Genomic DNA, 53,890 nt, shown 5'->3' on the forward strand with positions numbered 1-53,890 from the left:
CCGCTTGAGCCGGAGCGCCTGGCCGGCGCGGAAGGTCGGCAGCCGGAGCGCCGCCGCGAGCCGGGCGTCCATGTCGGAGAGCAGCGGGAACGGGATGTCCTCGGCGGCGGCGAAGGCCCGCTGTTCGTCGGGGCGCTGGGTCGAGACGCCGTGGACGGCGATCCCGGCGGCCGTGAAGTCCTCGTACGCGTCCCTGAACAGCCGGTTCTCCAGCGTGCAGCCGACCGTGCCGGGGATGTCGTTCCAGCCGTCGGGCAGCGGGCTCGGCCGCCCGGTCGCGGGGTAGCAGAAGAGCACGGTGGCGGCGGCGTCCGGGTCCACCGGGTCGCGCTCGGCGCCGGTGTGCGCGGGCAGGGTGAGCCGCGGCAGCCGGGTGCCGGGCAGCTCGTGGACGCGGAGGGCCTCGGCGCTGCGCTCGTCGGCGGAGGCGGTGAGGCTCCCGTCGCCGAGCAGCCAGCGGTCGGACCAGTCCTGCATGGCGACCAGGACGGGGAGCAGGGCGCGCCCGGCGGGGCTGAGCCGGTACTCGTACCGCACGGGCCCCTCCTGGTACGGCACGCGGTCGAGCACGCCGCTGTCGACGAGGTGGCCGAGGCGCTCGGTGAGGACCTTGCGGGAGATGCCCAGCTCGGCCTGGAGCTCGTCGAAGCGGTGCCGGCCGCGCGCGGTCTCCCGGACGAGCAGCAGGCTCCACCAGTCGCCGACGACGGCGGCGGCCTGGGCGATCGCGCAGGCGGCGTCGCGCTCGGGCACGGCTCGGACCATGCGCGCTCCTCCTTCGGCCTAGTACCCGGTTTCCCGGTTTTCTTCCGGTCCATCTTGCGGCACGGAGTGAGTTCCCGATAGAAACTCATTGTAAGTTCCGAAAAGAGACTCACGCGTCGGTGCGGGTCTCGGGGGAGGGGAATCCCGCATGTCCACAGCCTGGGCGACCGCATGGCGCACCTGGCAGACGACCCGTCGCGCCTATCCATGGACGTACGCCGTCGGTACGGTCCTGCCGGCCGCGCTCGCCATCGGGCTCGCGTACCTCGGCTACCACGCCATCGGCGGCGGAGCCGTCGCCGAGGACTTCACCGAGGGCAGCGGCACCACCGCCTACCTCGCCTACATCGTCGTCGGCGCGACCGCCTTCCAGTTCACGGTCCGGCTCATCCTCTGGTCCGCGAAGGCGCTGATCACCGAGCAGCGGCAGGGCACCCTCGCCGCCCTCCTCATCGCGCCCGCGCGCCGCTTCCCGTACCTCGCGGGCTTCACGGCCTTCGCGGTCCTCAGCAGCCTGGTCGAGTTCCTCGCCCTCGGCGTCGTCGTCGCCCTGCTGGGCATCGCCGTCCCGGTCGCCTCCGCGCCCGGCCTGCTCCTCGGCGCCCTCGCCCTGGTCGGCGCGGTCTTCGCCCTCTCGGTGGGGCTGGGCGGGCTGATGATCGCCGCCGGTGAGGCGCACATCTCGCAGAACACCGTCTTCATCGTCCTCGGCCTGGTCGGCGGCTTCACCTTCCCGCGCGCCTATCTGCCGGAGCCGGTCCAGTGGTTCGCCGAACTGCTGCCGACGACCTCGGCGACGGACGTCCTGCACGCCGCGACCACCGGGGCCGGCTCGCTGCCCGAACTGCTGCCGCGGCTGGCGGTATGCGCGCTGCTGAGCGGCGCGTACCTGCTCCTCGGCCTGAAGTACCTGCCGCGGGCCGAGGCCCGCGCGATCGAGAGGAACTACTGAGATGACGGGTATTCAAGTCCGTTCTCTGCACAAGGACTTCCCCGTACGCGCCAAGGGGATCTTCGGCGCCAAGGACGTCAAGCGGGCAGTCGCGGGACTCGACCTCGACATCCCGCCCGGCCGGATCACCGGCCTCCTCGGCCTCAACGGCGCGGGCAAGACCACGACCATCAAGATCCTGGCCACGCTGCTCCGCCCGACGTCCGGCTCGGTCACCGTCGACGGCCTCGACACGGTCGCCGACGCCCGCGCCGTACGCCGCCGGATCAACCTCATCGCGGGCGGCGAGCGCATGGTCTACACCCGGATGACCGGCCGGGAGAACCTCTGGTACTTCGGCCAGTTGTACGACGTCCCGAAGCGCGAACTGCCCGCTCGTATCGACGAGTTGCTGAGCCTGGTGGGCCTGACGGACGCGGCGGACACGCTCGTCGAGCGGTACTCGCGCGGCATGACCCAGCGCCTGGCCATCGCCCGGGGCCTGATCAACCGGCCCGCGTACCTCCTCCTCGACGAGCCCACCCTCGGCCTGGACGCCCCGATCGCCCGCGACCTGCGCCGCGTCGTGGCGCGGCTCGCGGAGGAGGGTACGGGGGTGCTCCTCACCTCGCACTACCTGGCCGAGGTGGAGGAGCTGTGCGGCCACGTGTACGTGATCTCCGCCGGCCGCCACCTCGCGGAGGGCAGCCCGGCGGAACTGAAGGCGGCGACCGGCAGCCACCGCACGATCCGCCTGACGGTGACGAACCCGGGCGAGGCGACGGCGGCGGTGGCGACGAGCTTCGGCGCGACGAGGGAGCCGCAACCGGGGGGCGGGGAGCTGCTGACGCTCCGCCACCCGGACGACATGGCGGGCCCGTTGGCGGCGGCGATCGTCGGGGCGGGCGGTTCGATCGGCGGCCTGGAGATCGCGGAGGCGAGCCTGGAGGACGCGATTTTGGCGCTGGCGGAGAAGGAGGAGGGGGCACTCGTATGAACCAGGCGCTGACCCAGTCCTTCAGACACGCGGTCCGGATCTTCGCGGCGGAGTCCCTGAAGCAGCACCGCCGCCTCTTCGGCCAACCGCTCGTCGTCTTCTCGATGCTGGTCTGGCCGCTGCTCCAACTGGCCACGACCTACTACACGTTGCGCCCGGTGGCCACCGCGTCCCCGGCCGCCGCGAACTGGCCGACGGCCGCCGACCCGGAACGCCTCCTGGCGTTCCTGGCCACCGGGACGCTCGCGTACGCCTTCTTCTTCTCGCTCGTCCAGAGCGCCTGGCACTTCTCCTTCGAGCGCTCCACCGGCACCCTGGAGCTCCTCTTCCTCTCCCCGGCGGGCCGCCTCACCCTCATGGTCGCGAACGGCGCGGGGGCCCTGCTCCAGAACGCCTGGCTGCTCACCTGCTTCGCCGTCGCCGCGCTCACCGGCTTCGGGGCGCTGTCGGTGTCGGCCTGGTGGATGTACGGGATCGTCGTCCTGGCGCTGCTGATCCCGGCGGTCGCGTGGGGCACGTTCCTCAACAGCGTGCTGGTCTTCTCGCGTGACTCGGCGTTCCTGTACACGATCCTGGACGAGCCGCTCTGGTTCGTCTCGGGAGTCCGCCTCCCGAACTTCGCCCTGCCGGCGGCGATCCAGCTGGTGGGAGCGGTCTTCCCGCTCACAGGCAGCCTGATCGCGGTCCGAGGCGCCCTCCTGGAACACCGCACCCTGACCGACCTCGCCCCGACCCTCCTCGGCCTGACCGCCCTGAGCGCCGTACTCCTCGGGGCGTCGGCGGTGATCCTCCGCGTGGGCGAGGCCCGCGCCCAGCGCACGGGCAGGCTCTCCCTGGCCTAGCGAACTCTCCCTGGCCTAAGGGCTTTCGTACGTCACGAGTTCCGCGAGCCGCGCCATGGCCGTCTCCAGTTCCCGGCGCGCCCCGAACGGCACGAGGCGGGGGCGGCCGGGCACGCGTACGCCGCCGGTGAGCGCGACCCTCGTCCGGCCGTCGTCCGCCGCCTCCGCGGCCATCCCGACGACGAGGAACCGGCTCTGCAGCCAGCACCAGCCGGGCCGCAGGACCCCGTGGAACCGGGCGCGGAAGCCGTACCGGCTGCGGGCCAGCGCCTCGACGCGGTCGCCGTCGACCCGGAGGACGCGTACGGACCGCATGTCGGGCTGGAACTCCCCGAAGCCCCCTTCGAGATCGCGCATCACGGCCCACACCTCGTCGAACGGGGCGGGCAGCACCCGCTCGACGACGTACGCCCCCCGGACCCCGGCGGCCATGACGCGCAGCCGTCCCACGTTGCTCTGGGTCATCCGTTCCACGCCCTTCGGAAACTCTGCCGGGCCCGGTGCAGCCGGGACTTCGCGGTGCCGGCCGGAACGCCGAGCACGGCCGCCGCGGACTCCTCGTCGAGCCCTTCGACGTCGCGCAGCACCAGGACGGCCCGGTGTTTCGGGGAGAGCCGGGACAGTACGTCGCCGACATCGGCGGCCAGTTGGGGATCGCCCCGCTCGGGTACGTCGGCCAGCTCGGCCGGCCGGTCACGGGCCGCCCGCCCGGCCACCCGTACCGCCTCGCGTACGGCGATGGTCCGCACCCATCCGTAGACCGCCTCGGGCTCGCGCAGGGACCTGAGCCGGGTGAACACGGCGATCAGGGCCTCCTGCGTGGCGTCCGGGCCGTCGTCGAGCGCGATCGGCCGGCAGATGCGGGCGATGTACGGGGTGAGGTGGTCGAGGAGGTCGTGCAGGGCGAGCGTGTCGCCGCGCCGGGCGGCCCGCACGAGCGCGACGGCGCGCTCCCGGTCTCGCACCCGTTCCCGGTCTCGCTCCCGTTCCTGCTCTCGCTCCCGTTCAGCGCCGGAGATCACGGAGCACCGCCAGGCCGAGCCCCAGGCACAGGGGCGTGTAGACGAGCGCGTTCAGCCAGGGGAACACGGCCCCGGACCCGTCCTTGCCGAAGACCGCCCACACCACCCCGACGGCCCCGCGCAGCAGCAGCCCGGCGGCGAAGGCGCCGGTGACGAGCCGCGCGAGCCTCCTGCGCGGGTCGCGGACGTACGCGTACACCCCGGCGCTCGCGACCCCCTCTAGGACGGCGAGCGGCAGGGTGACGACCGGCCCGAAGGACACGACGCTCCCGAGCACGGCGAGCGAGAGCCCCCGCTCGTCGGCGGCGGGCCAGGTCGCGCCACAGGCCCAGTAGACGTGCACCGCCGCGAGCACGGCGAGCACCGCGGCACCCACCCGGGCTCCACCGACAACCATGACTGTCCCCCTCCGTCACGACATCCGACACCCACAGGAGGCGGAGAGAAGGGCAGACGTTCCCTGTGACCCCCGTCACGCCGGGGGCGGGCCGGGATCGGGCCGGGATGGCCCGGACACGCAGACGACCCGTGGGCCTTGGTCCCGTCCGCTCGAGTTCGGACGGGAGCCGGCCGGACTCACCGGCGGCCCACGGGTCGGGTGACTGCGTGGTTTTCGGCAGGTGACCTGCCGAGGTGCACAGAGTGCGACGGCAGGCCGTTAGCCCGCAGTCACCTCACGAATCCGAAAAGAAACCATGTTCTCGGATCACCTCCTTTCAGCGTGTGCTCCACAGCCTAGGAACCCTCCCGCGAAGCCTCAAGCGATTTATTCGCCGCGACCCGACGGCGGCATCCCGCCCGTTCGTTTCCGGGGCGCAACGTTTTCGTGGAACGGGGTGTGTTCTGCGTCACGTTCGAGTTGAATGATCGGAGGCGTGCAGATGCACGTGCGTACACCGTCCTGCAGGGGGTTGCCGGGATGAGTGCTGCCAGGGGTGGGACCACGTCTGTGCCGGGGGAAGATCTGCTCGCCGCGCTCCTCGACGGGATGGACGCGGCGCTCTGTGCCTTCGATGCCGACGGGACCGTCACGCACTGGAACAAGGAGGCCGAGCGGATCCTCGGCTGGTCGGCCGGGGAGGCCGTCGGGCGGCGGGGGTTCGAGGGGTGGGCGGCGCGGCCCGCCGACGCGGCCGAGGCGCTCGCGCGGCTGATGTCCGCGATGGACGCGCCGGGCCGGCTCGTGCACGAGTTCGCGCTGGTGCGGAAGGACGGCGGCCGCGTACTCGTACGGACGCAGTCGGCCGGGGTGCGCGGCGCGGACGGCAAGCCCGCCGGGGTGTACTGCGCGTTCAGCGAGGTGCACGCCCAGATCGATCTGGAGCGCTCGATCGCGCTGAGCGAGGCGCTCTTCGAGGAGGCGTCCTGGGGCGTCGTCCTCGTCGACGTGGACCTGCGCCCGGCCGTCGTCAACGGGTACGCGGCACGGGCGATGCGCGCCGGGCGGACGACCATGCTGGGCCGGCCGCTCGGGGAGGTCGTCGCGCAGGGCCTGGAAGAGCTGGAGTCCGCCCTGGAGCACGTCCTCGCGGAGGGCGCGCCGAAGGCGCCCGCCGAGGTGTGGGTGACGTTGCGGACGGCGGACGGCGAGCAACGCCGGTGCTGGCGCAGCGGTTTCGTGCGCCTCGCGTCGCCGCTCGCGGAGGAGCCGGTGCCGCTGGGCGTGGGCTGGCTGTTCCAGGACGTCACCGAGGAGCGCCTCGCAGAGCAGGAGGCGGACCGGCTGCGGTTCCGGTACAGCCAGCTGCACCGGGCCGGCGCCGTCGCCGCCGAGTGCGAGGACCCGAGGGAGGCGGCGACGGTCCTCCTCGACTTCGCCCTCGCGGGCTTCGCCGATCACGCCCTGGTCGACATCGCGGCGGGCGAGCGGCGCCTCGTGCGGGTGGCCACGACACCGGCGGGTGAGCCGGGGCCCGTCGTGCCGGTCGCGGGCGGGGGCATCCCGCTGCGCTATCCCTCGGGGCACCCCGTCCACCAGGCCCTCTCCCGTACGGGACCGGTGCGGGCGTCCGCGACCGCCGCCGCCGGTTCGCAGGCGGCCGAGGACTGGGCGACCGAGCGCCTCTGGCCGCGCGACGCCCTCCACGCCCTCTGCCTGCCCCTGCGCAGCCGCGGCCGCACGGTCGGCGCCGTGACCTTCCTCCGCTCCGCGTCCCGTACACCCTTCGAGCGCCCGGACGCGGTGTTCGCGGAGGCCGTGGCGGGACGGGTCGCGGCCTCGCTCGATCTCGCGGCGGCGCTGGCGGCGGGTACGGGGACGGGTTCGGGCGGCACGGGTACGGGCAGCGGTACGGGGACGGGTACGGGGGGCGGTTCGGCCTCGCGTTGAGGCGCCGCCCCCCCTCCAGCCCCCTACGCCGCGTGCAGCGCCAGCGTCGGGGACAGCCTCGACGCCCGTACCGCCGGGTAGAGGCCCGCCACCGTCCCGATCACCAGCGTCGCGCCGAAGCCGCCGCCCACCGCCCACGGCGGCACCACCCACGGCAGGCCGCCCATGTACGCGTACACGCCCGTCGCAGCGCCGCCCAGGGCCACGCCCGCCAGGCCGCCGAGGCCCGACAGCATCAGGGACTCCGTGACGAACTGGATCCTGATCTGGCCCCTGGTCGCGCCCAGGGAGCGGCGCAGGCCGATCTCGTGGCGGCGTTCCAGGACCGAGATGATCATGGTGTTCGCCACGCCCACCCCGCCCACGAGCAGGGCGATCCCGCCGAGGCCGAGCAGCAGCGTGGAGAAGGCCCCCTCGGTCGCCGCCTTCGCCTGGAGCGCCGCCGACGGGTCGCCGACGGACACGTTCTGCGGGTTCTCCGGGTCGATCGTCGGGGCGAGCAGCCGCTGGACGTCCCGTACGGACGCGTCGGTGGACCGCTCGTACACCGCCGTCGGGTGCCCGTCGAAGCCGAGCAGCTTCTGCGCGCCCTCCCAGCCGACCAGCGCCGCGCGCTCGATCTCGGGCGCGAGCGGCAGCGGGTCGAGGATGCCGACGACCGTGAAGTACCGGTCGTCGATCCAGACCTGCCGGCCGGGCTCGGTGATGCCGAGTCGTTCGGCCGCGACATGGCCCAACACCACGGACGGGTAGCGGCCGTTGGCGGCGTTCAGCCAGGTGCCGGACGCCGTGCCGCCGCGCAGGGCGGCGAGCAGACGTTCCGTGGCGGCCTTGACGGCGATCCCGCCCGTCTCGCCCTCGGGGATCTTCTCGGAGCGCCGGACGGTGCGGTCGAGGTCGGCGGTCGCGCCGACCTCCTCGACGCCGTCGATCCGGCCGACCATGCCCACGGCGTCCTTGGGCAGTTTGACCTCCTGGCCGCTGAACATCCCCTCACCCGGCTTGGCCACCAGCATGTTCGTGCCGAGCGCGTCGAGCTGCCGCATCAACTGGGCCTGGCTGGACGCCGATATGCCCACGACCGCGATCATGGTGGCGATCCCGATGGCGATCCCGAGCGCCGAGAGCACCACCCGCACGGGCCGGCTGCGCAACCCGGCCGAACCGACGTGCAGCACATCCCGGGGCCCGAGCCGCGCGGCCTTCAGCGCCCGCCGCGCCCGGCGGGCACCGGGGGTTGGCTCCGTGCGGTCCCTGCGGTCGCCATCGCCATCGCCCTCGCCGGGCAGGCCCCGCGCGCTCACGCCGCGACCTTTCCGCGCGCCGTGTCCGCCACGACGCGCCCGTCGCGGATCCGGACCTGGCGGGGCAGTCGGCCGGCGATCTCCGCGTCGTGGGTGATGACCGCGATCGTCGCGCCGTGCCCGTTGAGGTCGTGCAGCAGGTCCATCACCGCCTCCCCGGACGCCGAGTCGAGCGCGCCCGTCGGCTCGTCGGCCAGGAGCAGGTCGGGTTCGCCCACCACCGCGCGGGCGATGGCGACGCGCTGCTTCTGGCCGCCCGACAGCTCGTGCGGGCGGTGCTTCATCCGGTCGGCGAGCCCGACGCGAGCGAGCGCCTCGGCGGCCAGCGCGCGCCGCCGCGCCCGGGGGAGCCCCGAGTACAGCAGCCCCTCGGCGACGTTCTCCAGGGCGCCGACCCCGGGCACCAGGTGGAAGGCCTGGAACACGAAGCCGATGTGGCGCGCCCGCAGGGCGGACAGCCGGCGGTCCGTCAGCGCGGCCACGTCGTGCCCGGCGATCTCCACGGTCCCGGCGCTGGGCCGGTCCAGGGTGCCGACGATGTGCAGCAGGGTGGACTTGCCGGACCCGGACGGGCCGACGATCCCGAGCAGTTCGCCCGTGCCGACGGTGAGGTCCACGCCGTCGAGGGCCCGGACGCCGCCCGCGTACTCCTTGGTGACGCCGGAGAGCCTGACGACAGCACCCGTACTGGTTCCGGTACTCGTACTACTCATACGGACGGCACCCCGACCTTCATGCCCTCGCGCAGCCCGTCCCCGCTGATCTCCACCTGGCCCTGGCCGAACATCCCGAGCTCGACCCGGACGTCCCGCGTCCGCCCGCCGCCGTCGACTACCTGGATGCCGAAGCCGCCGCCCGGCAGGGCGAGCAGCGCGTTGACGGGGACGGAGAGCACGTTCTTCCTGGTCTCCCCGGTGAGGTCGACGGTGACCGGGGACTGGTCCACGCCCGTGACCTTGCCCGGCGCGTCGAAGGAGACCGTGATGTCGATCTTCGGGGTGCGGTCCTGCGGGTCGTCGCCCGACGAGGCGGTCTTCCCCACGGACGACACCTTGCCGGGCGCCGTCGTCCCGTCCGGGAGCTGGACGGTGACCCGGGTCCCGGTCTTCGCCGAACCGGCGTCCGCGACCGGCATCTTGAACCGCACGACCCGCTCGGAGCCGGTCACGGTCAGCACCGGCCGGCCGGGCCCCACCTGGTCGCCGGTCGCGGCCCCCGCCTCCTTGACGCGCACCGCGCTCCCGGCGAACGCGATCGCGTCGGGGCCGACCGTCCCCGTCTGCTTCTGGTCGTGCGACTTCTGCCAGCGCTTGACGGCGGCGGCGGTCTTCGCCGTGTACTCCTCGTCGACGGTGAAGCCGACGTAGCCGAGGGCGGCCAGGTTCTCCTCCAGCTGCCGGACGTCGTTGCCATTGTCGCCGGTCTTCAGGGTCCGGTACATGGGTTCGGCGCCGTACATCAGGCGGACGGGCCTGCCGTCGACCTCGTACAGCCGCTCGTCGCGCGCGACGGTCGAGCCGGTCGGGGCGACCCGGGTGAGGATCCCGGAAGGCCCGCCGTTGATCTTCCGCTCGCCGAGGTAGCCGAGCGTGCCGTCCTGCTGGGAGCTGTCGCTCAGGTCGCCCCGGGTGATCGGGACCGTCGCGGGCGGCCGCTCCGAGTCCGCCGCGGCCTGGCGCTCCTCGGGGGCGGCGAGCGCGGTCACCGCGACCCCGCCGCCCGCGACGACGACGATGGTCGCCAGGGCGGCCACGAGCTTGCGTCGGCTCATCGCGACACGCTCTCGCACGCCTTGTTGGCCTTCTCGAACTTCTTGGCCTCCTCGCCCTGCGGTATCGGCCGCGCCGCCGTCATCCCGCCGCCGCCGAAGGTCGGATCGGGCATGTCGAAGCCGTTCTTCCGCATGCACTGGGCGTACTTGATCATCTTGTCCTTCTCGGCCTGGGTCGGCTCCTTGCCCATGCCGGCGCCGCCCTTGCCCTGACAGGCCTTGAACGCCTTCTCCATCTTCTCCTTCGACATGCCGTCGCCGCCGATGGTCAGCCCGACACCCTCCTCGCCCGGCTTGGGCTCGGGCACGTCGAGGCCCTGCTCGCGCAGGCACTTGCGGTGCTCCAGGGCCTGGTCGGCCTTCTTGCCCTCGTCGCTCACGCTCTCGCCGCCGGCCTTCTTCCCACCGCCGTCGGCGGTGCAGGCCGTGGTCAGCAGGGCGAGCGCGGCGATGGAGACGGCCGCGGCCAGCTGGAAGGTCTCTCGGGTACGTCGGGCAGGTCGGGTACGTCCGGTGATCGTCATGGGCGGCAGCGTGCGCGCCCGAGGGGTTTCGTTTCTCTACGCGGATCGGTTTACGGAGACGAAAGCCCGGGTCGGATAGACAGGGGCCATGCGTGTACTGGTGGTGGAGGACGAGGCGTTTCTCGCCGAGATGATCGCCGAGGGGCTGCGCCGCGACGCGCTCGCCGTGGACGTCGCGGCCGACGGCCTGGAGGCGCTGCGGAAGCTTCAGTTCGGCGAGTACGACGTCATGGTCCTCGACCGCGACCTGCCCGGGATCCACGGCGACGACGTCTGCCGCCGCGTGGTCGACCAGCGCCTGATGACCCGGGTCCTGATGCTGACGGCCGCCGGAACGGTACGGGACCGGGTCGAGGGGCTCGGCCTAGGCGCCGACGACTATCTGGCCAAGCCCTTCGCGTACGACGAGCTGCTCGCCCGCGTCCTCGCCCTGGGCCGGCGTGCCAGGCCCGCGCTGCCGCCGGTCCTGGAACGGGCCGGGATCGTCCTGGACACCGCCCGCCGCCAGGCCAGCCGCGACGGCCGGCACCTGCACCTGTCGCGGAAGGAGTTCGCGGTCCTGGAGGCGCTGCTGCGGGCCGAGGGGGCCGTGGTGAGCGGTGAGGACCTGATCGAGCAGGTGTGGGAGGAGCACACCAGCTACCGCACGAACGCGGTACGGGTGACCCTGAGCAAGCTCCGCGCGAAGCTCGGTGAGCCACCGGTGGTGGAGACGGTGCCGGGCGCCGGCTACCGGATCGTCGCGTCATGAGGGCGCGCGTGATGCTGTCGCTGCGGGCCGCCATGGCCGGCGAACGAGCCCGCCTCACGGCCCTCTACGGCGGGCTGCTCCTGCTGGCGGGCGCGCTGCTCACCGGGGTCGTGTACTTCCTGGTGAAGGAGGGCCTGTACTCGTCGATCAGCGTGGCCATGACGACCGCGGTGCCCGCGCAGCGCCTCCAGGACCTGCCGACCGTCGCGACCACGCACAGCCCGGCGTGGAAGGAGGCCATGCCCACGGTCCCGACCCAGGGCCTGGCGATCACCCGGACGCTGAGCGACGCGGCCGAGAGCGCCGCGCTCGAACGCCTCCTCACGGTCTCGCTGCTCGTCCTCGCCGCGTACGCCGTCCTCTCCGTCGCCCTCGCCTGGTGGATGGCGGGCCGGGTGCTGCGCCCGGTCGCGGTGATCACGGACACGGCCCGCCGCCTCTCCGGGGAGAACCTGCACGAGAGGATCGCCCTCGGCGGGCCGCCGGGGGAGCTGAAGCGCCTCGCGGACACCTTCGACGAGATGCTGGGGCGGATGGAGCGGCTGATGTCGGCCCAGCAGCGGTTCGCTGCGAACGCGGCGCACGAGCTGCGGACCCCGGTCGCCGTGCAGCGGGCGGCCGCCGAGATCGGCCTCGCGGGGGACCCGGGGCCGGAGCGGGTCGCCCGGATCCGGGAGAAGCTCATCGAGGTCGCCGACACCAGCGAACGGACCATCGAGGGCCTGCTGTTGCTCGCCTCCTGCGACCAGGGGCTGCGGGAGCGGCGCCCGGTCGCGCTGCACGAGGTCGCCGCGCGGGCGGCGGAGGCCCTCGCCGCCGAGGCGGCCGAGCGCGGGATCGACGTCGTGGTGGACGCCCGGCCCCTGCTGGTGAGCGGCGACGCGGTGCTCCTGGACCGGCTGGCGCACAACCTGGTGGCGAACGCGGTCCGGCACAACGTCCCGGGCGGCCGCGTCGAGGTCCGTACGGGACCCGAGGGCATCGAGGTCACGAACACCGGACCGGTCGTCCCGCCCGAGACCGTCCCCCTCCTCTTCGAACCCTTCCGCCGCCTCTCCGCCCGCACCCAGGCCCCCGGCGAGGGCGTGGGCCTCGGCCTCTCGATCGTCGACTCCATCGCCCGCGCCCACGGCGCGACCCCGACCGCGACCGCCAACCCGGAGGGCGGCGGGCTGACGGTCGGTGTGCGTTTCGGCCGGGTCACCGGCTGAGGGAGGGGCGCAGTGCGTGGGCTCGGTGGCTCAGTGCCGGAAGAAGATCCGGTCGCGGTACTCCGTCATCACGCGGCCGTTCCACTCGTGGCCGCCGTCGACGTTGCCCGAGCGGAGGAGGGGCGGCTCGATGCCCAGGCGGACCAGTTCCTCGGCCGCGGCGGCCATCGTGGCCTGCATCAGGGCGCTGGTGACGACCGTCGAGGCCGGGGCGAACGGGGCCTCGATGCCCTCATGGGTCAGTTCGGCGTCGCCGACCGCGATCCGCGAGTCGAGGACGATGTCGCAGTGGTCCTTCAGGTACGTCCCCGAGACGTGCCGGGACTTCGTCTCCGTCGCGTACGCCACCGAGGTGACGCCGATCACCGTCAGGCCCAGGGCGCGGGCGTTCATCGCCATCTCGACCGGCAGGGCGTTGCGGCCGGAGAGGGAGATGATGATCAGGACGTCGCCGGCCTTGGCGGGCGAGGAGTCGAGCACCGCGCCCGCGAGGCCGTCCACGCGCTCCAGGGCCGAGCCGAGCGTCGCCGGCATGACGTCGACGCCGACGACCCCGGGGACGGCCAGCAGGTTCATGAGGGCGAGGCCGCCCGCCCGGTAGACGACGTCCTGGGCGGCCAGCGAGGAGTGGCCGGCGCCGAAGGCGAAGAGCCGGCCGCCGGCGGCGACGGCCTCGGCGATCGCGGTCCCGGCGGCGGCGATCTCCTCCGAGTCCTGGTCGCGGACCTGCTGGAGCAGGCCGATCGCGGCATCGAAGAACTGCCCTGCCAGCTTGGACTCGCGCGCGCTGTCGCCCATTACCGAAGCTCCTTGTCGTCGTGTCGCGGATCACCGTGCGGTCTGGACCATTGCTCTGTCAATACCGTCTTTGCCCGGCGTTTCCCCCGCGCGGCACGGTTGTCGGTGGGATGAGTCAGAATTGGTGCAGGGCCAGCGCACGACTCATCGAGGGGCACGTATGTCCGGACTGATCGACACCACGGAGATGTATCTCCGCACCATCCTCGAGCTCGAAGAGGAAGGCGTGGTCCCCATGCGCGCTCGCATCGCCGAGCGGCTGGACCAGAGCGGCCCCACGGTGAGCCAGACCGTGGCCCGCATGGAGCGGGACGGTCTGGTCGCGGTCGCCAGCGACCGGCACCTGGAGCTGACCGACGAGGGCCGCCGCCTCGCGACGCGCGTGATGCGCAAGCACCGCCTGGCCGAGTGTCTCCTCGTCGACGTGATCGGCCTGGAGTGGGAGCAGGTCCACGCGGAGGCCTGTCGCTGGGAGCACGTGATGAGCGAGGCCGTGGAGCGGCGCGTTCTCGAGCTGCTCCGGCACCCGACGGAGTCGCCGTACGGCAACCCGATCCCGGGCCTGGAGGAGCTGGGCGAGAAGGCCGAGGCGGAGTCCTTCCTGGACGACTCCATGGTCTCGCTCGCCGACCTGGACGCGGGCGCGGACGGCAAGACGGTGATCGTCCGCCGGATCGGCGAGCCGATCCAGACGGACGCCCAGCTGATGTACACGCTGCGTCGGGCGGGCGTGCAGCCCGGTTCCGTGGTGAGCGTGACGGAGTCGGCGGGCGGCGTCCTGGTCGGCAGCAGCGGCGAGGCGGCCGAGCTGGACGCGGAGGTCGCGGCGCACGTCTTCGTGGCGAAGCGCTAGGACCTGGGGCGGCAGGGCCTCCCAAGGCCCGCCTCGCGAGGACCAAGCCCGCCTCGCGAGGACCAAGCCCGCCTCGCGAGGATCAGGCCCGCCCCCGCGAGGACCAAGGCCGCCTTGCGAGGGTCAAGCCCGCCTCGCGAGGCTCGGCGGCGCGGGTCCCGGCGGGGCGCGAGTTGCGGGGTCCCGTACGCCTCCGTCGCGCGCCCAGCTCCGGGTCCCGTACACCCCGTCGCGTGTGCCCGGCCCGTTTTACGGCGGAATCGCCACGCCCGCGCCCTCGGCGTGCCACGCTGGGGTCGGTTCGTAGGCCGGGTCGTAGGGCGGGGTCGTGGGCCGGGGAGGGGTGGGTGTGATGGAGTCGTCGGGGGCGGTGCGTCAGGAGACAAGGAGCCCCGGCGCCCATGGGCGCCGGGGCCTGTCCTCCCCTGTGCTGACCCGGAGCCCCGAGCTCCCAGGGTCATTCCCCTCGGACCGTTTTCCCCGAGCGGTCCGCCTCCCGCTGAAGATCTCCCCTCGGCGGCGCGCGTCAATCCTTGAGTGCGGTCACTCGAACGAGGGGTGTTACGTGGCAGAACCCCATTTTCGAATATGGGTTCGATAGTCTGGCGGGGCTCGACACGCTCGATGGGAAAGAGGGGGTGCCAGGGAACATGGTGCGACGTCTCGACGTCACCGGGGCCGACGGCGTACGCCTGGCTGCCTGGGAGTACACGGAAGAGCGGACAGCAATGGCCGGGGCCACCGGTTCCGGGGTGTTACTCCTCCACGGCCTGATGGGGAACGCCTCGCACTGGGCCCCCACGGCCGGCTGGCTGGCCGAGGGGCATCGGGTCGTCGCCCTCGACCAGCGAGGTCACGGCAGCAGCGACAAGCCCGCCGGGGGCCCCTTCACGCGCGAGGCGTACGTCGCGGACGCGGCGGCCGCCGTCGAGCAGCTGGGCCTCGGCCCCGTCACCCTCGTCGGGCACTCCATGGGCGCCCTCACCGCCTGGCAGCTCGCGGCCGAGCACCCCGACCTGGTCCGTGCCCTGGTCATCTGCGACATGCGGGCATCCGCCCTCGGGGCCGCCTCGCAGCGCGAGTGGACGGACTGGTTCCGCCGCTGGCCGGCGCCCTTCGCCTCGCTCGACGCGGTGCGGCAGTGGTTCGGCGTGGACGACCCCTGGGTCGAGCGGCCGAACCCGGCGCGCGGCGAGTTCTTCGCCGAGGTGATGACCGAGCGCCCCGACGGCTGGCACCCGGTCTTCGACCCGGCCCAGATGCTGACCTCCCGCGAGACCTGGGTCCACGACGCCCACTGGGACTCGCTCGCCCAGGTCCGCTGCCCCACGCTCGTGGTCCGCGGCCTGGACGGCGAGCTGGGCCGCGCCGAGGCCCAGGAGATGGTCCGCGTCCTCCCGCGCGGGGCGTACGCGGAGATCCCGGACGCCGGCCACCTCCTGCACTACGACCACCCCGACGCCTGGCGCACGGCGATCGAGCCGTTCCTGGAAGGCGTCCTCACCTCGTGATGTACGAGTACGGCCTCAGCTCGTAGGGAGCACGGCGGGTGCGGCCACGCGCGGGGGCACAGGCCGGTCATAGACGTTGTCCGGCGTCACGACCTGCGTGATCGCGCGGGCGACCAGCGAACTCGGCTCCTGGCCCTGGCTCGTGATGTCGGTGTTGAGCATCAGGACCAGGGTGGCCTTCTGCGAGGGCAGGTAGACGGTCACGGTCTCGTACCCCGGGATGGAGCCGTTGTGCCCGATCCAGCCGCCGCTGTTCATGATGCCGAGGCCGTAGCTGGTGCCAGGGACGCCGATCGGCAGGAACTTCAGCCGCTGCGCCTGGGTCTCCGGGCTGAGCAGCTCGCCGGTGGCGACGATCCTCGCCCAGCGGCGCAGGTCCTCCAGGTTCGAGATCATCGCCCCGGCCGCCCACGCCCAGCTGGGGTTCCAGTCGGTGGCGTCGGTGACCTGGCCGCTCAGCGTCTGGTTGGTGTAGCCGCGCGGGTGCGGCTCGGGGAACTCGGGCCCCTCCGGCAGCAGCGTGTGCCGCAGCTTGGCCGGGCGGAGCACCCGCTTCTCCAGGAAGTCGACGAGCCGGTGCCCGCTGACCTTCTCGACCACCAGGCCGAGCAGGATCAGATTGCTGTTGGAGTACTGGAAGACCTTCCCCGGTTCGGCGGGGTTCTTGTGCTTGTAGCCGTACGCGAGCACCTCGTGCGGGGAGAAGTACCGGCTCGGGTCGGACAGCAGGTCCTGCTGGAAGTCCGCGTCATCGGTGTACGGGAAGAGGCCGCTGCGCATCTCGGCGAGGTTGCGCAGGGTGATCTTCCAGCCGTTCGGGACGCCCGCGATGTACTTGGCGATCGGGTCGTCGAGCTTGATCCTGCCGTCGTCGACGAGCTTCATGAGTGCGGTGACCGTGAAGGTCTTGGTCTCGCTGCCGATCCGCAGGAAGACGTCGGTGGACATCGGTTCGCCGGTGACCTTGTCGGCGACGCCGGTCGCGCGGACGTAGCGCCCCTTGCCGGGCATCCAGAGCCCGGCGACGAGGCCGGGGATCCCGGCCTGCACACGGGCGTCCTCGATGACCTTGTCCAGCCGGGCGGTCAACTCGGGCGAGAAGCCGCCGGTGGGGCCGGGGCCGGACGCGGGCCCGGCGCTGGTGTCGCCGTGGTCGAAGGGGGCGGAAGCGGGGAGGGCGGCGCCGGTGGTACTGGTGGCGGCAGTCGCCGGAACGGCGGCCACCGGGGCCAGCGCGGAGGCGACGAGCACGGCTGTGGCGGCGAGCAGCCGGCGGGCGGGGGTACGGCGCATGGCGAGGCGTCTCTTCCAGTTCAGAGTGCGGAACTCACGGTCCGGACGGCCAACGTGACCCCCGCGCCCTCGCCCGTCCCCCTTCCTCCGCCCGCCGCCCCGGTGAGTCCACTCGCCCGGCGGAGTGGATTCCGTAGGGCCACCCGCCGTTGGTGTCGTGTTCCGACGCGGAACGGCCACCGAAAAGTATGATCAAGCGATGTCTGACACGACCGAATTCACGCCCGGATGGCTGACCACGGACGAGCTCGACAGTGCTCGCGCGCGGATGCCGATCCTGTACGTCGAGGCTGTCCCCGTTCGTGTGGACGACAGCGGCGAGGTGACCAGCATCGGACTGCTGCTGCGCATCGGGGCGGACGGAACGATCAGCCGCACCCTGGTGTCCGGCCGCGTGATGCACCACGAGCGGGTCCGTGACGCGCTGCTCCGGCACCTGGAGAAGGACCTCGGCCCGGTGGCCCTCCCTCGCGTCCCGTCCTCCCTCCAGCCCTTCACGATCGCCGAGTACTTCCCCACGGCGGGCGTCACCCCCTACCACGACCCGCGCCAGCACGCCGTGGCCCTCGCGTACGTCGTCCCGGTGTCGGGCGACTGCCGCCCCCGTCAGGACGCCCTGGACCTCGTCTGGTTCTCACCCCAGGAGGCCGCGTCCCCGGCCGTCCAGAACGAGATGCCGGGCGGCCGGGGCCTCCTGCTCAAGCAGGCCCTGGCGTACGTCGGCCACGCGTACTGAGGCTCCCGTGCCCGCGCCAACTCCCCTTTTCCTCACCGGCGTTCGCGCGATACGTTCACGGCACCCTCACACCGCACCGCCCACGGGAGGACCCCATGACGAAGAAGATCATCGCCGCGACCACCCTCGCCCTCGCCACCGTGGCCGCCGCCGCGGTCGTCGGCCTCGCGGCCCAGGACTCCGACGGCGCCGCGAGCGCGAGCAGCCGCGAGACGGGCACGGTCAAGCTCGTGAAGAGCGCCGGCGAGAAGAAGGTCGAGGTCATCAAGTAACGGACCACGCCGGCCCGGCCCGCCCTCCGGGAGGCCAGCGCCTCCCGGAGCTCTCTGTTCGCCGCACTGAGCGGGTCGGGTGTTCGCCGCACTGAGCGCGGGTCGGGCTACGGCCCCCGGGCCGCCAGGCCCTGCCGCAGGCCCGCTGCCAGGCACTCCGTCAGCCGGTCCGTGAGGGTGCCGGTCGGGTCGAGCCGAGGGTTGAAGATCGTCACGTCGAAGCCGACGGCGTGGTCGTCGGACAGCGCGGCGGTGAGTACGTCCTCCAGCTCGGCCCAGCTCAGCCCACCGGCCTGGCGGTAGTCCACGGCCGGCATGATCGCGTCGTCGAGGACGTCCACGTCGAGGTGCACCCAATACCCCTCCACCGCACCCCCGGTGAGCCGCTCGACCGCGCCCCGCGCGGCATCGGCGGCGCCGGCCGCTCGGACGTCGTCCAGGTCCAGGGCGTACAGCCCCGCCGGCAGCGGCTGCATCCCGTCGGCGGCGGACTCGTCGGCGTCGCGGAACCCGAAGGCGACGACGTCCTCGTCCCGGACGAGCGGCCCGCGCCCCTCAAGGTCGGCCAGCAGCTTGGGTCCGCGGCCGGTGGCGATGGCCAGCTCCATCGAGGCCACCTCGCCGCTCGGCTCGGCCTCCGGCTGGTAGAAGTCGGTGTGCCCGTCCAGGAAGAGCAGCCCGTACCGCCCCCGGCGGCGCAGGGCGAGCAGGTTCCCGAGCAGGATGCTGCAGTCCCCGCCGAGAACGAGCGGAAACCGCCCACGATCGAGGGCCGCGCCCACGGCGTCCGCGAGCAGCACCGAGTACCGGGCGATCCCGTCCGGGTTCAGAACCCCCGTCGCCGCGTCCCTCCGCGGGTCGTACAGGGGCGCCTCCACCCTCCCCGCCCGCACGACCCCGGCGAGACGGTGGCCAAGACCGGCGTCGAGCAGCGCCCGGGGCAGCTCCTGAACCCCGGACGGCCACAACCCGAGCACGGACGGCGCCTCTACGATCGCCACCTCGACGGCTGCCATACGTCCATGGTGGCGCAGACGGCCGACAGGCGCGGGAGGAGCAGTAGCCTCCCCGAATGCGAAGCATCGAGACGCTGATCCCGCAGGCCGGAAGGGCCGACACCGCGGGCCTCCTTGAGGTCGACGCCCCGACGCTGGCCCGGTACGTGGCCGACCACAGCCACCCGTGGTGGCGCCGGAGCCCCTGCGTGATCGCGCTGACCGGCCGGGTCCCGGAGCGGTACGTCCCCGAGCTGACCGCCCGCATCCGAGACGCGCACGACGCGGCCGAGGTGCGCCGGGACCTCCTCGACCTGCTCGCGGACCGGGAGGAGCTGCTGCCCTGGCTGCGCCACGACGACCGCGGGAGCGACACCTCGTACGGCATGCCCGAGGCGTTCCTCAAGGCGCGGGGCCTGCTCGGCGACCGCACGGCCGCGCACGACCTGGTGACCCTCGCCGCGTCGCCGTGGCAGTGCGACCGTGCCGTCGGCGAGGCCGGTCTGGATGGTCTGGTCGACCGGCACGGCGTGGACACGATCCTCGCCGCCGTGGGCACGGACCGACCCGAGGACCGCCTCTTCCGCCTCCGGATGCGCTACCGCGCCGACGAGGACGTGACCGACGCCCTCGCGGACCCGGACCGGCGGGTCGCACACCGCGCCCAGTGGTTCGCGGACGACGCGGACCGCCTGCGCGCCTACATCGGCGAGGCGCCGACGACCGAGGCGAAGCTGTGGGCGGCGTACGCACTCCACGGCGTCACCGAGGACGCGGCGGAGACCCGATCTCTGTACGACCGCCTGGGCCGCCCCCGCGTCGAGGTCGAGGGCCTGGACGAGGAACTCCGCGCCGCGATCGTCCACGAGTACGCCCCCGGCTGCGAGCCCACGAGCGACCCGCGGTGGCGGATCGAGGCCCTGTGCACCGACCCGCCCGCCCGCCCCGACGTCGACGACCAGCTCCGCCGCGCGACGGCCGCCCTCACGGAGGCGGGCCTCGCGCCGAAGCCCCCGGTCTCCTGCGGCGAGGACAACCAGCAGGGGGACGGGACGTACCACGTCATCGAGGCCGCCGGGCGCCGCGTCCTGATCAGCACCTTGGGCCCCTTCGCCACGGACGAGGAGGAGGGCTACGAGGAGGACTCCGACGACTACGCCGCCGCCCGCCAGGCACTCGAACGGGCGGGCTTCCGCTGGATCGACGTGGAGACCGGCACGATCCGCGTCACGGGCCTCTGCGTCTACTACTTCGGCGGCCGCGGGCCCCTCACGGTCGGGGCGCTGCTGTTCTACTGGCAGGACTAGGCTGTGTGTCGAAAGTGGATCTTGTGCTGTGGATGATCACGGTTCATGGGTCGGGGAGATCTCACGGACGAGCAGTGGGCGGTGCTGGAGCCGTTGTTGCCGAAGGGCACGAAGGCGGGTCGGCCACCTGTCTGGCCTCGGCGGCGGTTGATCGATGGCATACGGTTTCGGGTCCGTACAGGGGTTCCGTGGCGGGACATGCCCGTCGAGTACGGGCCTTGGGGCCGGGTCTACGACTTGTTCCGCCGGTGGCAGCGGAACGGCACCTGGCATCAGGTCTTCACCCGGCTGCAGTCCTTGGCCGACGCGAAGGGGAGGATCACGTGGGACCTGAGCCTCGATTCCACGGTCTGTCGTGCTCATCGGCATGCGGCTGGGGCCCGCAGGCAGGGTGACCTGCAGAGGGAACCGCCAGGCGGTGTGTTCACCGAACCCGAGGATCACGGACTGGGTCGCTCACGCGGCGGGTTCACCACCAAGTTGCACCTGGCCGTCGAGCAGGGTCAGAAACCCATGTCGATCGTGATCACGGCCGGGCAGCGCGGCGACTCGCCGCAGTTCGAACCCGTGTTGGACAAGATCCGCGTGCCCCGCATCGGTCCGGGACGGCCACGCGTCCGCCCCGACCGCGTGCGGGCCGACAAGGCGTACGCCTCCCGCAGGAACCGCGGCTACCTGCGCCGCCGCGGGATTCGCTGCACCATCCCGGACAAGGCCGACCAGGCCCGCAACCGCCGAAGGCTCGGTTCCCGCGGCGGCCGGCCGCCGCGCTTCGACCCGGCCGACTACCGTGAGCGCCACGCGGTCGAGTGTGGGATCAACCGCCTCAAGAGGTGTCGCCACGCGGTACGACAAGCTCGCTGTCCGCTACGAGGCGACAGTCCTGGTCGCGGCGATCAACGAGTGGCTGTAATCCTCCACTGAAAAGGCATCGGGGTCCACGGCAACGCCTCCCGCCATCTCAGACAGCAGGTCGTGCAGAACCTCCTCGGTCGGATCGTCCACGGTACGACCGCCCGCTTCAACTACACGCAGCAGTGGCTTCAGCATGCACGCGACTGCACCGACCGGTAGGACTCAACTGCCCAGCCGTCCACAACCTCCCGAGGCAGAACACCTAGGGCTCGGCGAGGCCCTGCGCCTCGCCCACCGGACGTTGGATGCCGCAGCGCTGCGGAAGCTCTCGCACGACCAGCATGTGGTGATCGGCCGCCTCGCCCGCACGGCCCGCGCCCTGGCCGCCGACCCCGGGCTTACCCAGCGCCAGGAGTCCGCGATCGGGCGCTGGGCTGCCAGCGTGGAGAACTCAACAGCCGTAGTCACCGCCACGAGTGAACGGACCCTAGCCCGATGACGAGGCCGACCGCGCCGCCCATCCTCCCAGGAGAGGAAGCTGCGATCTTTGCCCAGGCGGACGAGCTCAACGCCCACATAGCTCGGTTCCTCGAACACTACGGGTAGGCTCGTATGTATGGGAATTGACTGGGAGAACATACTCGGCGCAAGCGGTAACGGTCTCGACGATGCCTACGACAGCGCGGTCTCCGCGGCCATCTACAGCGATGACCCGGGGGAGGACCGTCGGCCACTCCCAATCGGCGAAGAGTACGACGACACAGACGGCTTGCGCTGAACTGAGCGCACGCACGAAACGCCCCGGCATGCCACGGCGTTTCGCCGTCTCAGAGGTCGTGTCAGGTCAGGGGTCAGCCAAGAGGCGGCCGAGCTCAACTCTGCGGCTCGTCGCCGCCTTCACCGAACTCGTCATCCCCGGCAACGGCACAGGTGAGGGCCAGCACTACGGCACGGGGGTGCTGCCCGAGCACCGAGGTCACGGCCTCGGCCGATGGATGAAGGCCGAGTCGATCCGACAGGCCCACAGGGACTATCCGGACCTCGGTGGCCTCCTGACCGACACCGCCGACAGCAACGCGCACATGCGACGGGTCAACGACGGTCTCGGCTACACGCCCACGCACACGACACACCAGTATCAGCTCGACCTTTAGCAGAGAGCGGACGGGCCGGACCGGGACATCACCCCGCCCGGCCTGTCCGTGCTTTCGATACACGCCCTAGGGCCTGGCCGGTGGATCTTGGCGGATCGACCGCCGGCGGGGCGCGTGCGGGCGGAGGCCGGCGGCGGGCCCGCACGCCCGGCCCGTCCCCGCTGTAGGCCGCCCGGCGGAACGCCGCCTGGTTCGGAATCGAACCACCGCTCGCGTGCCGCGATTTCGGCCGATTCCGGTGCGAGCTTCCAGCTGCCGCCGGTCGGGGCGGCGCTCTCGGCCACCACGCGGAGGAGCAGGCCATGACCCAGATCAGCGCGGCTGACGCGGAGCTCAAGAAGTCGTTGGCGAAGGAGGGCGACGCTGGGACGAGGATCTGGCGCGTCAGCGTCCAGCCGAACGCGGAGCTCGCAGCGCACTTCCTCAACATCAACCCGCCCCAGGGCCCGGGCGAGGCGAGCATCGCCCCCCGGCCCGAAGGAAGTTCGACGTCTTCTACCTGAGCTAGGCCCGAGCTCCCATCGTCGACCGGTGCCGCGGCGTGCCTTCGCGGCCGCCGCGGCACCGGCGTGCGAGACAGCCCGCTAGGCCTGCTGGCAGTACCAGGCGCCCGCGCCGTCCCACACCCAGTCGCAGCTGATGTCCGCGTGGCTGGTTCCGGCGAAGCCCAACGAGATCACCGCGGTCATGGCCAGAACGGCGAGCGACTTGCGGAATGCGGTCATGGTGCCCCCTCCTCGAATCGAAGTGTCGGCCCAAGATAGGTCCCAACTCACGTCGAGGGCAGACGAGTTACAGCCAGGCGCTGCCCGAAACGAAGCGGGTCCAGGCGGCGGGGGAGACGGTGAGGGAGGGGATGGCGGTGTCCTTGGAGTCCCGGACGTGGACGGTGTGGGGGCAGGTTGCGACCTCGACGCAGTCGCCGCCCTCGGGAAGGCTGTAGGAGGACTTCGCCCAGGCGACGGCAACCTCGACGCAGTCGCCGCCCTGGGGGCTGCTGTAGCTGCTCTTGAACCAGTTGAGTTCGTTGCTCATAGCTTCCGTGCCACCTGTTCGATGAAGTCTGCCGACTCTTCCGGGGTGAGTGCCTGGGCCCGCAAGGTGCCGAACCGAGCGAAGGCGTCACCCAACTCGGGCTGCTCAGTGAGAAAGTACCTCCCGCTCTGGCCCTCGACATAGACGAGTTGCTCCTTGCGGCCTTCCGTCTCCAGCAGCGTGAACGGGCCATCCAGCCCGGCGTGGGTTTCCCGGTCTTCCGGCATGACCTGGATCTCCACGTTGCGAAGACGGGCCATGTCGAGGATGTGGATTAGGTTGTCCTTGAGGATCTGCGGTCCGCCGATGGGGCGCGTGAGCGCGATCTTCTCCAGGACGAACCTGATCAGGGTGAACGGCCTGCGGCGGAAGACGGCGTGTCTCGCCATGCGCGTCTCGATCATGGTCTCTCGCTCGTCGTCCTCCCAGGGCGGGTTGGCGCAGTTGAAGACCGCTCGCGCGTAGTCCGGGGTCTGGAGCAGCCCGGGGATCAGCTGGTTCATATAAACGTGGATCCCGGCGGCCTTCGCCTCCTTCTCCAGGTAGTCCTCGAACCAGGCGGCCACCGCGCTGAGCGGAACCTCCTCGGCCAACTCCAGCAGTGCACCTTGTGCACCGAGCATCTCGTCGGCGATGGCGACGAAGTTCCCCTTCGCCCTGCGCTCGCCACGCTCGATCATGGCCACCTGGGACTTGGAATATCCGGTCGCCTTGCCCAGCGCCTCCTGCGAGACCTTCGCTCGCTCCCGGTAGAAGCGCAGCAGCCTTCCGAAGGCCTTCGCGGCCCCAGGGCTCCCCTTGTTTCCTTTGTTCACGTACGACCTCCCCGAACGCACAGCCCGGCACAAAGCGCCTGTGGCCCTGGTCACAGTAGAGCGACGCCGGAAAGCTGGTGTCATGAATTCGCGCAAGTCACTTGACAGGGTGCCCCCTTGGGTCCCCCCAACCGGTCACGCCCTCCGTCACGCGGGCGTGCACTTCGACGCCGTCCGTATCGGCGGGTTCCTCGGGGAGGACGTCGCGTACCGGCTCATGGAGTTCACCGATTTCCGTGCCGGGCCGATCGTGCGGGAGGCCACCGGTGAGCGGAACCTGTACTTTCTGCTGCCCCCGCAGACCGTCGCGGCCCACGCCTGGCCGGCACCGGCGCGGGCGCTGAGTCGGAGTGGGCGGAGTGAGGCGTTCGTCGGGGTTCCGGCGCTCGACGGGGTGACCTGGCCGCTGGACTGGCGGTCCCGGCCCACCGAGGAGGACCCGTTCGTGGAGCCGGGGCTTCTGCACCTCATGGTCACGCGGGCGGTGAAGTGACCGGGCGGGTCAATCGGCGGAAGCGCATGCCGTGGGCCGCGCAGCCGCCACAGCTCGACGCCCGCGACGGCGACCGCGATGCCGCCCCAGAACCTGACCTGCTGGAGGACCGCGATCGGGGTGTCCCGCAGGACGGCCTCCTCGTGCGGCTCCGTCCACTTCCGGACCAGGACCCGGTCCCTGTGCTCGGTCGCCTCGCGCACGTCCCCCGACATGCGGGGGATCGTGTCCGAGCGGGGCCGTGAACGACGCGGTTTCGGTCCACGGACGAGGACCGGTTCGTGAGGGTCACCCGCGCGGTGGAGTGACGGTGGTGCCCTGTACGGTCCCTGCCACGGCGTTCGAGTTGGGGGAGTCCTGAGGGCTCGGCTCCACGCCGTACTTCGGAGGGGTACTCGTACATGTTCTCGCTGTCCCGGCTGTCGGGGCTGTCCCGGCGGCGGCGCCCAGCCGCCAAGGTCACCCGACCCGCCGCGCTCGGCCTCGCCGCGCTCGCCGTTTTCACGACCCTCGGCCCAGCGGCCACGCCCGCCCAGGCCAAGCCCGAGGACTGCCCGAAGGGCTACCTCTGCGTCTGGAAGACCGATCACGCCACCGGCGAGATGCTCAAGCTGACGAAGAGCATGCCGACACTCGGGGCCTGGGACAACAAGGTCAGGGCGCAGTCCAACCGCACCAATCAGTACGTGTGCGAATACGACGAGGCCCACTACGGGACCTCGTACTGGAGCGTCGGTGTCACGGAGCCGGACCCGGGCGGCACCGAATGGGGCTACTCGGTGCCTTCGATGAGTTCGCTGAAGTTCGTTCCCACTTACCGGGAGTGCTCGGGACCCGCCTACCCCTCGTGGTCCACCTCCTTCGAGTCCCCGTCCCGCTCCTCCTTCGCCAACCTGGACGCCGATTACCGGGCCGACCTCCTGGTCCGTGACAAGGTCGGCCGCCTCTGGTTCCTCCCGGGTGACGGGACGGGGAAGCTGGTCGGTTCCGGCGGCTGGAACGCGATGAACGCGCTGAGCCGGCACGGCGACTTCTCGGGCGACGGCAAGGAGGACGTGATCGCCCGCGAGGCGGCGACGGGGAAGCTGTGGCTGTACCCCGGCACCGGCAAGGGCGCCCTCGGGAGCCGCAAGCTGATCGGCTCCGGTGGCTGGAACTCCATGTCCCAGATCACCGCCTTCGGGGACCTGTCCGGCGACGGCCGGTCGGACCTGCTCGCCGTCGAGAAGTCCACGGGGAAGCTGTGGCTCTACCCGGGCACCGCGTCCGGTGCCCTCGGCGCCCGCAAGCTCGTCGGTTCCGGCGGCTGGAACGGCATGAGCGCCCTCGTCGGCCCCGGTGACCTGGACGGCGACGGCAGGCCCGACCTGCTCGCCCGCGAGGCGTCCACCGGCAAGCTGTGGCGCTACCCGGGCAAGACCGGCGCCGTGGGCTCGCGCGTGCTCATCGGGGGCGGCTGGAACACCATGGCCACGCTCGTCGGCGTCGGGGACACCGCCCAGGGGGACGGTCGCAACGACCTGATCACCATCACCAACGGCACGGCCTCCACGTCCCTCACCGGCAACTCCTGCTCCGGAGCGGGCTGCATGATGGTGTACGCGGGCAAGGGCACAGGAGGCCTGGAGAAGGGCTACGGCGACGACTCCGACTACAACTGGAACGACATGAGCGCCGTCTTCTAGCCGCCGCGAAAAGCGGAGGTGCCGGTGAGGGGGCTGCCCCCTCACCGGCACCGATGACGCGCGCGTGACGCGCGCGACACGTGTGTCAGAACGCGAAGACCGAGTTCTTCCACATGCCCACGTTCATCTCGCACCGGTTGCCGTACGTCGCCGACCACGTCACGCGCTTGCCCTTCCAGATGCCCTCGCCGGTGACGGTGACCGGGTCCCAGATGCGGGTACAGGGGGCGGCGGCGTTCGCCCTGGTCAGCTGGCCGAAGTCCCCGTCCACGGCGTCCAGCTCCTCGCAGGCCTCCTTCGGCGCCGGGTGCGTGCCCGTGGCCGTGGGGGCGCAGCTCAGGGTCACCGCGCGCTCGACCGTCGCCGTCGTCATGTCCTCGCCCTTCGCCACGGAGAGCACGAGCGCCGACGGCGGGTACAGCCGCGTCGGCTCGGCCTGCGCGACGACCGGCGTCGCGGCGACGCCGATCAGCGCGAGGCCGGTGGCGAACGCGGTGGTGAGGGCGGTGTCACGGAGCAGGGGACGCATTGGGGTGTCCTTTCGGGGCGGGTGCTGCTTGATTGCGCCCCGGAGTCTTGCCGATGCGGAGGGTGATCGCACATCCTCCGCCGCTTTCCGGTCACGACCGAACGTTCGGCCTGTTGGGAAGGGGTGCGACCCTCGCTGAGAGCGCTCCGATCGCAGCTGGTCCAAGGTCGAACGACCAACTGGCCTGCGAAGATAAAGAATTGGTTCGAATCTGCACGGCATCCGGAGGCGGCGGTTCGTCCGGAAGCCCGTGCCCGTGCACCTGCACGGGCACCGGCACGGGCTTCCGGCACGAGCCAAGCGACTACCCTTTGCCGACCTACCCCTTACCGACCTAGCCCTTACTGACCGCCGCCAGAATCTCCGGCAGCCGTCGCGCCGCCCGCGGCGCCGCCAGCTTCAGGCCGCCCCACAGGAGCAGCGCGCCGTACAGCGTGCCGAGCGGCAGCAGGGTCCACAGCAGGGACGTCTCGTCCTCGACGTTGAGGTAGATCGCCGCCCCGATCACCGGCGCGCACAGCACCCCCGCCCCGAGCATGCCGCCGAAGATCGAGATCCACGCCAGGCCGCCCTGTCCCGGCGCCACGTTCTTGTACGGGCTGTCCTGTGGGATCGAGTACGGGAAGAGCGCCGAGGACACCGCCCCGACCCCCAGCATCGCGCCGAGCAGCGCGAACGCCACGCCCAGCGCGGGCGGCAGCGCCGACCAGGCGCCGGACACCATCGCCGTGCCCGCCGTCACCAGGACCGTGAACGGAAGGGTGATCACCAGCAGCGTCAGGGCACGCGCGCGTAGTTCGGCGTACGCGTCCGCCGGGGTGGAGATCGTCTGCGCGACCATCCAGAACGCCGAGGTGTCCTGCCCGAACTGGTTGTACATCAGCATGCCGAGCATCCCCGAGGCGAAGCAGGCCCAGTAGACCGAGCCCGCGCCCTGGAGGGCGTTGAACATCGGGACGATCGCGCCGAGCACGAGCGAGGTGGTCCACGCGGCCTTCGTCTTCGGGTCGCGCCAGATGTAGCGCAGGCTGCGCTCCATCACCGTTCCCGTACGCCCGCCCGGCAGCAGCCGCCCCAGCCGTCCCGTGGTCTCCCAGCCGCTGTCGGCCGAGTCCGGGGCCGCGCCGATCGTCGAGCCGTCCGGCTCCGTCATCAGCCGCACCAGGCTCCGCTGCCACCAGTACAGCAGCGCCCCCAGGGCGGCGACCGTCAGCAGCAACTGGGCGGCCGCGAGCGCGTAGTCGCCCTCGCTCGCCGAGTCGATCGCCGCGACCGCCGAGGCCGGCGGCAGCCAGCCCACGATGTTCCCCGCCGGTTCGAGCGCCTCCAGGCTCCCGGCGCGGCTCAGCCGCTGCGCGCCGAAGTTGACCACCTGGATCCCGACGGCGATCACCAGACCGCTCAGGACCGCCAGGTCACGCCCCTTGCGCGAGGACAGCAGCCGTACGTTGGCGGCGGCGACGGCCCGCGACAGCGCCACGCACACCAGGATCACCAGCGGCACGGCGAGGACCGACACCACGACACCCGCGGCGCCCCGCGCGACCGCGATGGCCGTGCCCACGGCGACGATCAGGGTGAACGTCGGGCCGCTGCCCACCAGCGAGGCCACGAGCAGCGCCCGCACCAGCGGACGGGGGCGCAGCGGCAGCATCACGAGCCGCGACGGGTCGAGCGTCTCGTCGCCGCCGGGTACGAACAGCGGCATGACGGCCCACGACAGGGCGAGGAACCCGGTCAGCAGGATGGCGACCGAGCCGGCGTCCGCGTTGCCCCGCAGCGTGACGAACCCGAGCATCATCAGCCCGCCGAAGAGCACGGAGATGACGATCGACGTCACGTAGACGGCGGTCCGAGTGCCCGACTGCCGCAGCCCGTTGCGCAGCAGCGACAGCTTGAGCCGTACGAAGACCGAGGTCAGCGACTCCGGCGTCGAGACAGGAGTGGTGGCCGTGGTCATCGGGCCGTACCCCCGCCGAGCCAGTCCAGGGAGTCCCCGGCCGCGTCCCGGCCGTTCGCGCCCACCAGCTCGAGGAACGCGGCCTGCAGCGACGGCGCGTCGCCCCGTACGTCCGCGAGCGGGCCCTGCGCGCGGATCTGGCCCGCGGCCATCACCGCGACCCAGTCGCACAGCGACTCCACCAGCTCCATGACGTGGCTGGAGAAGACGACCGTCGCGCCCGAGCCGGTGTACCGCTCGAGGACGCCCCGGATCGTCTGCGCGGACACCGGGTCGACGCCCTCGAACGGCTCGTCCAGGAAGAGGACTTCCGGGTTGTGCAGCAGCGCGGCGGCCAGGCCGATCTTCTTGCGCATACCGGTCGAGTAGTCCACGACCAGCTTGTTCTGCGAGCCCGCCAGGTCCAGTACGTCGAGCAGCTGCGCGGCCCGCTTGTCGACCTCGGCACCGGGCAGCCCCCGCAGCCGCCCGGTGTACGCGAGGAGTTCACGGCCCGAGAGCCGCTCGAAGAGCCGCAGCCCCTCGGGCAGGACCCCGATCCGGGCCTTGACCTCGGCGACCGAATCCGGGTCGCGCCACACGTCGTGCCCGGCGACGAGGACGCGCCCCGCGTCCGGCCGGAGCAGCCCGGTGATCATGGAGAGGGTGGTGGTCTTGCCGGCGCCGTTGGGCCCGACGAGCCCGATGAACCGGCCCGCGGGCAGCACGAGATCGATGCCGTTCACGGCGATCTGCTGCCCGAAGCGCTTCCACAGCCCCTCGACGCGAACGGCGGGCACCGCTCCCGGTCCCCCGGGGGCGGTGCCCCCCGCTTTTGAAAATACGGGAGATTCCAGGTGAGGGCGTGTCCATCAACCCATAGGGTGTACCCCAAAAAACCTAAAGGCACACCCTAAGGGCCGTATGTCAGGCGTGTCGGGCCCGTGCCGCCGCGGCTTCCCGTCCGCAGGCGTACGCGAGGGCGCTGATGAGCTCCTCGGCGTCCGGCAGCCAGCGGTTCGCCGCGGTGGGCCGCCGCGCCCACTGCACCGCGCCGTGCCCGCCGACCCGGGTGGGCGGCGCCGCCACGTAGAAGCCCTCGCCGCGCGTGGTCAGGTCGATCGAGGCCGGGGCCCAGCCCAGCTTCCGTACGAGATCGGGGACCTTGGTCGCGGCTCCCGGCAGGACGAAGAAGAACATCCGGCGGTCCGGCGTACAGGTCACCGGGCCGAGCGTGAGCTCCATGCGCTCCATCCGCGCGAGCGCCAGGAAGCCCGCCGACTCCGGCACCTCGATCGCGTCGAAGGTACGGCCGGTCGGCAGCAGGATCGACGACTTGGGCTGCTTCGACCACATGCGCCGCGCCCCGACCGCGCTGCCGGTCGCCTGGGTCGACCAGTCGGGCCTGGCCGCGTGCGCGCCGGGCGTGACGCACTCCTCCGCGCCGCAGGAGCACCGCTCCCGGCCCTCGACCGCCTCCAGCCAGGTCCCCGGGAACACGTCCCAGTGCCGCTCTTCCGCATACCGCACGGCGCTGTCCAGCAGCTGCTCGCCTCGCTGCTTGGGGATCTGTGCGGCTTCCGTGACTCCGATGGTCTCTTCCACGGTGAACTCAACTCCCGCCGTCACCTGGGGTTACGGGCGGTGTGCCGCGCGGTGTGGAGCATCGATCCTGCACGACGGGGCGCATAGGTGCACGGACGGGGGCGCGCGTGGGGCCGGGGAGCGGTGGTGGGGTAGCCAGAGGTGGGGGGTGTCGGCCGTGCCCCGTGCCCGGGTCCGTGGCCGATGCGTCCGGTTTCGCGTGTTCACATCGGCATTGACCGGATATCCGCCGGGCAGTGATCAGTTCTCTTCGATCACTCACGGCCTCAGGGGGTAGTCATGTCAGCCAGGCCACTTGTCGCCCGTCAGCCGAACGAACGGCTGCAGGCGCTCATTCAGGAGGCCGCGTGTTCCAACGCGGGCCTCGCCCGCAGGGTGAACATGGTCGGGTCCGAGCGCGGTCTCGATCTGCGGTACGACAAGACGTCGGTGGCGCGCTGGCTGCGCGGGCAGCAGCCGCGCGGGCGGGCACCGGGGATCATCGCGGAGGCGCTGGGCCGCAAGCTCGGCCGGACGGTCACGATCGACGAGATCGGGATGGCGAACGGCAAGAACCTGGCGGCCGGTGTGGGGCTGCAGTTCGCGCCGACGGTGCTCGGCGCGATCGAGCAGGTCTGCGAGTTGTGGCGGAGCGACGTGGGCCGCCGGGACTTCCTCTCCGGGTCCACGGTCGCGGCCTCCGCGCTCGTGGAGCCGAGCCGGGACTGGCTGATCACGGGCGCGGACGCGAACGTGGCGCGGTCGGCCGGGGCGCGGGTCGGGGTCTCGGACGTGGAGGCGGTCCGGGCGATGACGGCGGCCCTGGTCGACCTGGACCGGCGGTTCGGCAGCGGGCACGTGCGGCCGGTGGTCGTGCACTACCTGAACAGCGTGGTGGCGGGGCTGCTTTCGGGTTCGTACCGTGAGGTGGTCGGCCGGCAGCTGTTCGCGGCGGTCGCGCGGCTCACGGAGCTGGCCGGGTACATGGCGGTGGACACCGGGCAGCCGGGGCTCGCCCAGCGGTACTACATCCAGGCGCTGCGGCTCGCGCAGGCCGCGGGCGACCGGGCGTACGGCGGCTATGTGCTGGCCGCGTCGATGAGTCACCTGGCCGCCGAGCTCGGCAACCCGCGGGAGATCGCGCAGTTGGCGCGGGCGGCGCAGGAGGGCGCGCGGGGGCGGGTGACGCCGAGGGCGGAGGCGATGTTCTTCGCGGCGGAGGCCCGGGGGCACGCGCTCCTCGGGGACGCCCACTCCTTCGAGGTGGTCGCGGGCCGTGCCGTAGCGGCACTTGAGCGGGCGGATCCGGAGTCGGGCGACGACCCGTCGTGGATCGCGCACTTCGACCACGCGTACCTCGCCGACGAACTGGCCCACTGCCACCGGGACCTGGGGCAGGCGGAGGCGGCGGCGCGGGCGGCCGAGGAGTCCCTGGACGGCCACCCGAAGACGCGGGCCAGGCGGCGGGCGATCGGCCTGGTGCTGCTGGCCTCGGCGCAGGTGCAGCGGCGCGAGGTGGAGCAGGCCTGCCACACGGGCACGCGCGCCCTCGAACTCCTCGCGACGCTGCGGTCCTCGCGGGGGGCGGAGTATCTGGACGACCTGAAGGACCGTCTGGACCCGTTCGCGGGGGAGCCGGTGGTACGGGAGTTCGGGGCGCGGCTCGCGTTGCACGCGGCGTGACGGCAGGCGTGACGGCTCCCGCGACAGCCGCAGCGGGAGCCGGGCCGGTTACGGCGTCGGGTCGGCTGGGGGATCGGTCTTCGTGTGGAGGACGTCGCGGGCCTGTTCGGCGGCGCGGGTGATGCTCTCGGCGACGAAGTCGACGAAGCGGGCGATGTTCTCCAGGCGGGCGGCGGCCGGGGTGTCGGCGCCGAGGACGCGGACGCCCTCCCGCGCGGTCGCGGCGAACTCGATGTTGGCCCGGGCGGAGGCGACCATCGACTGGTACCAGACGTCGGAGTCGGCGATGTAGCGCTCGCGGCGGCGTTCGTCGCGCTCCCGGCGGACGAGGCCCTGGCCCTCCAGGAAGGTGACGGCCTTGGAGATGGACGCCGGGCTGACCTGGAGGCGCTGGACGAGTTCGGCCGCCGTGAGGCTGCCCGAGTCGGTGGTGAAGAGACAGGTCAGCACCGCGGACGTCATCTTGGGCAGGCCCTGCCGCATGAGGAGGGTGGTGAACTGCTCCTCGTACGCGCGCACCGCCTCGGCGTCGCGGCCGTAGGGCTGCGGGGGCGCCTCCGCGCCCTTGGGCGTGGCCGGCCTGCGCCGGTGGGCGCGGTGCTCGGTGGCGCGGTGGGCCAGGTCGGCGCGGTAGGCGGTGGGGCCGCCGTTGCGCATCACCTCGCGGGTGACCGTGGAGGTCGGACGGTCCAGGCGCCTGGCGATCTCCGCGTAGGCGAGGCCGTCGGCCAGGCCGAGCGCGATCTGCTGGCGTTCCTGCTGGGTGAGTCTGCCTCCCGGCACCGCGATCTCCCTTCGCTGCTTCCACTGCTGGCGTCAGCATAGCGTTCACCCCTCGCCCAATGCAACGCACAGTGGGGTGCGCGTTGCATTATTGCCTAGGTCGTTGCAATGAAATATAGGGCTCTACCTGCAATGATGCCCATTGGGTGCAACGAGCTTGTTGCGTGATCAGTGAACACAACGTAGCGTTTCTCTTGTCAGAAACACGGAGCGCAGAACGCAGGACCTAGGAGAGAACCATGCAGAAGTTCGCCACCACCGCCCCGATCGCCGCCGTTCTCGACATCGCCGCCGGTCGCGTCCAGGTCATCGCCGCCGACCGGGCCGACGCCACCGTCGAGGTCCGGCCCGCGAACGCCTCGAAGAGCCGCGACGTGAAGACGGCCGAGCAGACCACCGTCAGCTACGACGACGGCGTCCTGCGGATCACGACCCCGCCCGCGAAGAACGGGCTCCTCGGCAACGTCGGCTCCGTCGAGGTCACCCTCCAGGTGCCCGCCGGCTCCCACGTCGAGGGCAAGGCGGCCGCCGCCGAGCTCCGGGGCGTCGGGCGGCTCGGGGACGTCGCCTTCGACGGCGCGCACGGCGCGGTCAAGATCGACGAGGCCGCGAGCGTCCGCCTCACCGCGCTCGGCGGTGACGTCACCGTCGGCCGCCTGGGCGGCCCGGCCGACATCAGCACCCTGCAGGGTGACATCCGGATCGCCGAGGCCACGCGGGGCGCGGTCGTCCTGTCCACCCAGTCCGGCGACCTGTCGGTCGACGCGGCGCGCGGGGTCTCCGCGACCCTCGACGCCGGCACCACTCTGGGCCGCGTTCACAACTCCCTCACGAACTCCGCCGGTGCCGCCGCCGAGCTGAACATCAAGGCGACCACCATCCAGGGCGACATCACCGCCCGCAGCCTCTGAGCGCTACGAACGGGGGCGATCAGGGGCCTGAGGTACGGGAGTTGACGGTGAGACCGGTACGGGTCCGTTGTGGGTCTGTTACCGGTCTCACACGTGTGTGCGCCGCCCTGGACGCACCCGGTAGCGTGAGCCGACGATTCCGTAGGTCCATCAGTAGGAGTCCCGGTGACGCAGAGCGGACAGGGGCCGGAGCCGCAGTATCCGGCGGTACGGCCCACGCACGAAGGTGTCGTGCTGCCCGCGGAGGGCGGCGTGGAGACCGGCCAGGGCGTAGGCCCGGCCGGTGGCACGCCGTGGGGCGGCGCCTGGGGCCCCGGTGGGGCACCGCAGGGGCAGCAGCCCCCGCACCACCAGCAGTCCGCGCAGCCGCTGCCCCCGGCCATGCCGCTCCCGCCGGAGGCCGTGCCGGGCGGTGCCTCGGACATGCAGGCGACGCAGTACATCGCGCCGATCCCGCCGCAGGGCGCGGGCCCCGGCCAGATGCCCGGCGCGATGCCTGGTGCGACGGGTTCGATGCCGGGTGCGATGCCCGGGGCGCACGGGCGGATACCCGCCGACACCCCGTCGCCCGCCGGCTACGGCTACCCCGCTCCCACCGACACCCCGCCGCCCGGCGGCTACGGCTACGGCTACCCCGCGCCCGCCCAGCCGCCGGTCCAGCCCGGCTACGGCTACCCGCCGGCCGCCCCCGCGCCCTCCCTCGCCGACATGCAGGCGACCCAGCACATCCCGCCCGTCGCCGCGCAGGGCCCCGCCCAGGGCGCCGGCCAGGACACGCAGTTCCTCGGCACCGGCCCCCTCGGCCGGCCGCAGCAGCCCGCCGGGGCCTCGGACGCGACCCAGTACATCGCTCCCGTACCGGCGCAGGCGCCCGGCGAGCGGCAGCCGCCCGCCGAGTTCGACAACCTCTTCCGCAGCGACGCCACGCAGCACATGCCGCAGCCGCAGCAGCACCAGCCGCAGCATCAGGCGCCGCAGCGGCAGTTCCAGCAGGCGCCGTACAGCCCGCCCGCCCCGCAGCCCCCGCAGCAGCAGTTCCAGCAGCAGCCGCCCGTGCCGCCCGCCTTCCAGGGCGCGTACCAGGACGACTACGACGACGAGCCCGAGCCGCGCCGCAGGTCGCCCCTCGCGCTGATCGCCGCCGTCGTCGTCGGCTGCGCGGTCGTCGGCCTCGGCGCCGGCGCGCTGCTCAGCGGCGGGGACGAGGAGAAGGACAAGGGCCCCGGCCAGAACGTGGCCGCGAGCTCCGGCGCCCCGTCGACCGCGCCGAGCGGGCAGCCGGCCGACCCCGCCGAGCCGCAGGCGCAGGCCCTCGACAAGCTGCTCGCGGACAGCAACAACAGCCGTGACGCGGTGATCCGCTCGGTCGAGGCCATCAAGCAGTGCAAGAACCTCGACCAGGCCGCCATCGACCTGCGCGGCGCCGCCGGACAGCGGCGCGCCCTGGTGACCCGGCTGCAGGGCCTGACCGTCGACAAGCTCCCCAGCAACGCCGCCCTGAACAGCGCCCTCACCGACGCGTGGCAGGCGTCGGCGTCCGCCGACGACCACTACGCGGCCTGGGCGGACCAGGTCAAGGGCAACAAGAAGCTCTGCAAGGGCGGCAAGGCCAGGGGCACCTCGCACACCGTCGAGGCCGGCAAGAAGAGCTCCGACGCCACGATCGCCAAGCGCAAGGCGGCGTCGCTGTGGAACCCGACCGCCGAGAAGTACGGCCTGTCCAAGCGGACCCCCACCCAGCTGTAGGGCGGGGGCCGGGCTCGGCGCTCCGAACGGCTACGGAGCGCCGAGGACGGTGTCGCCGACGTCGACGAAGCCCGGCTTCTGCGCCACGAGCTGCCCCTTGCGGACCACCTGGAACGTCACCTCGTGGTTGACGATCCGGGGGAAGCGGGGGGCGCCGAGCATGTCCTCGTAGCGCCAGCGCAGCGTCGGGGTGAGGCCGCCGGTGTCGATCCGCACCCCGCGGTCAAGGGCGTGCGCGACGGCGCCCGCCGAGATCGAGTCGGTGTCGAGCGACTCGATCACCTTCTTCAGGACGGTGTACGCGATCCAGGTCGTCTGGACGCCCGCGTCGGTCGGGTCGACGCGGTTGTCGACGAACGCGTGCTCCTTGATGACCTTGCGCATCGGCGCCCAGCGCTCGTCGTTCGCCTCCGGGTACCAGCCGGTGACGTACGCGCCCTCGAAGGGGCTGTGCGCGCCGCCCGTGCGGTCGACGACGGGCTGGCTGACGCTGCCGAGCACGGAGGAGATCCGTACGCTTTCCGCGCCGTTGCCGTCCTCGCCGTCCTGACCGTCCTGGCCGTTCCGGCTGTCGTCCTCCTCCTGCGCGGGGAGGCGGCGGAAGGAGTCGAAGAAGGTCTGGGTGCGCTCGCCGAGGACGGCGGCGACGCAGCCGTCCTCGCTGCCGGCCTTCGAGCGGGCCCGCTTGGCCTGCGCGGTGTACTCGGCGGCGTCCTCGACGGCCGGGATGTCGGTGGCGCCGTCGTGGCTGCTCTTGCGCAGCCCGGAGTTGAGCAGATCGGGCAGCTTGTCGCCGGCGAGGGTGTCGGGCCTGACGAGGGAGACCTTGCGGCAGTCCTCGGCGAGCTGCATGCCGTGACCGGCCATGAGCGAGGCGAGGCCGCCGTTCACCGGGTAGGAGAGCGGGCTGGTGAACTCGTCCTCGGAGACGCCGTATCCGCCGATGTACGGGATCTCGGCCGCCTCCAGGGGCGCCATGAAGGCGCGGCCGTTCTGGCTGTACGAGCCGACGACGGCGACGACCTTCTCGCTGACGGCCCGACGGGCGCAGGCGGCGGCGCCGGCCGAGGTGTTCTGCTCGTTGCAGGTGAGGATCTTGAGCTCGTGGCCGTCGATCCCGCCGGAGGCGTTCACCCAGCGCGCGAAGGCCTGGGCCATCGCGGGCATGCCCGGCTGGTTGGTGGCGCGCGTGCCGTCCGGGGCCCACGTCATGACGGTGACGGGCTCCCTGGATCCCCCCGTGGTTCCAGGGATCACGCCACAGCCGGTGAGCAATGACGCACCGGCCGCTGTCGCCGTGACGTATGCGAGGAGTGAGGTCATTCGCCTACCGGTCATGGGCGCTCACAATTCCGCCTCACGGGTAACGCAGAAGTGTGCGTGGTTCAACGAGGGGTGACGTGAGGGTGAATTACCGGGGTTGACGCCCTGGTGGGGAGAGTGCGGGGAGGGGGCCGGAAGCGTCGCGGAAGGGTGCTGGTCGGGCGATCTTGATGGGGAACGTACGATCGAAAGGTGTCCAGTCCAGTCTCAGGTTCGGTGAACTCTTCCCGTCGCGGCCGTCGCTCCTCCACCATGGGCGGCATGCCGCTCAACGACTTGCCGTGGTGGCGCTGGCGCAGCAACGTGCGCTCCGCGCTGCACATGCTCTCCGACCCCACGTTCCACGAGACCACCTGGCTGACCGGCCAGGAGGGGTACGGCGACGTCACCGACGCCGTCTACCGCCTGGTCGAGGACACGTGGCTGGACAACTGGTCCGCCGAGAAGTACGTCGGAACGATCTTCCGCGACTCCGGCGAGGCAGCCCTGGTGGACGTGGCCGTGCTGCGGGTGCTGCGCATCATGCACCAGGTGGGCCCGGACGCGCCGTTCTCCGCGTACATGGAGCACCACGGCTGGCCGGAGGCCGTACGGGCCGCCCGCGAGGCACACATACGGATGGCGCAGGCGGACGAGGAGGACCCGGACACACCCCCGCGCTCCCTGGACGTGCTCCGCATCATGACCGGCTCCGTCGGGGCGTGACCGGGTCCGTCCCCGGGTCCGTTTGACGGACGTGGGCCGTGCCCGTCGCGCGCGGTGTGGCACCCTACGGGGATGACCGACCAGTACGTCCTCACGCTCTCCTGCCCCGACAAACAGGGCATCGTGCACGCCGTGTCGAGCTACCTGTTCATCACCGGCTGCAACATCGAGGACAGTCAGCAGTTCAAGGACCGGGACACCGGCCTCTTCTTCATGCGCGTCCACTTCTCGGCGGAGGAGCCGGTGACCGTGGAGAAGCTCCGGGCGAGCTTCACGGCGGTGGGCGACTCGTTCACGATGGACTGGCACATCAACCGGGCCGACGAGCGGATGCGCGTCGTGCTGATGGTGTCGAAGTTCGGCCACTGCCTGAACGACCTCCTCTTCCGCTCGCGGATCGGGGCGCTGCCGGTCGAGATCGTCGCGGTCGTCTCCAACCACACGGACTTCTCCGAGCTGGTCGGCTCGTACGGCATTCCGTTCCGGCATATTCCGGTCACGAAGGACAACAAGTCTGAGGCCGAGGCCGAACTGCTCGCGCTCGTCCGCGAGGAGAACGTCGAGCTGGTCGTGCTCGCCCGCTACATGCAGGTGCTCTCCGACGACCTGTGCAAGCAGCTGTCGGGCCGGATCATCAACATCCACCACTCCTTCCTGCCGAGCTTCAAGGGCGCCAAGCCCTACCACCAGGCGCACGCGCGCGGCGTGAAGCTGATCGGCGCGACGGCCCACTACGTGACGGCCGACCTCGACGAGGGCCCGATCATCGAGCAGGAGGTCGAGCGTGTCGGCCACGAGGTCACCCCGGACCAGCTGGTCGCCGTCGGCCGTGACGTCGAGTGCCAGGCGCTGGCCCGCGCGGTGAAGTGGCACGCGGAGCGCCGCATCCTGCTCAACGGCCGCCGCACGGTGGTCTTCGCGTAAGGCCCTTCGGAGCCAAGGCTCTTCAGAGCCAAGGCACTCCGGAGCCTTACAGCCGGCTCAGGCTCGCCGCCGCGAAGAGGACGTCGCGGATGGCCTCGCGGTCGCCGTCCTGTCCCGCTGCCGCCTCTTCCGGCGGGATGTGGCCCGCCACGAGCTGGCAGAACTCGACGCCGTCCATCGCCACCTGGGCCACCGCGTGGTCCGGGGAGCCGACGGCCGCCGGGGAGTCCAGGGCGATGTACCAGTGGCCGCCGCCCGAGCCCTCGACCTCCAGGTGGAGCGAGCGGCCGGGGGCGCCCGCCGCGACCAGGTGACGCGACGGGGACGCCAGGCCCGCGCGGCGCCGGTCGGCCAGGGCCGCCGGAAGCAGCCGGGCCGCCAGGTCGATCATGCCGTGCAGGTGCGTGCCGCTCGGCGGCTCGTACGGGTACGCCACCGCGTTCGCGATGTCGTCCGCGTGCACCCAGCACTCGAAGGCGCGCTCCAGGAGCGAGTCCCGCATGGGCAGCGCGAAGTCCCCGTACGTCACCGTCAGGTCGGCGACACCCCGCCCCGCGAACGAGACCGTGCGGATCAGGGTGTGGCTCTGCTCCCGCCACGGCTCGCGCACGTCGCGCGTCGGCGGGTGGTACGAGCCCCGCCAGTACTCGTCCGTACGTTCCGCAGGCGTGGCCGCCGTGGACTTCGGGCCCAGCGGGTCGTCCAGGCCGAGCGCCGTGGACACCAGCCCGTCCACCGTCAGCAGATGACCGATGACCCCGGCCACCGTCGTCTTGCGGGTGACCGGCCGCTCGCCCTCGAACCACTTCAGCCGGACCGGCGCGTGCCACTCCGACTCGCCGATGTCCCGCAGCAGCGCGTCGAGCCGGGCCGTCTCCGCGTCGTACGGGGTCGCCCAGGCCGGCACCGGGATACGGGCCGGGCGGCGGCCCAGGCAGTTCTCCAGGACCCGGGACCGCAGCAGCGGGTCGAGGTCCAGGTCGCGCTCGGAGTGCAGCAGCCCGACCGCGTCCCGCAGCCGCAGCGCCTCGTCCGCGCAGGGGGCGCACTCGGTCAGGTGGTCCTCGACGGCCTGGGTCTCCTCGGGCGAACAGGCCGAGAGCGCCCAGGCTCCGAGGAGCGATTTCAGGACACTGTGCGGAGGAGGCGGTGGCGGCGGGGGAGGGGCAGCGGCGAGGGCGGGCTCCGCCGGGCCGGCAGTCGGGCCGGCGGTCCGGCCGGCGGTCGGGTCGACGGTCCGGCCCACGGTCGGGTCGGTCGTCAGGTCGGCGTGGTCGTCCGCGGCCGCGCGCGGTCCCGGTATCCGGGGAGCGCGCGCCACCTCGTCGGGCGTGTCGTCGGGGCCGTTCACAGCGAGCGTCCGTACCCGGGAGGTGAGGAGCCTTCCAGCGGGCGGGTGTTCGCCGTCGAGAGCAGCTGCAGTCCGAGCCGCAGCCGGCGCCGCGCCTCGTCCTCCGTGACGCCGAGGTCGGCGGCGGTCTGGCGGTAGTCGCGGCGCTGGAAGTACGCCAGTTCGAGCGCGGCCCGCAGCGGCGCCGGCATCGAGGTCACGATGTAGTCGGCGCGGGCCGCGACCGAGGCCTGGCGCACCTTCTGCTCCAGCTCCTCCGCCGAACCCTCGCCGGTCTCCGCGTACGCCGTCGCCTCCGTCTGCCGCAGCCGGTACACGGCCTGACGCTGGGTCAGCTTGGCGACCCAGGAGCGCATGTTGCCCTGCTTGGGGTCGTAGGCGTCGGGGTTCTCCCAGATGTAGCCGAAGACCTCGCGGGTGACCTGGTCGGCCGCGCCGTCGTCGTCGAGGACCCGGTGGGCGAGGCTGTGCACCAGGGAGGCGAACCGGTCGTAGAGCTCGCCGAGCGCGGCGGCCTCACCGCGCGCCAGCCGCTGCTGCATCCTGCGGTCCCAGCGCGGTGGTGTGTCCTTCGCCATGCGTCGACCTCCCGACCGAGTTCACCCTCCAAAGTAATGGGCCGTCCGGCGGTGCACGCCCCTTTGTGACAAGTACGCCCCCAGGGTCGTACCGGATGGTAAGGAACGCGTCGTTCACGAGACGAGGGGTTTCGGGCCGCGATCCCGGGGCAGCGGGAGGGGACGGGAACGACCGACTCCGCTTGAATCCACCGCTTCCTCCCGAAGGGCGCGACGCGTGAACCTCCACGTCGACGTTGAAGAGCTGGGCCCCTGGACCGTGCTGCGGATCCACGGGGAGATGGATCTGCTGAGCTCGCCCCTGGTCAGGAGACGGGTCCACGACGCCGTCGCCGGCGGCCGGCACGATGTCGTGCTCGACCTCTCCGGGGTGCTGTTCTGCGACTCCAGCGGGGTCGGCGTGCTGATCGCCTCGCGCCGCCTGATGCGCTCCTGCCGCGGCCGCCTCCGGGTCGTCCTGCCCGCCCGTGGCTCGGAGGACGCCTCGCACGTCAACCGCGTCCTCGCCGCCCTCGGGGTCCGCCGACTCTTCGACGTCTACGGCGACGCGACGGCGGCCGTAGACGACGAGGCCCAACCGCTCTCGGCGTGACGCGGGGACCTGCGGCTCTCGGCACGGCGGCCCGGATCGTCGTACCCTCCCTTGGATGGAGCCCATGGAACCCGAGCAGGACCCCGGACAGCTCTTCGAGCACCGGATCGCCCGCCGATTCGCCGCCTTCGACCAGGACGGCGACGGGACGATCTCGCGCGAGGACTTCAGCACGGCGGCGAAGCGCCTCCTCACGGAGTTCGACGTCTCCTTCCGCTCCGACCGGGGCCAGGCGCTGTGCGACGGCGCCGAGGCGTTCTGGCAGGGCATGGCGGGTATCGCCGATGTCGACGGAGACCAGAAGGTCAGCCGCGAGGAGTTCCTCGGCGGCGCGGTGAAGCGGCTGCACGACCACCCCGAGCGGTTCGCCGAGATCGCCCGGCCGTTCCTGCACGCCGTCCTCGCCATCGCCACGACCCCCGCCGACGTGGAGCGGGCGCTGCTCGCGCTCGGCATCCCGCCGGTCCCGGCCGCGCTGAGCGCCCGTACGCTCCCGACCGTCGCCTCCGGGTCGGTCGACGAGCAGGCGGCGGTGGGCGCGTTCGCGCACTACTTCATGACGGAGTAGTCGTCCCGGAGCCGTACCGCTCGCGCAGTTTGTACTTCAGGACCTTCCGCAGTGTCTCGTTGCGGGGCAGGGCCTCCACGACCTCCAGCTGTTCCGGCAGCTTGTGGACCGAGAGGCCCTGCGCGCGCAGGAACTCCGTGACGGCCGCGAGGGTCAGCGGGGCCGCGGCCCCGCCCGGCGGCTGCTCGATCACCGCGCAGACGCGTTCGCCGCGGTCGGGGTCGGGGAGGCCGATGACGGCCGCGTCGCCGACGCCCGGGTACGTGTGCAGGAGGTCCTCGATCTCCTTGGCCGAGATGTTCTCGCCCTTGCGGATGATGATGTCCTTGATCCGCCCAGTCAGGACCAGGTGCCCGCTCGCGGTGACGTGGCCGACGTCGCCGGTGATGAGGAAGCCGTCCTCGTCGAAGGCGGCGGCGGTCTGCGCCGGGTCCAGATAGCCCTGGCATACGGCCTCGCCGCGCAGCCGGACCTCCCCGGAACCGATCCCGGAACCGTTCCCCGAGCCGTCGTCCGCGATCCGGATCTCCATCCCCTCCGGCGGCCGCCCCTCCGTGGTCGCCAGGTTCTCCACCGTGTCGTCCGGCGACCCCATCGTGATCATCGGGACCTCGGTCATGCCGTACCCGTGGGTGAGCTGGCAGCCCATCTCGCGGACGACCGCGTGGTAGACCTCCGGCGGCTTGGGCGCCCCGCCGCCCGCGAGCAGCCGCAGGCTCGGTATCAGCTTCTCGCCGGGCTGTTTGCGCTGCTCGGCGAGGAACATCGAGTAGAAGGCCGTCGACCCGCCGGCCACCGTCACCCCGTGCCTGCGGTACTCGGCGAGCGCGTCGGGCAGCGCGAACTGTTCGAACATCACGGCGGGGAATCCGTACAGCAGGAGCATCACCGTGTAGTCGGGCCCGGCGATGTGGGCGTACGGGAAGGCCATCGAGCCGATGTCGTCCTCGGTCAGGCGCAGCGCGTGCGCGAGGCACGAGCCGCCCGCGATGAGGGAACGGTCGGTGTGCAGGACGCCCTTGGGGTCGGAGGTCGTGCCGGAGGTCCAGTAGATCCACCGGACGTCCGTGCCGTTCGAGGGGGGTGGGGGAAGGACGGCGGGGTCGCCGTCGGGCAGTGACTCCGGGCCGTACGCCTCGAAGACCCCGCGCGCGCCCAGCCGGTGCGCCATCTCCGTGTGGTCGAAGCCGCGCCACACGCCCGGTACGGCGAAGAACTCGGCCTTCGACTCGCGCAGCGCGAAGCCCACCTCGCGGTCCCGGTAGAACGGGATGACCGGGGACTGCACCGCGCCCAGGCGGGCGAGCGCGAAGGAGAGGACGGCGGTCTCGATCCGGGTCGGCAGCTGCCAGGCCACGACGGTGCCGGCCCGCACCCCCATCCCGTACAGCCCGGCGGCGCACCGCTCGGCGCGCTCGCGGAGTTCGCCGAAGGTGAGGGTCCTGTCCCCCTGGAGCAGGACGGGCCGGCCGGGGGTGAGGGCGGCGCGGCGCTCGACCAGCTCCCAGAGGGTGCGGGAGGTGCCCAGGGTGTGTGCGGTGTCGGTCATGACGGTCCCCTCCGCGTCCATAGCTGACGACCAGTCAGATTGGTTGGAGAGCGTAGAGGTCCGCTCCTTGTCGGTCCAGGGGTGCGGGGCTAGCCTGAGACCGATCGGTATCTGACGGGTCATCAGAAATGGGAGAGGGTCTCATGGCGGAACTTCCACGGATCATCAGCGTCGACGACCACGTGATCGAACCGGCCCACCTCTTCAAGACCTGGCTGCCGGCCAAGTACCGCGACCGGGGACCCCAGCCGCTGACCGCCGGGATCGGCGAGCTGGCGTACGTCGGCGGGAAGTACCAGATCACGATGGACCCGGACGGCCCGCCGACCGACTGGTGGATCTACGAGGACCTCAAGTTCCCGTACAAGCGCAACATCGCCGCCGTCGGCTTCGACCGGGACGACATGACCCTGGAGGGCATCACCCGCGAGGAGATGCGGCGCGGCTGCTGGGACCCGGTCGCGCGGCTCAAGGACATGGACCTCAACCACGTCGAGGCCTCGCTCTGCTTCCCCACCTTCCCCCGCTTCTGCGGCCAGACCTTCGCCGAGGCCAAGGACAAGGAGGTCGCCCTCGCCTGCGTCCGCGCCTACAACGACTGGATGGTCGAGGAGTGGTGCGGCGACAGCGGCGGCCGGCTCATCCCGCTCTGCATCATCCCGCTCTGGGACATCGACCTGGCCGTCGACGAGATCCGGCGGAACGCGGCGCGGGGCGTCAAGGCCGTCACCTTCTCGGAGATCCCGACGTACCTCGGCCTCCCCTCCATCCACTCCGGCTACTGGGACCCCTTCTTCGCGGTCTGCCAGGAGACCGGCACGGTCGTCAACATGCACATCGGCTCCAGCAGCCAGATGCCCGCCGCGTCCCCCGACGCCCCGCCCGCCGTCCAGGCCTCGCTCAGCTTCAACAACGCGATGGCCTCGATGATGGACTTCCTGTTCAGCGGGGTGCTGGTGAAGTTCCCGAGGCTCAAGCTGGCTTACAGCGAGGGCCAGATGGGCTGGATCCCGTACGCCCTGGAGCGCGCCGACGACGTGTGGGAGGAGCACCGGGCCTGGGGCGGGGTGCGGGACCTGATCCCCGAGCCGCCGTCGACGTACTACTACCGGCAGATGTTCTGCTGCTTCTTCCGCGACAAGCACGGCATCGCCTCGCTGGACGTGGTGGGCAGGGACAACGCCACCTTCGAGACCGACTACCCGCACGTCGACTCCACCTTCCCGCACACCAAGGAGGTCGCCCTCGACCACGTCCAGGGCCTCGACGACGAGACGATCTACAAGCTGATGCGCGGCAACGCCATCCGCATGCTCGACCTCGACTTCGACCGGGGCCTCGTCTGATGGACCTCACGGACGGTCCGGGCGAGGAGGAGTTCCGGGCGCGGCTGCGGGAGTGGCTCGGAGGAGTCCTGCCGACGCTGCCGCCCAAGCCCGACCCGCTGGACTGGCCGGGCCGGCGGGCGTACGACTGCGGCTGGCAGCGCCGGCTGTACGACGCGGGGTACGCGGACGTGCACTGGGACGCCTCGCCGACCCAGCGGCTGATCTTCCTGGAGGAGACCGAGCGCGCGGGCGCCCCGTACGTGGGCGCGAACTTCGTCGGGCTGCTGCACGCCGGGCCGACGATCGCCGCCGAGGGGACGGCCGGGCAGCGGGAGCGCTGGCTGCCGCCGGTGCTGCGCGGCGACGAGGTGTGGTGCCAGGGCTTCAGCGAGCCGGACGCCGGTTCGGACCTGGCGGGGCTGCGGACGCGGGCGGTACGGGACGGGGACGCGTACGTCGTCTCCGGCTCGAAGATCTGGACCTCGCACGCGGAGGTCGCCGACTGGTGCGAGCTGCTCGTCCGCACGGACGCGTCGGGTCCGAAGCACCGGGGCATCACCTGGCTCGCGATGCCGATGGACGCGCCCGGGATCACGGTCCGTCCGCTGCGGACGCTCGCCGGTTCGACGGAGTTCGCGGAGATGTTCCTCGACGAGGTCCGGGTGCCGGTCGCCAACCGGGTCGGTGACGAGAACGACGGCTGGCGCGTCACGATGGTGACCCTGTCGTTCGAGCGCGGTACGGCGTTCGTCGGCGAGGTCGTCGCCTGCCGGCGCGTCCTGGCCGAACTCGCGGGCGCGGCGCGGAAGAACGGCACCTGGGACGACCCGGTGGTGCGGCGCCGCCTCGGGCGGCTGAGCGCCGAGTTCCGGGCGCTGTGGCGGCTGACCCAGTGGAACGTCAGCGAGGCGCAGGCGGTCGGGGGAGTGCCCGGCATCGGGGGCTCGGTCTTCAAGCTGCGGTACTCGCACGCCCGGCAGGAGCTGTACGACGCGGCGGCGGAGGTCCTTGGCCCGGACGCCCTTGACCTGGGGCGGGAGTGGAACCTCGACCGGCTGTCCTCGCTCTCGTACACGATCGCGGCCGGGACCAGTCAGATCCAGCGGAACATCGTCGCCGAGCGGATACTCGGCCTGCCGAAGGGGCGGTGAGTGCGGCCGTGGACTTTCGGCTGACGGACGACCAGCGGGCGCTGAGGGCGGGGGTACGGGAGCTGCTGGAGGGGCGCTTCGGGCGGGAGGCCTTGCGGGCCGCCGTCGATTCCCAGGCCCTTGACCGGGGGCTGTGGCGGGAGCTGGGCGCGGCCGGGTTCTTCGCGCTGAGGCTGCCGGAGGAGGAGGGCGGGGTGGGGCTCGGCCTTCCGGAAGCGGTGCTCGTCTTCGAGACGGCGGGGCGGGTTTTGCTGCCGGGGCCGTTGGTGGCGACGCACTTGGCTGCCGGGAGCGTGCCGGGGGCGGCGGACGGGGAGGTGGTGGTCGCCGCGGTCGACGGGGGGTTGGTGGAGTGGCTGGACGAGGCGGACGTGGTTGTGGGGGATGTCGAGGGCGCCGTGCCTGTGCGGTCGGTGGATCCGCTGACGCCGTTGCATCGGTTGCCTGGGGGCGGGGCGGCGGGACGGCTGTCCGCGACCGGAGTGCTGCTCACCGCCGCCGAGCAGCTCGGTAGTGCCGGGCGTACCACCGAGATGGCGGTCTCGTACGCCCGTACGCGGGAGCAGTTCGGGCGGGCCATCGGGTCGTTCCAGGCCGTGAAGCACCTCTGTGCGGAGATGCTCGTACGGACGGAGGTGGCCAGGGCGGCCGTGTACGGGGCCGCTGTGACGGGCGACCCCGTCGAGATCGCCGGGGCGAAGCTGCTCGCCGACGAGGCGGCGGTGGCGTGTGCGCGGGACTGCCTCCAGGTGCACGGCGGCATGGGGTTCACGTGGGAGGCGGACGTGCATCTGCACCTCAAGCGGGCCTGGGTGCGGGCCGAGCGGGGCCTTTCGAAGGCGGCGGCCGAGGAGGCGGAGGCGGCCGCGCTGTAGCCGCCCGGTGCGCGAGCGCTCACGCAGCGTCGATATCGGGTTGTGTCCTTCGGGCGGGCCGTCACGGCCCGGAGTCGGGGTCCCGCTCCGGTACCCTCCGTGGGATGCGAGTGGTTGTGAGCCCGGATCGTCCCGGTGTCGCCGAAGAGGTGACCCCGGATCGGGCGATGCCCACCGCTCGTACCCCGTGGAGGCGCTGGACGACCTCCTGTTCGACTCCCCGCAGCGTGCGTCGCACAGTATGGACCACGCGTACTCCTTCGCGCTGGAATATGCCCGAAGCGCTTGTTGCGGTGACTGTACGTCAACCATGCTGTCTCACAAGGGAATCACGTTCCGTGAGTACGTCACGGAGGCTGATGGCTGTGAGGCGCGAGGCGATGTGTCCGCCGGTTCGGATGGTGTGAGCGGTGCAGGTGCTTCAGGTTCAGTTGGAGGTCGGGCCGGACCCGGCGGAGGTGGGACGAGCCCGGCGATGGGCGCGTTCGAGGCTCGCCGGGTCGGGCATAGGGGATGACGAGCCGCTGGCCGAGACGCTGGTGCTGCTCATCTCCGAACTCGTGACCAACGCCGTGGTGCACACCGGCTGTCCGGCCGTGCTGCGGATGCTGTTCGGCGCGGGCTGCCCGGAGGCCGGTACGGTCCGGGTGGAGGTCGCCGACTCGAGCGACCGGCCGCCGCAGCCCCGGCACGCGCACGGCGAGGACACCAACGGGCGCGGCCTGGAGCTGGTGGACGGCCTGGCCGACCGGTGGGGATGGCAGCGCGAGGGCGCCGGCAAGAGCATCTGGTGCGAGGTGGACCGGGCGGCGCCGATGAAGCCTGCGGTGTCGGCAGTCGGCTCGGCGGCGGGGTCGGCGGTCGGCTCGGTGTCGGGTTCGGCATCCGCCTCGGTGCGCTGTTGACGGTTCGTGGCGGTTTGTTCACTCTGGGGTGAGCGATTCGTTGCGAGGGGACGACGAGGGCGGGCCGATGCGGCCCTCGGCGAGTGCGGGTCGTGTCCGGGTGGCGGCGGGTCGTGCCGTGCTCGGGGCGCGCGCGAGTGCGCCGCCACCCGTACGTAGGTAGTAGCCGGCCCGCGGCTCAGAGGATGGCGACCGGTGCGACCGGTGTGCCCGTACCGCCCACGAAGGGCTCGGGCATCGCGGACAGCAGGAACGCGTACTGCTCGCGCTGTGCACAGGCTGTGGACAGACTTTCCAGATTCCAGTTCTGCCCCTGGAGCATCCCCATCTCGACCAGGTCGAGGGCGTGCACGGGCAGCCACAGGTTCTCGATCTCGGGCGGGAAGATCTCGAAGGTCAGCGTGTCATTGGCGACGGCGGCGACGTCGCGGGCGTGGAACCACTCGGGCGTACGGACGGATAGCCCGGGGGACGGGAACGCGTAACCGTGCCTGTCCCCGGCGAGGTACTGCTGGATCTGCCCGGTCCGTACGAGGACGATGTCGCCGGCCCGGACGGTGACCCGGCCGAATTCGGCGGCCTCGTCGAGGTCTTCGGGGGTGACGGCGTGGTCGCCGGGCAGCCGGTCGAGGCCCTTGGCGGCGGCGACGTCGAGAAGGACGCCGCGGCTGACGATGTGGCGGGCGGTGTGGATGCCGCTGAACTCGGAGCGGCCGTGCGGGGTGATGGTGGCGGCGGGGCGGCCGTTGTAGATCTTGCCGGAGTGCGAGACGTGGGTGAGAGCGTCCCAGTGGGTGCCGGCCTGAAGGCCGAAGGTCACGGCGTCGTCGCTGGTGGCGACGGTGCCGGGGCCGAAGAGCTCCTGGTTGATCTGGACCATGACGTGGAGCGGGTTGACCCGGCCGGGGATCATGCCGGTCTGCACGCCGTCCTGCTTCAGGTCGAGGGCGAGGGGGACGCGGTGGCCGGAGCGGACGGTCGCGACGGCGTCCCGTACGACGTCGTCGGTGATGAGGTTGAGCGTCCCGATCTCGTCGTCCTGGCCCCAACGGCCCCAGTTGTTGACGCGCTTGGCGATGTCATGGAATTCCGGGGCGAGTTGGGAGGGGTGGGAGGGGTGATGGGGCGCGGGATCTGACATCGGGGCCTCCGCGGGTCTTGTTCTCCGGTATCTGACGGGTCGTAGAATCCAGCTGACGAACGAATCTAACGGACCGTCAGAAAGTGCGGGAAGGGGCCGGGCGTGGGGAACTTCTTGGCAGGCAAGGTCGTGGCGGTGACGGGCGCGGGGCGCGGGATCGGCCGCGCGGTGGCCCTGGCGTGCGCGGCGGAGGGGGCGAAGGTCGTCGTCAACGACTACGGGGTCTCCATCGAGGGCGGAGAGCCCACGTCGGAGGTCGCGCTGGGGGTGGTGAAGGAGATCGAGGCGGCGGGAGGTTCGGCGGTCGCGGTCGCCGACGACATCTCGACGATGGCGGGCGGACAGCGGATCGTGGACGTCGCGCTCGCGGAGTACGGGCGGATCGACGGGGTCGTGTGCGTAGCGGGGATCCTGCGCGAGCGGATGCTCTTCAACATGTCCGAGGAGGAGTGGGACCCGGTCGTCGCGACGCACCTGAAGGGGACGTTCACGGTCTTCCGGGCGGCGTCGGCGGTGATGCGCAAGCAGGGCGGCGGAACGCTGATCGGCTTCACGAGCGGCAACCACCAGGGGTCCGTGGCGCAGGCGAACTACTCGGCGGCGAAGGGCGGGATCATCTCGCTCGTGCGCTCGGCCGCGCTGGGCCTGCACAAGTACGGGGTCACGGCGAACGCGGTGGCGCCGGTGGCGCGGACGCGGATGTCGGCGAACGTCCCGATGGAGCTGAAGGAGATCGGCGAGCCGGAGGACGTGGCGGCGCTGGTCGTCTACCTGCTCTCGGAGCGGGCCCGCGAGGAACGGATCACGGGCCAGGTCTACACGATCGCGGGCCCGAAGATCGCGGTCTGGGCCCAGCCGAGGGAACTGCGCGCCGGCTACGCGGAGTCCGGCGCCTGGACCCCGGAACGCATCGCGGACTTCCTGCCGGGGACGGTGGGGGTGGACCCGATGCCGATGCTGGCGCGACTGGAGGAGATGGCGAGGGCGGCGGCGGAGGGCGCCAGGCCGAACGGGTAGCGGTCACCCCGCCCCCCGTTCCGCCCCGGCGGAACGACTGCCCACAACTCGCGCGACACATAAGGAGCACGGACATGAGAGGTGTCGTCTACGACGGCAAGCAGGTTCAGGTCGTGCACGATCTGGAGGTTCGGGAGCCCGGTCCGGGCGAGGTGCTCGTGCGGGTCGTCGCCGCCGGCCTCTGCCACAGCGATCTCGCCGTCATCGACGGCACGATCCCCTTCCCCGCCCCCGTCGTCCTCGGACACGAAGGCGCCGGAGTCGTCGAGGCCGTCGGCCCCGGCGTCACCCATGTCGCCGAAGGCGACCACGTCGCGCTCTCCACGCTCGCCAACTGCGGCGCCTGCGCCGACTGCGACCGCGGCCGGCCCACCATGTGCCGCAAGGCCATCGGGATGCCCAAGCAGCCCTTCTCCCGCAGCGGCACCGGCCAGCCGCTCTACCAGTTCGCCTCCAACTCCTCCTTCGCCGAACGGACCGTCGTCAAGGCCGTCCAGGCCGTGAAGATCCCCTCGGACATCCCCCTCACCTCCGCCGCCCTCATGGGCTGCGGCGTCCTCACCGGCGTCGGCGCCGTCCTCAACCGCGCCAAGGTCGACCGCGGCGAGACCGTCGTCGTCATCGGCACCGGCGGCATCGGGCTCAACGTCCTCCAGGGCGCCCGGATAGCCGGCGCGCTCACGATCGTGGCCGTCGACACCAACCCCGCCAAGGAGGAGGTCGCCCGCCGGTTCGGCGCCACGCACTTCCTGAACTCGGCCGAGTCCGTCCGGGACATCCTCCCCACCGGCGCCGACCACGTCTTCGAGTGCGTCGGCCACGTCGGCCTGGTCCGCCAGGCCATCGACCTCCTCGACCGGCACGGCCAGGCGATCCTCCTCGGCATGACCGCGCCCACCGCCGAGGCCAGTTTCCCGCCCGCCGCGATGTTCCTGGACAAGTCCATCCTCGGCTGCCGCTACGGCTCCTCCCGCCCGCAGAAGGACATCGCGCTCTACGCCGACCTCTACCGCGAGGGCCGCCTCCTCCTCGACGAACTCGTCACCGCCACGTACCCGGTGGAGGAGTTCGCCAAGGCGGCGGAGGACGCGGAACAGGGCAAGGTCGCGCGGGGAGTGCTCACCTTCTGACCCTCTGGGTGAACGTCCGCCGGTACGTCGTCGGTGTGACGCCGATCGCCGACTGGAGGTGGGACCGCAGGGACTGGGGCGTGCCGAAGCCGGCGTCGCGGGCGACCTGGTCGACCGGGAGGTCGGTGGACTCCAGGAGGTGGCGGGCCCGTTCGACGCGCTGCTGGGTCAGCCACTGGCCGGGGCTGATGCCGACCTCCTCGCGGAAGCGGCGCGTGAACGTCCGTACGCTCATCGCCTCCCGCACCGCCAGGTCCCGCAGCTGGATCGGCTCGTGCAGATGCGCGAGCGCCCAGGCCCGCGCCGAGGTCGTCGTCGACGCCCCGGCCTCCGGGAGCGGCCGCTCGATGTACTGGGCCTGCCCGCCGTCCCGGTGCGGCGGTACGACGGTCCTGCGGGCCACCTCGTTGGCGACGGCGCTCCCGTGGTCCCGGCGCACGATGTGCAGGCACAGGTCGATCCCGGCGGCGACGCCCGCCGAGGTCAGCACGTCCCCGTCGTCGACGAAGAGGACGTCCGCGTCGACCCGCACCTTCGGGAAGAGCCGCTGGAAGTGCGCGGCCGAGGCCCAGTGCGTGGTGGCGGGCCGCCCGTCGAGGTACCCGGCGGCGGCGAGGACGTACCCGCCCGTGCAGATGGAGACGAGCCGGGTCCCGGGCCGGATGTGCGCGAGCGCGGCCGCCAGCTCGTCGGTCAGCCGGCCCTCGTCGTACACCGGGCCCAGTTCGTACGAGGCGGGCACGACGACCGTGTCCGCGCCGGCGAGCGCCTCCGGGCCGTGCTCCACCTGGATCGCGAAGTCCGCGTCCGTCGGGACCGGGCCCGCGACCGGCGCGCAGGTGACGATCTCGTACAGCGGCCGGCCTGCGGCGTCCTTGGCGCGGCCGAAGATCCGGTGGGGAATGCCCAGCTCGAAGGGGAGGAGGCCGGGCAGGGCCAGGACGGCGATACGGTGCGGCACGGAAAATCCCTTGGTGGTCCAGACCATTTGCTGCTAGAAGTCGGAGCCGTGACGACGGACAAGACGACCGACAGCCGCGACCACTCCTACGAGTCCTACAAGTCTGAGGGCCGGGGTGCCATTCCCGGAACCGTTCCGGTCGAGGCTCCTGCGCTCTGGAACCGCGACTTCCGGCTCTTCTTCGTGGCCCGCGCCGCCGCCGTCTTCGGCGAGGGCATGGTGCCCGTCGCCCTCGCCGCCGGTCTGCTCGGCGCCGGGTACCCCGGCTCGTCCGTCGGCTACGCTCTCGGCGCCTGGATCGGGCCCTTCGCGCTGTTCGTCATCGTCGGCGGGGTCCTCGCGGACCGGTTCACCGCCCGCCGGATGATGGTTCTCGCCGACCTGATGCGGCTGCCGGGCGCGGCCGTCCTCGCCGTCGCCTTCGCCCTCGGCAGCCCGCCCCTCTGGGCGGTGTACGCGCTCAGCGCCCTCAGCGGCATCGGCGCCGCGCTCTTCCAGCCCGGAGTCGCGTCCACGATCCCGCGCATCGCCCCCGACGTGCAGCGCGCCAACGCCGTGCTGCGGGTCGTCGAGTCGCTGATGACCATGGCGGGCCCGGCCGTCGCGGGCGTCCTCGTCGCGCTCACCGGCGGCGCGGGCGCCGCCTTCGGCCTCAACGGCGCGACCTTCGCCGTCAGCGCGGTCTGCCTCACCCTCATGCGGCTTCCCGCCAGGCCCGCCGACTCGGTCCGGCGCGGCTCGCTGCGGGCCGAGATGGCCGTCGGCTGGCGGGAGTTCACGGCCCGGAGGTGGCTGTGGGGAGTGATCGCGATCTGGACGGTGTACGGGTTCACGGTCGCCGGGCCGATGGTGCCGCTCACCGCGACCCTGGTGACCGGCGACCACGGCTCGGCCACGTACGGCTGGCTGATGGCCGTCGCGGGCGCGGGCAACGCGGCCGGTGGGCTGCTCGCCCTGCGGCTGCGGCCCCGCCGCCCGCTCGCGGCGGGCGCGGTCGCCCTGCTCGGCCTGCCGGTCAACCTCGCCCTGCTCGGCTTCGGCGCGCCCGTCGCCGTGCTCGCCCTCGGGCAGTTCCTGGGCGGCGCGGCCTTCGCGTTCTGGCTGGTGATGTGGTCGACGTCGGTCCAGACGCACGTCCCGCAGGAGGCGCTGAACCGGATGCACGCGTACGAAGTGGCGGGCTCGCTCCTGATGATGGCGGCGGGCCGGGCGCTCGCGGGCCCGGTCGCGGAGGCGGTCGGCACGGAGGAGGTCCTGCTGGCGGGGGCGGTGATCGCGGTCCTGGTGGTCGTGGCGCTGCTGGTGGTCCGGCCGATCAGGACGCTGCCCCGGGCGTAGGCGGTACGGGTACGACTGCCGGTACGGTCCCGGCATGTCTGAAGTCCGGTTGACCACGCCCTCGTACCTCGTGCTCGGCATCATCGACAAGCTCGGCGAGGCCAGTCCGTACGACGTGAAGGTGGAGGCGGCGCGCACGGTGGCGCCCTTCTGGTCGATGCCGCACGCGCAGGTCTACGCCCAGTGCGACCGCCTCGTGGAGGCCGGTCTGCTCTCCGAGGCGCGGCAGCCTGGCGGGCGGAACCGGCGCCTGATGCGGCTCACGGAGGCGGGCGCGGAGGCCCTGGCAGGCTGGCTCGACGACCCCGCCTTCGTACCGGTCGAGGCGCGCGAACGGGGCATCCTCAAGCTCTGGTTCGGGGCGAGTCCGCGCGTGCACGCCCCGGTGCAGGTCGAGGAGCACCGGCGGACCCTGGACGAGTACGAGGGGCTCGCGGAGAGCGTGGGGGAGCTGCTGCCGCGGGGGCAGCGGGAGGCGCTGGAGTTCGGCATCCGGTACGAGCGGATGATGGTCGATTTCTGGCAGTGGGTCGAAGAGCGCGAGTCCTCCTGACCTTCGCGCCGTGACCTTTCGCGTCCTGACCTTCGCGCAGACCGTTGACCGCCGGTAACACTCGCCTCTACCTTCCTCCATAGTCCAGAAAGGACTATGGAGCCACGGCAGGGGAGCGGCTGATGGACGTCCGGTGGGGGAGGGTCGCCGCCGTCGCGGTGATCGTGAGCTGCGTGGCGTACGCGCCGGTCGCCATGACCCAGTTGTGGCCGTACGCCTCGCCCGGGGCGCCCGCCTTCGGCGAGTGGATCATGGGCCGGATGGTGTCGCCGGAGTACGTCGCCGAGGTCGTACGGGACCGGATCGGACCGTACGGCCGCAGCCTCGTCCCGCTGATCGTCCACTCGGTCCTGGGCGGGCTGCTCATGCTGCTCGGCCCGCTCCAGTACCTGTCGGCGGTCCGCCGCAGGCGCCGGCTGCACCGGGTCGCCGGGGTCGTGTTCGCGGTCACCGTGTACGCCTCGATGGCGGGCGCCG

56 protein-coding genes and 2 pseudogenes (2 of these 58 cut by a window edge) are annotated in these 53,890 nt (G+C 72.0%); 33 read left to right on the forward strand and 25 right to left on the reverse strand.

Translation table 11 applies throughout. The features are described 5' to 3' along the window. Positions 1-765: the 5' portion of a winged helix-turn-helix transcriptional regulator gene (locus tag ACFWRO_RS09820; protein ID WP_384506869.1), read on the reverse strand. Its footprint begins 114 nt before the window's first position; only the first 765 of its 879 coding nucleotides appear in the window; it begins with the start codon at positions 763-765; its stop codon lies off the left edge, out of view. Positions 766-913: 148 nt separating this feature from the next. Between ACFWRO_RS09820 and ACFWRO_RS09825 the strand changes: the two genes are divergently transcribed. Genes ACFWRO_RS09825 through ACFWRO_RS09835 form a run of 3 tightly spaced genes read left to right on the forward strand, consistent with a single transcriptional unit; the run spans position 914 to position 3,535 of the window. Further along, the gene (locus ACFWRO_RS09825) at positions 914-1,717 is read left to right on the forward strand and encodes an ABC transporter permease (RefSeq protein ID WP_384506872.1); all 804 of its coding nucleotides are present in this window, start codon (positions 914-916) and stop codon (positions 1,715-1,717) included. A 1-nt stretch (position 1,718) separates the two neighbouring features. Continuing rightward, positions 1,719-2,693, forward strand: coding sequence for an ABC transporter ATP-binding protein (locus tag ACFWRO_RS09830; protein ID WP_384506875.1), 975 nt, complete (start codon positions 1,719-1,721; stop codon positions 2,691-2,693). Then, positions 2,690-3,535: an ABC transporter permease gene (locus ACFWRO_RS09835; RefSeq protein WP_384506878.1), complete on the forward strand. Its 846-nt coding sequence runs from the start codon at positions 2,690-2,692 to the stop codon at positions 3,533-3,535. The genes ACFWRO_RS09830 and ACFWRO_RS09835 overlap by 4 nt, the downstream gene beginning before the upstream one ends. A 15-nt stretch (positions 3,536-3,550) precedes the next feature. Here ACFWRO_RS09835 and ACFWRO_RS09840 read toward each other — a convergent pair whose 3' ends face one another. From ACFWRO_RS09840 to ACFWRO_RS09850, 3 genes are read right to left on the reverse strand one after another with little or no spacing between them, the layout of a single operon-like run. Further along, positions 3,551-4,000, reverse strand: a complete 450-nt coding sequence (locus tag ACFWRO_RS09840) for a hypothetical protein (RefSeq protein ID WP_384506881.1) — start codon at positions 3,998-4,000, stop codon at positions 3,551-3,553. After that, positions 3,997-4,500, reverse strand: coding sequence for an RNA polymerase sigma factor (locus tag ACFWRO_RS09845; protein ID WP_384506884.1), 504 nt, complete (start codon positions 4,498-4,500; stop codon positions 3,997-3,999). The genes ACFWRO_RS09840 and ACFWRO_RS09845 overlap by 4 nt, the downstream gene beginning before the upstream one ends. Before the next feature lie 40 nt (positions 4,501-4,540). Continuing rightward, complete coding sequence (locus ACFWRO_RS09850) at positions 4,541-4,954, reverse strand: DUF3995 domain-containing protein (RefSeq protein ID WP_384506887.1); 414 nt, start codon at positions 4,952-4,954, stop codon at positions 4,541-4,543. A 522-nt stretch (positions 4,955-5,476) separates the two neighbouring features. Here ACFWRO_RS09850 and ACFWRO_RS09855 point away from each other — a divergent pair. Continuing rightward, entirely contained in the window at positions 5,477-6,886 is a 1,410-nt protein-coding gene (locus ACFWRO_RS09855) for a PAS domain-containing protein (protein ID WP_384506891.1), read from the forward strand. A gap of 23 nt (positions 6,887-6,909) precedes the next feature. Here ACFWRO_RS09855 and ACFWRO_RS09860 read toward each other — a convergent pair whose 3' ends face one another. The 4 genes from ACFWRO_RS09860 to ACFWRO_RS09875 form a co-directional block, all read right to left on the reverse strand. Continuing rightward, a complete protein-coding gene (locus ACFWRO_RS09860; RefSeq protein ID WP_384507192.1) occupies positions 6,910-8,094 on the reverse strand; it encodes an ABC transporter permease in 1,185 nt (394 codons plus the stop codon). 92 nt (positions 8,095-8,186) lie between these two features. Then, positions 8,187-8,903 carry an ABC transporter ATP-binding protein gene (locus ACFWRO_RS09865; protein ID WP_384506894.1) on the reverse strand — a complete coding sequence of 239 codons (717 nt, stop codon included), beginning with the start codon at positions 8,901-8,903 and terminating at the stop codon, positions 8,187-8,189. Next, positions 8,900-9,961, reverse strand: coding sequence for a peptidoglycan-binding protein (locus ACFWRO_RS09870; protein ID WP_384506897.1), 1,062 nt, complete (start codon positions 9,959-9,961; stop codon positions 8,900-8,902). Before ACFWRO_RS09870 ends, ACFWRO_RS09865 begins: the two co-directional genes overlap by 4 nt. Then, positions 9,958-10,485 carry a hypothetical protein gene (locus ACFWRO_RS09875; protein ID WP_384506900.1) on the reverse strand — a complete coding sequence of 176 codons (528 nt, stop codon included), beginning with the start codon at positions 10,483-10,485 and terminating at the stop codon, positions 9,958-9,960. Before ACFWRO_RS09875 ends, ACFWRO_RS09870 begins: the two co-directional genes overlap by 4 nt. Positions 10,486-10,573: 88 nt before the next feature. Here ACFWRO_RS09875 and ACFWRO_RS09880 point away from each other — a divergent pair, with 88 nt between their 5' ends. Both ACFWRO_RS09880 and ACFWRO_RS09885 read left to right on the forward strand, forming a co-directional pair. Next, positions 10,574-11,236 carry a response regulator transcription factor gene (locus ACFWRO_RS09880; RefSeq protein WP_384506903.1) on the forward strand — a complete coding sequence of 221 codons (663 nt, stop codon included), beginning with the start codon at positions 10,574-10,576 and terminating at the stop codon, positions 11,234-11,236. Beyond that, positions 11,233-12,447 (forward strand): sensor histidine kinase, encoded by a 1,215-nt coding sequence (locus ACFWRO_RS09885; protein ID WP_384506906.1) that lies wholly within the window; start codon positions 11,233-11,235, stop codon positions 12,445-12,447. The genes ACFWRO_RS09880 and ACFWRO_RS09885 overlap by 4 nt, the downstream gene beginning before the upstream one ends. Positions 12,448-12,477: 30 nt before the next feature. On the opposite strand, the gene ACFWRO_RS09890 is transcribed toward ACFWRO_RS09885, so the two are convergent. Then, positions 12,478-13,245 carry an SIS domain-containing protein gene (locus ACFWRO_RS09890; RefSeq protein WP_384506909.1) on the reverse strand — a complete coding sequence of 256 codons (768 nt, stop codon included), beginning with the start codon at positions 13,243-13,245 and terminating at the stop codon, positions 12,478-12,480. A gap of 160 nt (positions 13,246-13,405) precedes the next feature. Between ACFWRO_RS09890 and ACFWRO_RS09895 the strand changes: the two genes are divergently transcribed. Together ACFWRO_RS09895 and ACFWRO_RS09900 are read left to right on the forward strand one after the other, a co-directional pair. Further along, positions 13,406-14,098: a metal-dependent transcriptional regulator gene (locus ACFWRO_RS09895; protein ID WP_362007208.1), complete on the forward strand. Its 693-nt coding sequence runs from the start codon at positions 13,406-13,408 to the stop codon at positions 14,096-14,098. A 650-nt stretch (positions 14,099-14,748) separates the two neighbouring features. Continuing rightward, on the forward strand, positions 14,749-15,609 hold the full coding sequence (locus ACFWRO_RS09900) for an alpha/beta fold hydrolase (protein ID WP_384506912.1): 861 nt from the start codon (positions 14,749-14,751) through the stop codon (positions 15,607-15,609). A 15-nt stretch (positions 15,610-15,624) separates the two neighbouring features. Here the strand turns inward: ACFWRO_RS09900 and ACFWRO_RS09905 are convergent, their stop codons facing one another. Then, positions 15,625-16,902 (reverse strand): serine hydrolase domain-containing protein, encoded by a 1,278-nt coding sequence (locus ACFWRO_RS09905; RefSeq protein WP_384506914.1) that lies wholly within the window; start codon positions 16,900-16,902, stop codon positions 15,625-15,627. A 199-nt stretch (positions 16,903-17,101) separates the two neighbouring features. Between ACFWRO_RS09905 and ACFWRO_RS09910 the strand changes: the two genes are divergently transcribed. After that, positions 17,102-17,638, forward strand: a complete 537-nt coding sequence (locus ACFWRO_RS09910) for an NUDIX hydrolase family protein (RefSeq protein WP_384506917.1) — start codon at positions 17,102-17,104, stop codon at positions 17,636-17,638. A 95-nt stretch (positions 17,639-17,733) separates the two neighbouring features. Next, positions 17,734-17,910, forward strand: coding sequence for a hypothetical protein (locus tag ACFWRO_RS09915; protein WP_384506920.1), 177 nt, complete (start codon positions 17,734-17,736; stop codon positions 17,908-17,910). A gap of 107 nt (positions 17,911-18,017) precedes the next feature. Here the strand turns inward: ACFWRO_RS09915 and ACFWRO_RS09920 are convergent, their stop codons facing one another. Then, positions 18,018-18,926, reverse strand: coding sequence for an arginase family protein (locus ACFWRO_RS09920; protein ID WP_384506923.1), 909 nt, complete (start codon positions 18,924-18,926; stop codon positions 18,018-18,020). 56 nt (positions 18,927-18,982) lie between these two features. Between ACFWRO_RS09920 and ACFWRO_RS09925 the strand changes: the two genes are divergently transcribed. The 5 genes and pseudogenes from ACFWRO_RS09925 (at position 18,983) to ACFWRO_RS09945 (ending at position 22,724) form a co-directional block, all read left to right on the forward strand. Then, positions 18,983-20,212: a hypothetical protein gene (locus ACFWRO_RS09925; RefSeq protein ID WP_384506926.1), complete on the forward strand. Its 1,230-nt coding sequence runs from the start codon at positions 18,983-18,985 to the stop codon at positions 20,210-20,212. Positions 20,213-20,257: 45 nt separating this feature from the next. Continuing rightward, positions 20,258-21,125: pseudogene (locus tag ACFWRO_RS09930) on the forward strand (IS5 family transposase). A 558-nt stretch (positions 21,126-21,683) separates the two neighbouring features. Continuing rightward, complete coding sequence (locus ACFWRO_RS09935; RefSeq protein ID WP_384506929.1) at positions 21,684-21,845, forward strand: hypothetical protein; 162 nt, start codon at positions 21,684-21,686, stop codon at positions 21,843-21,845. Positions 21,846-21,954: 109 nt separating this feature from the next. Further along, positions 21,955-22,221 (forward strand): annotated as a pseudogene (locus tag ACFWRO_RS09940) (GNAT family N-acetyltransferase); the annotation flags it as partial. Between the two features lie 302 nt (positions 22,222-22,523). Continuing rightward, positions 22,524-22,724, forward strand: coding sequence for a hypothetical protein (locus ACFWRO_RS09945; RefSeq protein ID WP_384506932.1), 201 nt, complete (start codon positions 22,524-22,526; stop codon positions 22,722-22,724). Positions 22,725-22,805: 81 nt separating this feature from the next. On the opposite strand, the gene ACFWRO_RS09950 is transcribed toward ACFWRO_RS09945, so the two are convergent. From ACFWRO_RS09950 to ACFWRO_RS09960, 3 genes are all read right to left on the reverse strand, one after another. Next, the gene (locus ACFWRO_RS09950) at positions 22,806-22,946 is read right to left on the reverse strand and encodes a hypothetical protein (protein ID WP_384506935.1); all 141 of its coding nucleotides are present in this window, start codon (positions 22,944-22,946) and stop codon (positions 22,806-22,808) included. 67 nt (positions 22,947-23,013) lie between these two features. Continuing rightward, entirely contained in the window at positions 23,014-23,256 is a 243-nt protein-coding gene (locus ACFWRO_RS09955; protein WP_384506938.1) for a DUF397 domain-containing protein, read from the reverse strand. Beyond that, positions 23,253-24,071 (reverse strand): helix-turn-helix domain-containing protein, encoded by an 819-nt coding sequence (locus ACFWRO_RS09960; RefSeq protein ID WP_384506941.1) that lies wholly within the window; start codon positions 24,069-24,071, stop codon positions 23,253-23,255. Before ACFWRO_RS09960 ends, ACFWRO_RS09955 begins: the two co-directional genes overlap by 4 nt. 82 nt (positions 24,072-24,153) lie before the next feature. Between ACFWRO_RS09960 and ACFWRO_RS09965 the strand changes: the two genes are divergently transcribed. Both ACFWRO_RS09965 and ACFWRO_RS09970 read left to right on the forward strand, forming a co-directional pair. Next, entirely contained in the window at positions 24,154-24,564 is a 411-nt protein-coding gene (locus ACFWRO_RS09965; protein WP_384506944.1) for a hypothetical protein, read from the forward strand. 401 nt (positions 24,565-24,965) lie between these two features. After that, a complete protein-coding gene (locus ACFWRO_RS09970) occupies positions 24,966-26,249 on the forward strand; it encodes an FG-GAP-like repeat-containing protein (protein ID WP_384506947.1) in 1,284 nt (427 codons plus the stop codon). Between the two features lie 85 nt (positions 26,250-26,334). Here ACFWRO_RS09970 and ACFWRO_RS09975 read toward each other — a convergent pair whose 3' ends face one another. The 4 genes from ACFWRO_RS09975 to ACFWRO_RS09990 all read right to left on the reverse strand — a co-directional run bounded on the left by ACFWRO_RS09975 (position 26,335) and on the right by ACFWRO_RS09990 (position 30,322). Further along, a complete protein-coding gene (locus tag ACFWRO_RS09975) occupies positions 26,335-26,778 on the reverse strand; it encodes a subtilase-type protease inhibitor (protein WP_384506950.1) in 444 nt (147 codons plus the stop codon). A 334-nt stretch (positions 26,779-27,112) separates the two neighbouring features. Next, positions 27,113-28,738: a transporter gene (locus ACFWRO_RS09980; protein WP_384506953.1), complete on the reverse strand. Its 1,626-nt coding sequence runs from the start codon at positions 28,736-28,738 to the stop codon at positions 27,113-27,115. Further along, positions 28,735-29,574 carry an ABC transporter ATP-binding protein gene (locus ACFWRO_RS09985; RefSeq protein ID WP_384507195.1) on the reverse strand — a complete coding sequence of 280 codons (840 nt, stop codon included), beginning with the start codon at positions 29,572-29,574 and terminating at the stop codon, positions 28,735-28,737. Before ACFWRO_RS09985 ends, ACFWRO_RS09980 begins: the two co-directional genes overlap by 4 nt. Positions 29,575-29,644: 70 nt before the next feature. Next, entirely contained in the window at positions 29,645-30,322 is a 678-nt protein-coding gene (locus ACFWRO_RS09990) for a bifunctional DNA primase/polymerase (RefSeq protein WP_384506956.1), read from the reverse strand. Positions 30,323-30,601: 279 nt separating this feature from the next. Here ACFWRO_RS09990 and ACFWRO_RS09995 point away from each other — a divergent pair, with 279 nt between their 5' ends. After that, the gene (locus ACFWRO_RS09995) at positions 30,602-31,984 is read left to right on the forward strand and encodes a transcriptional regulator (protein ID WP_384506959.1); all 1,383 of its coding nucleotides are present in this window, start codon (positions 30,602-30,604) and stop codon (positions 31,982-31,984) included. Positions 31,985-32,032: 48 nt separating this feature from the next. On the opposite strand, the gene ACFWRO_RS10000 is transcribed toward ACFWRO_RS09995, so the two are convergent. After that, positions 32,033-32,767, reverse strand: coding sequence for a helix-turn-helix domain-containing protein (locus ACFWRO_RS10000; RefSeq protein ID WP_384506962.1), 735 nt, complete (start codon positions 32,765-32,767; stop codon positions 32,033-32,035). Between the two features lie 239 nt (positions 32,768-33,006). Here ACFWRO_RS10000 and ACFWRO_RS10005 point away from each other — a divergent pair, with 239 nt between their 5' ends. Then, a complete protein-coding gene (locus tag ACFWRO_RS10005; protein ID WP_384506965.1) occupies positions 33,007-33,678 on the forward strand; it encodes a DUF4097 family beta strand repeat-containing protein in 672 nt (223 codons plus the stop codon). A gap of 165 nt (positions 33,679-33,843) precedes the next feature. Beyond that, positions 33,844-35,424 (forward strand): hypothetical protein, encoded by a 1,581-nt coding sequence (locus ACFWRO_RS10010; protein WP_384506968.1) that lies wholly within the window; start codon positions 33,844-33,846, stop codon positions 35,422-35,424. Positions 35,425-35,454: 30 nt separating this feature from the next. Here ACFWRO_RS10010 and ACFWRO_RS10015 read toward each other — a convergent pair whose 3' ends face one another. Next, positions 35,455-36,762 carry an ABC transporter substrate-binding protein gene (locus ACFWRO_RS10015; protein WP_384506971.1) on the reverse strand — a complete coding sequence of 436 codons (1,308 nt, stop codon included), beginning with the start codon at positions 36,760-36,762 and terminating at the stop codon, positions 35,455-35,457. Between the two features lie 237 nt (positions 36,763-36,999). Between ACFWRO_RS10015 and ACFWRO_RS10020 the strand changes: the two genes are divergently transcribed. After that, positions 37,000-37,452 (forward strand): hypothetical protein, encoded by a 453-nt coding sequence (locus ACFWRO_RS10020; RefSeq protein WP_384507197.1) that lies wholly within the window; start codon positions 37,000-37,002, stop codon positions 37,450-37,452. A gap of 72 nt (positions 37,453-37,524) precedes the next feature. Next, positions 37,525-38,376, forward strand: a complete 852-nt coding sequence (gene purU / locus ACFWRO_RS10025; RefSeq protein WP_384506974.1) for a formyltetrahydrofolate deformylase — start codon at positions 37,525-37,527, stop codon at positions 38,374-38,376. 46 nt (positions 38,377-38,422) lie between these two features. On the opposite strand, the gene ACFWRO_RS10030 is transcribed toward purU, so the two are convergent. Continuing rightward, positions 38,423-39,727, reverse strand: coding sequence for a maleylpyruvate isomerase N-terminal domain-containing protein (locus tag ACFWRO_RS10030; protein ID WP_384506977.1), 1,305 nt, complete (start codon positions 39,725-39,727; stop codon positions 38,423-38,425). After that, entirely contained in the window at positions 39,724-40,305 is a 582-nt protein-coding gene (locus ACFWRO_RS10035; RefSeq protein ID WP_384506980.1) for a sigma-70 family RNA polymerase sigma factor, read from the reverse strand. The genes ACFWRO_RS10030 and ACFWRO_RS10035 overlap by 4 nt, the downstream gene beginning before the upstream one ends. Before the next feature lie 217 nt (positions 40,306-40,522). Here ACFWRO_RS10035 and ACFWRO_RS10040 point away from each other — a divergent pair, with 217 nt between their 5' ends. Both ACFWRO_RS10040 and ACFWRO_RS10045 read left to right on the forward strand, forming a co-directional pair. Then, on the forward strand, positions 40,523-40,897 hold the full coding sequence (locus tag ACFWRO_RS10040) for an STAS domain-containing protein (protein WP_384506983.1): 375 nt from the start codon (positions 40,523-40,525) through the stop codon (positions 40,895-40,897). Between the two features lie 55 nt (positions 40,898-40,952). Further along, a complete protein-coding gene (locus tag ACFWRO_RS10045; protein WP_384506986.1) occupies positions 40,953-41,465 on the forward strand; it encodes an EF-hand domain-containing protein in 513 nt (170 codons plus the stop codon). On the opposite strand, the gene ACFWRO_RS10050 is transcribed toward ACFWRO_RS10045, so the two are convergent. Further along, positions 41,452-43,014 (reverse strand): class I adenylate-forming enzyme family protein, encoded by a 1,563-nt coding sequence (locus ACFWRO_RS10050; RefSeq protein ID WP_384506988.1) that lies wholly within the window; start codon positions 43,012-43,014, stop codon positions 41,452-41,454. The two genes, ACFWRO_RS10045 and ACFWRO_RS10050, sit on opposite strands and share 14 nt — an antisense overlap. Positions 43,015-43,157: 143 nt before the next feature. On the opposite strand from ACFWRO_RS10050, the gene ACFWRO_RS10055 reads away from it, so the two are divergent. From ACFWRO_RS10055 to ACFWRO_RS10070, 4 genes are all read left to right on the forward strand, one after another. Continuing rightward, positions 43,158-44,360 carry an amidohydrolase family protein gene (locus ACFWRO_RS10055; protein WP_384506990.1) on the forward strand — a complete coding sequence of 401 codons (1,203 nt, stop codon included), beginning with the start codon at positions 43,158-43,160 and terminating at the stop codon, positions 44,358-44,360. Beyond that, on the forward strand, positions 44,360-45,493 hold the full coding sequence (locus ACFWRO_RS10060) for an acyl-CoA dehydrogenase family protein (RefSeq protein ID WP_384506992.1): 1,134 nt from the start codon (positions 44,360-44,362) through the stop codon (positions 45,491-45,493). Before ACFWRO_RS10055 ends, ACFWRO_RS10060 begins: the two co-directional genes overlap by 1 nt. A gap of 8 nt (positions 45,494-45,501) precedes the next feature. Beyond that, positions 45,502-46,368, forward strand: a complete 867-nt coding sequence (locus ACFWRO_RS10065; protein WP_384506994.1) for an acyl-CoA dehydrogenase family protein — start codon at positions 45,502-45,504, stop codon at positions 46,366-46,368. Positions 46,369-46,778: 410 nt separating this feature from the next. Continuing rightward, the gene (locus ACFWRO_RS10070; RefSeq protein WP_384506997.1) at positions 46,779-47,273 is read left to right on the forward strand and encodes an ATP-binding protein; all 495 of its coding nucleotides are present in this window, start codon (positions 46,779-46,781) and stop codon (positions 47,271-47,273) included. Between the two features lie 178 nt (positions 47,274-47,451). Here the strand turns inward: ACFWRO_RS10070 and ACFWRO_RS10075 are convergent, their stop codons facing one another. Continuing rightward, positions 47,452-48,414 (reverse strand): cyclase family protein, encoded by a 963-nt coding sequence (locus ACFWRO_RS10075; RefSeq protein ID WP_384507000.1) that lies wholly within the window; start codon positions 48,412-48,414, stop codon positions 47,452-47,454. A 102-nt stretch (positions 48,415-48,516) separates the two neighbouring features. Here ACFWRO_RS10075 and ACFWRO_RS10080 point away from each other — a divergent pair, with 102 nt between their 5' ends. Both ACFWRO_RS10080 and ACFWRO_RS10085 read left to right on the forward strand, forming a co-directional pair. Beyond that, positions 48,517-49,431: an SDR family NAD(P)-dependent oxidoreductase gene (locus ACFWRO_RS10080; RefSeq protein WP_384507003.1), complete on the forward strand. Its 915-nt coding sequence runs from the start codon at positions 48,517-48,519 to the stop codon at positions 49,429-49,431. Positions 49,432-49,505: 74 nt separating this feature from the next. Then, positions 49,506-50,561 carry a Zn-dependent alcohol dehydrogenase gene (locus ACFWRO_RS10085; protein ID WP_384507006.1) on the forward strand — a complete coding sequence of 352 codons (1,056 nt, stop codon included), beginning with the start codon at positions 49,506-49,508 and terminating at the stop codon, positions 50,559-50,561. Here the strand turns inward: ACFWRO_RS10085 and ACFWRO_RS10090 are convergent. Next, positions 50,551-51,522 carry a GlxA family transcriptional regulator gene (locus ACFWRO_RS10090; protein WP_384507009.1) on the reverse strand — a complete coding sequence of 324 codons (972 nt, stop codon included), beginning with the start codon at positions 51,520-51,522 and terminating at the stop codon, positions 50,551-50,553. The genes ACFWRO_RS10085 and ACFWRO_RS10090 overlap by 11 nt on opposite strands. A gap of 120 nt (positions 51,523-51,642) precedes the next feature. Between ACFWRO_RS10090 and ACFWRO_RS10095 the strand changes: the two genes are divergently transcribed. From ACFWRO_RS10095 to ACFWRO_RS10105, 3 genes are all read left to right on the forward strand, one after another. Further along, the gene (locus ACFWRO_RS10095; protein ID WP_384507200.1) at positions 51,643-52,860 is read left to right on the forward strand and encodes an MFS transporter; all 1,218 of its coding nucleotides are present in this window, start codon (positions 51,643-51,645) and stop codon (positions 52,858-52,860) included. 34 nt (positions 52,861-52,894) lie between these two features. Further along, positions 52,895-53,413, forward strand: coding sequence for a PadR family transcriptional regulator (locus ACFWRO_RS10100; RefSeq protein ID WP_384507012.1), 519 nt, complete (start codon positions 52,895-52,897; stop codon positions 53,411-53,413). A gap of 122 nt (positions 53,414-53,535) precedes the next feature. Continuing rightward, positions 53,536-53,890, forward strand: the beginning of a protein-coding gene (locus ACFWRO_RS10105) for a DUF2306 domain-containing protein (RefSeq protein WP_384507014.1). It continues 809 nt past the right edge of the window; only the first 355 of its 1,164 coding nucleotides appear in the window; its start codon is at positions 53,536-53,538; the stop codon falls past the right edge of the window.

The sequence above is a fragment of the Streptomyces sp. NPDC058579 genome (assembly GCF_042718575.1).
In the GTDB taxonomy this organism is placed as follows: Bacteria; Actinomycetota; Actinomycetes; order Streptomycetales; family Streptomycetaceae; genus Streptomyces.

Coding starts and splice junctions, on each gene's coding strand:
- ACFWRO_RS09825 (WP_384506872.1), top strand. CDS start 914: ATGTCCACAGCCTGGGCGACCGCATGGCGCACCTGGCAGACGACCCGT.
- ACFWRO_RS09830 (WP_384506875.1), top strand. CDS start 1,719: ATGACGGGTATTCAAGTCCGTTCTCTGCACAAGGACTTCCCCGTACGC.
- ACFWRO_RS09835 (WP_384506878.1), top strand. CDS start 2,690: ATGAACCAGGCGCTGACCCAGTCCTTCAGACACGCGGTCCGGATCTTC.
- ACFWRO_RS09840 (WP_384506881.1), bottom strand. CDS start 4,000: ATGACCCAGAGCAACGTGGGACGGCTGCGCGTCATGGCCGCCGGGGTC.
- ACFWRO_RS09850 (WP_384506887.1), bottom strand. CDS start 4,954: ATGGTTGTCGGTGGAGCCCGGGTGGGTGCCGCGGTGCTCGCCGTGCTC.
- ACFWRO_RS09855 (WP_384506891.1), top strand. CDS start 5,477: ATGAGTGCTGCCAGGGGTGGGACCACGTCTGTGCCGGGGGAAGATCTG.
- ACFWRO_RS09865 (WP_384506894.1), bottom strand. CDS start 8,903: ATGAGTAGTACGAGTACCGGAACCAGTACGGGTGCTGTCGTCAGGCTC.
- ACFWRO_RS09870 (WP_384506897.1), bottom strand. CDS start 9,961: ATGAGCCGACGCAAGCTCGTGGCCGCCCTGGCGACCATCGTCGTCGTC.
- ACFWRO_RS09875 (WP_384506900.1), bottom strand. CDS start 10,485: ATGACGATCACCGGACGTACCCGACCTGCCCGACGTACCCGAGAGACC.
- ACFWRO_RS09880 (WP_384506903.1), top strand. CDS start 10,574: ATGCGTGTACTGGTGGTGGAGGACGAGGCGTTTCTCGCCGAGATGATC.
- ACFWRO_RS09885 (WP_384506906.1), top strand. CDS start 11,233: ATGAGGGCGCGCGTGATGCTGTCGCTGCGGGCCGCCATGGCCGGCGAA.
- ACFWRO_RS09890 (WP_384506909.1), bottom strand. CDS start 13,245: ATGGGCGACAGCGCGCGCGAGTCCAAGCTGGCAGGGCAGTTCTTCGAT.
- ACFWRO_RS09895 (WP_362007208.1), top strand. CDS start 13,406: ATGTCCGGACTGATCGACACCACGGAGATGTATCTCCGCACCATCCTC.
- ACFWRO_RS09900 (WP_384506912.1), top strand. CDS start 14,749: ATGGTGCGACGTCTCGACGTCACCGGGGCCGACGGCGTACGCCTGGCT.
- ACFWRO_RS09905 (WP_384506914.1), bottom strand. CDS start 16,902: ATGCGCCGTACCCCCGCCCGCCGGCTGCTCGCCGCCACAGCCGTGCTC.
- ACFWRO_RS09910 (WP_384506917.1), top strand. CDS start 17,102: ATGTCTGACACGACCGAATTCACGCCCGGATGGCTGACCACGGACGAG.
- ACFWRO_RS09915 (WP_384506920.1), top strand. CDS start 17,734: ATGACGAAGAAGATCATCGCCGCGACCACCCTCGCCCTCGCCACCGTG.
- ACFWRO_RS09920 (WP_384506923.1), bottom strand. CDS start 18,926: ATGGCAGCCGTCGAGGTGGCGATCGTAGAGGCGCCGTCCGTGCTCGGG.
- ACFWRO_RS09925 (WP_384506926.1), top strand. CDS start 18,983: ATGCGAAGCATCGAGACGCTGATCCCGCAGGCCGGAAGGGCCGACACC.
- ACFWRO_RS09935 (WP_384506929.1), top strand. CDS start 21,684: ATGGGAATTGACTGGGAGAACATACTCGGCGCAAGCGGTAACGGTCTC.
- ACFWRO_RS09945 (WP_384506932.1), top strand. CDS start 22,524: ATGACCCAGATCAGCGCGGCTGACGCGGAGCTCAAGAAGTCGTTGGCG.
- ACFWRO_RS09950 (WP_384506935.1), bottom strand. CDS start 22,946: ATGACCGCATTCCGCAAGTCGCTCGCCGTTCTGGCCATGACCGCGGTG.
- ACFWRO_RS09955 (WP_384506938.1), bottom strand. CDS start 23,256: ATGAGCAACGAACTCAACTGGTTCAAGAGCAGCTACAGCAGCCCCCAG.
- ACFWRO_RS09965 (WP_384506944.1), top strand. CDS start 24,154: ATGAATTCGCGCAAGTCACTTGACAGGGTGCCCCCTTGGGTCCCCCCA.
- ACFWRO_RS09970 (WP_384506947.1), top strand. CDS start 24,966: ATGTTCTCGCTGTCCCGGCTGTCGGGGCTGTCCCGGCGGCGGCGCCCA.
- ACFWRO_RS09975 (WP_384506950.1), bottom strand. CDS start 26,778: ATGCGTCCCCTGCTCCGTGACACCGCCCTCACCACCGCGTTCGCCACC.
- ACFWRO_RS09980 (WP_384506953.1), bottom strand. CDS start 28,738: ATGACCACGGCCACCACTCCTGTCTCGACGCCGGAGTCGCTGACCTCG.
- ACFWRO_RS09995 (WP_384506959.1), top strand. CDS start 30,602: ATGTCAGCCAGGCCACTTGTCGCCCGTCAGCCGAACGAACGGCTGCAG.
- ACFWRO_RS10005 (WP_384506965.1), top strand. CDS start 33,007: ATGCAGAAGTTCGCCACCACCGCCCCGATCGCCGCCGTTCTCGACATC.
- ACFWRO_RS10015 (WP_384506971.1), bottom strand. CDS start 36,762: ATGACCGGTAGGCGAATGACCTCACTCCTCGCATACGTCACGGCGACA.
- ACFWRO_RS10020 (WP_384507197.1), top strand. CDS start 37,000: ATGGGCGGCATGCCGCTCAACGACTTGCCGTGGTGGCGCTGGCGCAGC.
- purU (WP_384506974.1), top strand. CDS start 37,525: ATGACCGACCAGTACGTCCTCACGCTCTCCTGCCCCGACAAACAGGGC.
- ACFWRO_RS10035 (WP_384506980.1), bottom strand. CDS start 40,305: ATGGCGAAGGACACACCACCGCGCTGGGACCGCAGGATGCAGCAGCGG.
- ACFWRO_RS10045 (WP_384506986.1), top strand. CDS start 40,953: ATGGAGCCCATGGAACCCGAGCAGGACCCCGGACAGCTCTTCGAGCAC.
- ACFWRO_RS10050 (WP_384506988.1), bottom strand. CDS start 43,014: ATGACCGACACCGCACACACCCTGGGCACCTCCCGCACCCTCTGGGAG.
- ACFWRO_RS10055 (WP_384506990.1), top strand. CDS start 43,158: ATGGCGGAACTTCCACGGATCATCAGCGTCGACGACCACGTGATCGAA.
- ACFWRO_RS10060 (WP_384506992.1), top strand. CDS start 44,360: ATGGACCTCACGGACGGTCCGGGCGAGGAGGAGTTCCGGGCGCGGCTG.
- ACFWRO_RS10075 (WP_384507000.1), bottom strand. CDS start 48,414: ATGTCAGATCCCGCGCCCCATCACCCCTCCCACCCCTCCCAACTCGCC.
- ACFWRO_RS10085 (WP_384507006.1), top strand. CDS start 49,506: ATGAGAGGTGTCGTCTACGACGGCAAGCAGGTTCAGGTCGTGCACGAT.
- ACFWRO_RS10100 (WP_384507012.1), top strand. CDS start 52,895: ATGTCTGAAGTCCGGTTGACCACGCCCTCGTACCTCGTGCTCGGCATC.